Annotated in this window: 36 protein-coding genes and 1 tRNA gene (1 of these 37 only partly in view); 27 read left to right on the top strand and 10 right to left on the bottom strand. The window is 36.3% G+C overall.

The window, feature by feature from the left end; all coding sequences use genetic code 11:
* Positions 1–257 precede the first annotated feature (257 nt).
* From L3049_RS14850 to L3049_RS14870, 5 genes are all read left to right on the top strand, one after another.
* The gene (locus L3049_RS14850; protein ID WP_275110604.1) at positions 258–1,268 is read left to right on the top strand and encodes a UDP-glucose--hexose-1-phosphate uridylyltransferase; all 1,011 of its coding nucleotides are present in this window, start codon (positions 258–260) and stop codon (positions 1,266–1,268) included.
* A 37-nt stretch (positions 1,269–1,305) separates the two neighbouring features.
* Positions 1,306–2,349: a UDP-glucose 4-epimerase GalE gene (gene galE / locus L3049_RS14855; RefSeq protein WP_275110605.1), complete on the top strand. Its 1,044-nt coding sequence runs from the start codon at positions 1,306–1,308 to the stop codon at positions 2,347–2,349.
* A 19-nt stretch (positions 2,350–2,368) separates the two neighbouring features.
* The gene (locus L3049_RS14860) at positions 2,369–3,643 is read left to right on the top strand and encodes a galactokinase (RefSeq protein ID WP_275110606.1); all 1,275 of its coding nucleotides are present in this window, start codon (positions 2,369–2,371) and stop codon (positions 3,641–3,643) included.
* A 78-nt stretch (positions 3,644–3,721) separates the two neighbouring features.
* Positions 3,722–4,972 (top strand): MFS transporter, encoded by a 1,251-nt coding sequence (locus tag L3049_RS14865; protein ID WP_275110607.1) that lies wholly within the window; start codon positions 3,722–3,724, stop codon positions 4,970–4,972.
* Positions 4,973–5,009: 37 nt separating this feature from the next.
* Positions 5,010–6,017, top strand: coding sequence for an aldose epimerase family protein (locus L3049_RS14870; protein WP_275110608.1), 1,008 nt, complete (start codon positions 5,010–5,012; stop codon positions 6,015–6,017).
* 443 nt (positions 6,018–6,460) lie between these two features.
* On the opposite strand, the gene L3049_RS14875 is transcribed toward L3049_RS14870, so the two are convergent.
* The 3 genes from L3049_RS14875 to L3049_RS14885 form a co-directional block, all read right to left on the bottom strand.
* Complete coding sequence (locus L3049_RS14875) at positions 6,461–7,444, bottom strand: LuxE/PaaK family acyltransferase (protein ID WP_275110609.1); 984 nt, start codon at positions 7,442–7,444, stop codon at positions 6,461–6,463.
* Positions 7,445–7,558: 114 nt separating this feature from the next.
* A complete protein-coding gene (locus L3049_RS14880; RefSeq protein WP_275110610.1) occupies positions 7,559–12,505 on the bottom strand; it encodes a tandem-95 repeat protein in 4,947 nt (1,648 codons plus the stop codon).
* Between the two features lie 149 nt (positions 12,506–12,654).
* The gene (locus tag L3049_RS14885) at positions 12,655–13,842 is read right to left on the bottom strand and encodes a phosphoglycerate kinase (protein ID WP_275110611.1); all 1,188 of its coding nucleotides are present in this window, start codon (positions 13,840–13,842) and stop codon (positions 12,655–12,657) included.
* A gap of 359 nt (positions 13,843–14,201) precedes the next feature.
* On the opposite strand from L3049_RS14885, the gene L3049_RS14890 reads away from it, so the two are divergent.
* From L3049_RS14890 to L3049_RS14935, 10 genes are all read left to right on the top strand, one after another.
* Entirely contained in the window at positions 14,202–15,326 is a 1,125-nt protein-coding gene (locus L3049_RS14890; RefSeq protein WP_275110612.1) for a DNA polymerase III subunit, read from the top strand.
* Between the two features lie 94 nt (positions 15,327–15,420).
* A complete protein-coding gene (locus L3049_RS14895; protein WP_275110613.1) occupies positions 15,421–16,575 on the top strand; it encodes a PSP1 domain-containing protein in 1,155 nt (384 codons plus the stop codon).
* Positions 16,572–17,042, top strand: coding sequence for a gliding motility lipoprotein GldH (locus L3049_RS14900; protein WP_275110614.1), 471 nt, complete (start codon positions 16,572–16,574; stop codon positions 17,040–17,042). The genes L3049_RS14895 and L3049_RS14900 overlap by 4 nt, the downstream gene beginning before the upstream one ends.
* A gap of 14 nt (positions 17,043–17,056) precedes the next feature.
* Complete coding sequence (gene trmB / locus L3049_RS14905; protein ID WP_275110615.1) at positions 17,057–17,800, top strand: tRNA (guanosine(46)-N7)-methyltransferase TrmB; 744 nt, start codon at positions 17,057–17,059, stop codon at positions 17,798–17,800.
* Positions 17,800–18,138, top strand: coding sequence for an MGMT family protein (locus L3049_RS14910; protein WP_275110616.1), 339 nt, complete (start codon positions 17,800–17,802; stop codon positions 18,136–18,138). Before trmB ends, L3049_RS14910 begins: the two co-directional genes overlap by 1 nt.
* A gap of 65 nt (positions 18,139–18,203) precedes the next feature.
* A complete protein-coding gene (locus L3049_RS14915; RefSeq protein ID WP_275110617.1) occupies positions 18,204–19,301 on the top strand; it encodes an Mrp/NBP35 family ATP-binding protein in 1,098 nt (365 codons plus the stop codon).
* A gap of 242 nt (positions 19,302–19,543) precedes the next feature.
* A complete protein-coding gene (gene porW / locus L3049_RS14920) occupies positions 19,544–23,119 on the top strand; it encodes a type IX secretion system periplasmic lipoprotein PorW/SprE (protein ID WP_275110618.1) in 3,576 nt (1,191 codons plus the stop codon).
* A 92-nt stretch (positions 23,120–23,211) separates the two neighbouring features.
* On the top strand, positions 23,212–24,765 hold the full coding sequence (gene porX, locus L3049_RS14925; RefSeq protein WP_275110619.1) for a T9SS response regulator signal transducer PorX: 1,554 nt from the start codon (positions 23,212–23,214) through the stop codon (positions 24,763–24,765).
* A 27-nt stretch (positions 24,766–24,792) separates the two neighbouring features.
* Positions 24,793–25,209: a tRNA (adenosine(37)-N6)-threonylcarbamoyltransferase complex ATPase subunit type 1 TsaE gene (gene tsaE, locus L3049_RS14930; protein ID WP_275110620.1), complete on the top strand. Its 417-nt coding sequence runs from the start codon at positions 24,793–24,795 to the stop codon at positions 25,207–25,209.
* A 96-nt stretch (positions 25,210–25,305) separates the two neighbouring features.
* On the top strand, positions 25,306–26,529 hold the full coding sequence (locus L3049_RS14935; protein WP_275110621.1) for an alanine dehydrogenase: 1,224 nt from the start codon (positions 25,306–25,308) through the stop codon (positions 26,527–26,529).
* Here L3049_RS14935 and L3049_RS14940 read toward each other — a convergent pair.
* The gene (locus L3049_RS14940) at positions 26,495–27,352 is read right to left on the bottom strand and encodes an HAD family hydrolase (protein WP_275110622.1); all 858 of its coding nucleotides are present in this window, start codon (positions 27,350–27,352) and stop codon (positions 26,495–26,497) included. The genes L3049_RS14935 and L3049_RS14940 overlap by 35 nt on opposite strands.
* Positions 27,353–27,629: 277 nt before the next feature.
* On the opposite strand from L3049_RS14940, the gene L3049_RS14945 reads away from it, so the two are divergent.
* Complete coding sequence (locus L3049_RS14945) at positions 27,630–28,175, top strand: REP-associated tyrosine transposase (protein WP_275110623.1); 546 nt, start codon at positions 27,630–27,632, stop codon at positions 28,173–28,175.
* Positions 28,176–28,229: 54 nt separating this feature from the next.
* The gene (locus L3049_RS14950; protein ID WP_275110624.1) at positions 28,230–28,733 is read left to right on the top strand and encodes a hypothetical protein; all 504 of its coding nucleotides are present in this window, start codon (positions 28,230–28,232) and stop codon (positions 28,731–28,733) included.
* A gap of 76 nt (positions 28,734–28,809) precedes the next feature.
* Here the strand turns inward: L3049_RS14950 and L3049_RS14955 are convergent, their stop codons facing one another.
* Complete coding sequence (locus L3049_RS14955) at positions 28,810–32,214, bottom strand: hypothetical protein (RefSeq protein ID WP_275110625.1); 3,405 nt, start codon at positions 32,212–32,214, stop codon at positions 28,810–28,812.
* A 182-nt stretch (positions 32,215–32,396) separates the two neighbouring features.
* On the opposite strand from L3049_RS14955, the gene L3049_RS14960 reads away from it, so the two are divergent.
* The 4 genes from L3049_RS14960 (at position 32,397) to gltX (ending at position 38,755) form a co-directional block, all read left to right on the top strand.
* Entirely contained in the window at positions 32,397–33,626 is a 1,230-nt protein-coding gene (locus L3049_RS14960; protein WP_275110626.1) for a 3-deoxy-D-manno-octulosonic acid transferase, read from the top strand.
* 414 nt (positions 33,627–34,040) lie between these two features.
* Positions 34,041–36,557, top strand: coding sequence for an adenosylcobalamin-dependent ribonucleoside-diphosphate reductase (locus L3049_RS14965; RefSeq protein WP_275110627.1), 2,517 nt, complete (start codon positions 34,041–34,043; stop codon positions 36,555–36,557).
* A gap of 199 nt (positions 36,558–36,756) precedes the next feature.
* Complete coding sequence (locus tag L3049_RS14970; RefSeq protein WP_275110628.1) at positions 36,757–37,146, top strand: response regulator; 390 nt, start codon at positions 36,757–36,759, stop codon at positions 37,144–37,146.
* A gap of 76 nt (positions 37,147–37,222) precedes the next feature.
* On the top strand, positions 37,223–38,755 hold the full coding sequence (gene gltX, locus L3049_RS14975) for a glutamate--tRNA ligase (protein WP_275110629.1): 1,533 nt from the start codon (positions 37,223–37,225) through the stop codon (positions 38,753–38,755).
* Between the two features lie 389 nt (positions 38,756–39,144).
* Here the strand turns inward: gltX and L3049_RS14980 are convergent, their stop codons facing one another.
* Positions 39,145–40,857 (bottom strand): glutamine--tRNA ligase/YqeY domain fusion protein, encoded by a 1,713-nt coding sequence (locus L3049_RS14980; protein ID WP_275110630.1) that lies wholly within the window; start codon positions 40,855–40,857, stop codon positions 39,145–39,147.
* A gap of 279 nt (positions 40,858–41,136) precedes the next feature.
* Here L3049_RS14980 and folB point away from each other — a divergent pair, with 279 nt between their 5' ends.
* From folB to L3049_RS14995, 3 genes are all read left to right on the top strand, one after another.
* Positions 41,137–41,487 carry a dihydroneopterin aldolase gene (gene folB / locus L3049_RS14985; RefSeq protein WP_275110631.1) on the top strand — a complete coding sequence of 117 codons (351 nt, stop codon included), beginning with the start codon at positions 41,137–41,139 and terminating at the stop codon, positions 41,485–41,487.
* Positions 41,488–41,604: 117 nt separating this feature from the next.
* Positions 41,605–41,675 (top strand) — tRNA-Cys (locus tag L3049_RS14990).
* A 369-nt stretch (positions 41,676–42,044) separates the two neighbouring features.
* Complete coding sequence (locus L3049_RS14995) at positions 42,045–49,073, top strand: immunoglobulin domain-containing protein (protein WP_275110632.1); 7,029 nt, start codon at positions 42,045–42,047, stop codon at positions 49,071–49,073.
* Positions 49,074–49,192: 119 nt separating this feature from the next.
* Here L3049_RS14995 and L3049_RS15000 read toward each other — a convergent pair whose 3' ends face one another.
* Positions 49,193–49,903, bottom strand: coding sequence for a Crp/Fnr family transcriptional regulator (locus tag L3049_RS15000; protein WP_275110633.1), 711 nt, complete (start codon positions 49,901–49,903; stop codon positions 49,193–49,195).
* 145 nt (positions 49,904–50,048) lie between these two features.
* Here L3049_RS15000 and L3049_RS15005 point away from each other — a divergent pair, with 145 nt between their 5' ends.
* The 3 genes from L3049_RS15005 to L3049_RS15015 all read left to right on the top strand — a co-directional run bounded on the left by L3049_RS15005 (position 50,049) and on the right by L3049_RS15015 (position 51,245).
* Complete coding sequence (locus L3049_RS15005) at positions 50,049–50,237, top strand: ferredoxin (RefSeq protein ID WP_275110634.1); 189 nt, start codon at positions 50,049–50,051, stop codon at positions 50,235–50,237.
* A gap of 110 nt (positions 50,238–50,347) precedes the next feature.
* Positions 50,348–50,674 (top strand): cupin domain-containing protein, encoded by a 327-nt coding sequence (locus L3049_RS15010; protein ID WP_275110635.1) that lies wholly within the window; start codon positions 50,348–50,350, stop codon positions 50,672–50,674.
* A 211-nt stretch (positions 50,675–50,885) separates the two neighbouring features.
* The gene (locus L3049_RS15015; RefSeq protein ID WP_275110636.1) at positions 50,886–51,245 is read left to right on the top strand and encodes a rhodanese-like domain-containing protein; all 360 of its coding nucleotides are present in this window, start codon (positions 50,886–50,888) and stop codon (positions 51,243–51,245) included.
* 77 nt (positions 51,246–51,322) lie between these two features.
* On the opposite strand, the gene L3049_RS15020 is transcribed toward L3049_RS15015, so the two are convergent.
* The 3 genes from L3049_RS15020 to L3049_RS15030 all read right to left on the bottom strand — a co-directional run.
* Positions 51,323–52,024, bottom strand: coding sequence for a hypothetical protein (locus L3049_RS15020; RefSeq protein ID WP_275110637.1), 702 nt, complete (start codon positions 52,022–52,024; stop codon positions 51,323–51,325).
* Positions 52,025–52,176: 152 nt separating this feature from the next.
* Positions 52,177–56,895 carry an efflux RND transporter permease subunit gene (locus tag L3049_RS15025; RefSeq protein ID WP_275110638.1) on the bottom strand — a complete coding sequence of 1,573 codons (4,719 nt, stop codon included), beginning with the start codon at positions 56,893–56,895 and terminating at the stop codon, positions 52,177–52,179.
* 58 nt (positions 56,896–56,953) lie between these two features.
* Positions 56,954–57,671: the 3' portion of an efflux RND transporter permease subunit gene (locus L3049_RS15030; protein WP_275110639.1), read on the bottom strand. It continues 2,420 nt past the right edge of the window; only the last 718 of its 3,138 coding nucleotides appear in the window; the start codon falls outside the window, past its right edge; its stop codon occupies positions 56,954–56,956.

The following is a 57,671-nucleotide window of genomic DNA, read 5'->3' on the forward strand; positions in this document are numbered from 1 at the left end:
TGATATGATTTTCATTTCGCTAAGGTTAATTTCCAAACTGAGGTACAAAAAATTACAATGAGCAAGTTGAAGAATGTCGGGCTGCTGTTGACGCAATTACCCCCTCAAAGTTAATTGTTCAATTGGGTGAATTAAGCCCGGCAGAATTCAATTCATCGTCATATAGAATAGAAATAAAATGATTCTAAAGAATCCACAACTTTTTTTAGAAATGGGTAAGGGAGGAAAAAGAATCGAAAATATTTAATAAAGTAGCTATGAGTAAGTTTGATTATATCGAGAATCCTCACAGAAGGTACAATCCTTTAACTGGAGAATGGGTGCTTGTTTCACCACACAGATCGAAAAGACCTTGGCAAGGTCAAGTTGAAAAGGTAGTAGAAGATACTCGTCCATCTCATGACCCGGAATGTTATTTGTGTCCGCGAAACGAACGTATTGGTGGTGAAAATAATCCTGATTATGAAGATGTTTACTCTTTCCAGAACGATTTTAGTGCTTTGTTGCAAGATACTCCAGAAGGAAAATTTGAAGATGGTGATCTCTTTAAAGCAGAGAGTGAATCAGGTGTATGTAAAGTAATTTGCTTTAGCCCTGACCATAGTCTTACGGTTCCAGAAATGAAGGTGGAAAATATCCGTAAAGTGGTTGATCTTTGGTGCAAAGAATACAAAGAACTGGGAGCTCGTGAAGACATTGGCTACGTGCAGATTTTCGAAAATAAGGGCTCGATCATGGGATGTTCGAATCCTCACCCACACGGACAAATTTGGGCTTCAGGTTTAATTCCTTTGGAAACATCTAAAGAAACAGAAACTCAAAAAGAATACTTCGATAAGCATGGAAGAACAATGCTATTGGATTATCTAAATGGCGAGTTGGAAAAGAAAGAAAGAATTTTAGCTGAAAATGATTCATTTGTGGCTTTGGTTCCTTATTGGGCAACCTGGCCTTTTGAAAGCATGATTATTTCTAAAAGAGCAGTTTCTAACTTATTGGAATTAACCGATGAGGAGAGAACTGATTTAGCAGATATTTACAAGAAACTGACAATAATGTATGATAATCTTTTTGAGATTTCATTTCCTTATTCGGCAGGTATTCACCAAGCTCCAACCGATGGAGAAGAGCATCCGGAATGGCACCTGCATATGCATTTTTATCCACCACTGCTTCGTTCAGCAACGGTTAAGAAATTTATGGTAGGCTACGAAATGTTGGTACGCCACAAAGAGATATTACAGCAGAAGGAGCTGCCAAAAGATTAAGAGAATTACCTGAAATACATTACAAGCAAAAATAATCATGAAGGGAAAGATATTAGTAACTGGCGGAACTGGGTACATTGGTTCTCATACAACAGTTGAGTTAATCAATAAAGGATACGAAGTTGTAATTATTGATAATTTATCTAACTCAGAAGTAAGAGTTCTTGATAGCATCGAAAAAATCACAGGAACACGTCCGAAGTTTTATGAGATGGATTTGCTTGATCAGGTAAAACTGGATGCATTTTTTGCTGAGAACAATGATTTAAAAGGAATTATTCATTTTGCTGCTGCAAAAGCTGTTGGTGAATCAGTAAACATTCCTTTGCATTATTACCGCAATAATTTGGTTACCATGCTAAATTTATTGGAGGGAATGAAGAAATATGAAATTGAGAATTTTGTATTCTCATCATCTTGTACGGTTTATGGTCAGCCAGATGAGTTGCCGGTAACTGAAAATGCTATAGTAAAACCTGCCGAATCTCCTTACGGATATACCAAGCAGGTAAATGAAAACATCCTAAAAGATACAATTGCTTCGGGTGCGAAAATTAAAGGAATCGCATTGCGTTACTTTAACCCAATTGGAGCGCATCATTCAGGTCTTATTGGTGAATTGCCTATTGGTGTTCCTGCCAATTTAATGCCATTTATAACGCAAACGGCCTATGGCTTGCGCGATCAGTTAAGTGTATTTGGCGACGATTACGACACGGCAGATGGTTCTTGTATTCGCGATTACATTCATGTTGTAGATTTAGCAAAGGCGCACATTATTGCCATTGAACGAATGATCGACGGTAGAAATGAATCTTCTTACGAGATGTTTAACATTGGAACAGGTAATGGCTTCTCTGTATTTGAAGTAATCAAGTCTTTCGAAAAAACATCAGGAGAGAAATTGAACTATGTTGTTGCTCCAAGAAGAGCTGGTGACATTGTTAAAATTTGGGCTGATACAACCATTGGGAATACCGTTTTGGGTTGGAAAGCTGAAAAAACACTGGATGAAATGACCAAATCTGCATGGGATTGGGAGAACAACTACAGAGCATCAATAAAGGAACAGGTACAATAATTTATTAAAATATATTAAGATGAAAATAAATGCAATAATTGAGAAACTTAATGGTGGCGATAATAAAGCGTTTAATGCTTTATATGGTAATGATGCTGCTGTACTAAAATTTCAAGCTGATAGATATGCTAAGCAATTGGCTGATTTTCAGACTGCTTTTGGTAGCGATGAGGCAAGTTTATTTAGTTCTCCAGGTCGTACCGAAGTTGGTGGTAATCATACTGATCATCAGTTGGGTAGAGTTTTGGCTGGAGCTGTAAATTTAGATAACATTGCTGTTGCTGCAGCTAATGGGACCAATGTTGTTCGTATTAATTCAGTTGGTTTCCCTCCGTTCGAAGTAGATTTATCGAATCTTGAAGTTACTGAATTTGAAGTAACGCCAACCAATTTAGTTCGTTCAATTGCTGCAGGTATTAAAGAATTAGGTCTTGAAGTTTCTGGTTTTGATGCAATTATTGATGGTGCTGTTCCAGAAGGATCGGGATTAAGTTCATCTGCTTCTTTCGAAGTTTTGATAGGTGCTATTTTTAGTCACTTATTTAACGATGGAAAATTAGATCCAGTAGACAATGCAAAAATTGGTCAGAAAGCTGAGCATGCTTGTAAAAAGTTTTGTGGTTTAATGGATCAAACAGCTTGTGCTGTAGGTGGTTTTATTACAATCGATTTTGAAAATCCTGCTAACCCAATTGTAAAGGCTTTGGATTTTGATTTTGCAAAAACAGGATATTCATTGGTAATTACCAATACAGGTGGTAGCCACGGTGGTTTAGATGCTGAATACAATTCTCTTCCGGGAGAAATGAAAGCAGTAGCTAAAGAACTAGGTCAAGAAGTTCTTCGTCCTCTTTCTATGGAAGATGTAGTAAAAGGTATTCCAACAATTCGCGAGAAAGTTGGCGATCGTGCTATTCTTCGTTCAATGCACTTCCAGGGAGATAATGCTCGCGTTGTAGATCAGGTTGCTGCTTTAGAGGCTAACGAATTCCAAAAATTCTTAGGTCTTGTTATTGAGTCAGGATTTAGCTCATACATGTACAATCAAAATATTTTTGTTGGTGGACAATCTCAACATCAAAACGTTGCTCTTGCATTGGCTTTAAGCGAACAAGTTCTTAAAGGTAAAGGTGCATGGCGTGTTCATGGTGGAGGATTTGCTGGAACCATCCAGGCTTTCGTTCCTAATGATGTTTTAGAGGATTACATTTCAACACTAGAATCAGTATTTGGCGAAGGTAACTGCCATAAACTATTCATTAGAGCTGAGGGATCAGTTAAAGTAGAATTATAATAAAATGAATTAGGTAGTTGGGTAAAATAATTTATCCAACTGCTTTTGTATTATATCAAACACATTTATACAATAATCATGGGAAATTCAAAAACGAATTACGCGGTTCCTTTTGCAATTATGTCCTTTCTACTTTTCCTTTTAGGATTTGTAACATGGATTAATAACATCTTGGTTCCATTTATGAAAGCACAGTTTACAATTACTGAATTTCAAGCTCAGTTAGTAAGTGCCGCTTTCTTTGGTGCATATATCATATCCATACCAGTTGGTGGAATTGTTAAAAAAATTGGTTACAAAAAGAGTGTAATCATTGGTTCGGTGATTACAGGTATTGGTTGTGCTATTTTTGTTCCAGCTTTAGGAATTGGTTACGGCATGGTATTGGCAGGTCTTTTTATCACAGCTATAGGTGTGGTAGTATTGCAAGTTGCTGCTAACCCTTATGTAATTGCTTTAGGTACTCCTGAAACGTCTGCTTCTCGTTTAACTTTAGCAATGGCAATCAATTCAAGTGCTGCTGTATTAGCTCCAATTATTGGTGGATTCATTATTGAATCAAATGAAGGAAACGTTATCGTTCATGAAAACATGGCAAAAATAATGTTTATTGCATTGGCGGCTATTTCTATATTAACAGCAGTTATTTTAGTTTTCATGCATTTACCTGCTATTGAAGGTGAAGAAGAGGATGCTACAGATAAAAGTGCTGGTCGTAGTGCTTGGAGTTTCCCTCACTTAATTTTAGGTTTCCTTGCTATTGGTATGTATATGGGACTTGAGGTTGGAGTTGGTAACTACTTCTTAAACTATGTGGAGTACAATGTTGAAGGAAAAACAATGGCATATGCAACCATGATTTTAGGTTTTTATCCTGCAGGTTTCTTTGTGGGTAGATTGTTGGGAGCAGGTCTTTTAAAGAAGTACGAGGCATCAAAAGTTCTCTTGGTAAACTCGCTTATTTGTGTTGCTCTGTTAGGTGTATTCTTTTTAACTAAAGGAACTTCATTCTCAATATGGCCATTAATCGCTCAAGGATTATTCTTATCAATTATGTGGTCGGTACTTTTCGATCTTTCTATGAAAGACATTCCTGTAGCTGCAGCAAAACTAGGATCAGGTATTATCTGTACTGGTGTAGTATTTGTTGGTGTTTGGATGATAATCATGGGTAAAGTAGTAGATGCTACTGGTAATTTATTACCTGATGGAACAATTGATGCTGCATCTTGTAACTATAGTGCTGCTTATCTATTTTTCTTCTTCTTTTACGCATATATTATTTTCTTTGCTTTAAAAGGTGCTAAAATAAGAAGAAAAATAGCTTAATTTTATTATCCAATATTCATTCAAAAAAGATTTTAAAATGCGTGCTTACACACTTAAAAATAAGAATATAGAAATCACCTTCATCGAAAGAGGAGGACAGATTACATCAATAAAAGTACCAGATGCAAAAGGTAACATTGAAGATGTTGTAGTTGGTTACGACAGCATGGATGAAATTCTTGCAGGCGATGGATACTTTGGAGCATTATGCGGTCGTTATGCCAACAGAATTGTTGGTGGTAAATTTGAAATTGAAGGAGAAAAATTTCAATTAGACTGTAACAATGAAACAAACCATTTACATGGTGGTGTTAATGGGTTCAATTCAAAAAACTGGACAGTTACACCAATTACACTTGATAAATTTGTACAAGCTTACAAATTAAGCTTAACAAGTGAAGATGGTGAGGAAAAGTATCCTGGAAAATTAGAAGTATCTGTTATTTATGGAGTAACTGAAGACAATCAATTTGTTATTGAGTACGAAGCAGAAACATCTAAGCCTACAATAATTAATTTAACCAGTCATGCTTACTTTAATTTACATGGAGCAGGAAAAGCTTCTGCAGAGAATCATACACTTCAGTTAAATGCTTCTAATTACACGCCAATTTCGGCAGAATTAGGAACTGTATCTGGTGAGATTACTCCGGTAGTAGGTACGCCATTTGATTTTACAAGTGCGAAAACTGTAAAGTCTGCTTGCGATACAGATCATGAACAAATTAATATGATTAGCGGAATCGATCACAACTTTGTTCTAAATAATTGCGATGGTTCAACAAAATTAGTGGGTACGCTTTGCGATCCTGTATCAGGACGTAAAATGGAAGTTTATACCGATCAACCAGGTATTCAGATTTATACTGGGGCTCATTTTGATGGTTCAGAAACTGGGAAGAATGGTGCTCCGATCGAAGCTTGTGCTGGAATCGCGATGGAAACTCAGATTTTCCCTGATTCACCAAATCATGATCATTACCCTAATGCTGAATTAAAGCCAGGGGAGAAATACAAGCACGTTTGTATTTATAAGTTTTGCTAATATAGGTTTCCTTAAAAAGAAACTTGTTGAAAATACAATGTTGGATTCCTTTTGGTAGGGGAATTTCAAAACATCAAATAGAGTTGGTTTACATTCATTAAACTCTATTTGGTGTTTTTTTATTTAATGTTTAGGATATATTCTTGTTATAATAATTTCACAAGTCTTTCAATTTTATTCGACTATAATATTGGAGTAAACTTTGTGGACATTGGAAGGTTAAGCTGCTTAGGCGCAGAAAACTTTTAGAAAGACGGGGAAGCTTCGAAGAATTGAGAAGATCACCCCGCCGCACTTAAAGTTTTCAAGGATAGGTAGTTTAAGCTTACTAGTTCTAGATTTTTTGCTTACTTTTTCATTAATGGAAAAAGTAAGAGCCTCTGCGGCTTGAGCAGTTGAAGTAAGTTGGTTGGTTTAAATACAAAGAGGTATTACAATCCAAATTATTCATTTACGAGTAAATTACAACCTCTAATATCCGAATTATCAAAGCGGCCAAGTATTTCAAAACTACCATCGGGGTGGATTTTTCCTAAATCCTGCGTTTCGATAAAAGAACAAGAATGAACATTGGCCAAATCGATAACATTTACACCGCCACTTCTACCTTGCTTTTCGTAAGTAAACGGATCATAAGTATCTCGTATCAGAATCTTCATCCACGAAGGTGTAAAAAATAAACTATCGCCTTTCGAATAAGCTTGAGATAGCAATTCGGTCATTCCATATTCTGAATGGATTTTTTGAACGCCCAATTTCTTGGTTAGAAAAGCATGCAGTTCTTCGCGGGTAATTTCTTTTCTTCGGCCTTTCATGCCGCCAGTTTCCATTACAATCACACCATCTAAATCCAATTGGAATTTTTCAGCCAAGTCGAGTAAGGCAAAACTAACACCAAGTAGAAGTATCTTTTGACTCTGTTTTTTCAAATCAGCAATCGTAGCAATCAATTCTTCATGATTGTGCAGGTAAAAACCGCTTTTTTTATGCTCGCTATCCTTTATAAGCTTCTCCATCATGTAAATTAGAGAAGAGCCTTCTCTTTCGAGATAAGAGGGTAACAAAGCCAATATGCAGTAATCGCTTACCGCACCATAATATTGCTCAAAACCTTTTGTGAAACTGGCCTCGTAAAGCTTTAAATCGGGAACAAAATGGCGGCTTGTTAAATTGCCAGTTGTTCCGCTACTGGTAAATGTTGCTTGAGCTTCTTTATCTGTTGAAACAACCTTTCTACTTTTAAAGAATTCAATAGGAAGAAAAGGAATTTGTTCTACTGATGTGATATCTGAGGCCTCTATTTTCAGATGCTGAAGATATTCTTTGTAAACAGGATTGTTCTCTGTTTGATACAAAAATACACGAAGTGCAATTTGTTCAAATTCTTCTTCACTTGAAATGTTGAATATTTCCTCTTTCCAATTCATTTAACAGATAGCTTAACGTAGTAAATTTGCTGCAAAGTTAATTGAAAAAAATGAAATGATAAGGACAAAAAAATCCCGCTTGCTAATGTGGCAAACGGGATTGTATAATCTAATTTATTCGTGGTATAATTTGGGATTTGGTTTCGGATAAATGGTCATTGTTATTTCACTGCTTTCAACAAAACAGCCATTGCTATCTGTTATGCGAGTTTTTACTTTGTCGCCATCAGCCAATGTATTGGTAGTAAAAGTGTTTCCGGAAACACCAACAGTTTCTTCTGTTCCATTTACGTAAAATTTATACGAATAGGCTGGGTTTCCACCTGATCCAGAAGCGGTAAATACAGAATTTTCACCGTCACAAGTTGAATTTCCAGAAGGGCCACTGATACTAGCTCCAAGGTTTGTACTTACACTTATTTGTACAATTTGTGAATTTGGATTTCCATTAACATCGGTTGCGGTCCATGTGACATCTGTATTTCCCAATGGAAAAGATTTTCCGTTTAAACTAGTTCCGCCGCCATCGTAATTGTGTGTAATACTTGCAATGCCACAATTATCACTTGCGCCAACATCAAATCCGGTTCCACTAACAAGGTAAGTACATCCACTATTATTTGGGTTTACATTTCTGTTTGATGTATTGCTTAAAACCGGAAGAATATCATCAACAACAGTTACGGTAAAACTTGATTGTATAGGTCCATTCCCGGATGCATCAGTATACTCGTAAGTCACAGTAGTGTTTCCCACAGGGAAGTTCGAACCACTTGATAATCCTACAATTAAAGTTCCGTTTTGATCCCCGTCACAATTATCCGTGAATATTGGGCCTGTATAATTTACTACAGCTCCACATATTCCAGCTTCGGCAGTAATTGTGGTATCAGCTTGACTTGTTTTAATTGTAGGGTTGCTATTATCTAAAATGGTGATATCAGTTGTACAAGTTGTACTCGATAGATCCTCGTCAGTTACTGTTAAGATTACCGTTACGATTCCTTTATCCGAGCAATCGAAAGTATTGGGAGAAACAGATAAACTCACTGTTCCACCATCGCTGTCATCATTTGATCCATTGTCTATTTCGGCAGGTGTTAATGTATAGGATCCTGAAGCATCCAAGTAAATGCTTACGCCACTTTTACAAATGGCTACAGGTGGGTCATTATCTACAGTTACATTAATTGAAACAGTTGCTGTATTTGATTCAGCACCTGAATTGTCTTTTATAGTGTAAGTAAAACTATCAGCACCTGTAAAATTATTATTTGGTGTATAGGTTACTTCACCGGTAACAAAATTTTGCGAGAGACTTCCATTTGCCGGACCGGATTTAATCAGAACACTTGCCTTATCTATGGTTTGATTGCCATCAATGTCGGTATCGTTTGCCAGAACATCAATCGTAACGGCTGTATCTTCATTTGTTGAAGTATTATCATTATTTGCAACTGGCGCAGCATCATTATTAAAAATTACGTTTATGCTTGCACTTGCCTGTACTGCATCTCCATTTCCATCCGTTAGTTTATAGGTGAATCCATCCGACCCAAAATATTCTGAATTTGGGGTATAGGTAAATGTACCATCAGCATTAAGCGTAAGGCTACCGTTACTCACATCGCTAACCAAAGAGTAGGTAATTGGCAGATCAAATAAATTCTGGTCATTGCTACTCACATCATCACTAAGAGCTGTGTCTTCAGGAGTTGAATAAGTATCATTATTAGCAATTGGTAAATCATTCATTGGATTTACTGTGATCGAAACAGTTGCTGTAGATTGATCTCCATCAACATCTTCAATTGTATATTGAAATGAGTCGTTACCATTATAATTGGCATTTGGTGTGTAAGTAAAACTGCCATCATTGTTAATTACCAGATTCCCATCTGTTGGATTAGTATTGTTGATCACCAATACAGGAGGATCTCCAAGTCCAAGATCATTGGTCATTACATTGTTTGTTAAAACATCATCTTCATCAACTGTAAAGTTGTCATTACGAGCATCTGGCGTGTCATCATCATCAATGATGGTTCCTGTAGCTTGTCCGAGACCTATGTCAACTTGGCTTGGAGGATTTCCAATTTCTACAGTAAAAGATTCATTTTCTTCTTCCTCGGTGTCTTGGGTTGTTGAGATACCGAGTGTCATGCTTGATTGATTTGCAGGCAAGGTAATTGATGTCCAGCCACTACCAGTAAAATCGGAAGAAGCATTGGCTGTCCCATTTACGGTTCTGTAATCGAAAGTAATATCCGAACTTTTTACAGGGCTTACCGTTATCGTAAAATTTATGGTGTTTCCTTCAGTTGCTGATGCATTTGAAATTGATAGTGTAGGATTTCCTTCATTGTCTAAAATTGTTCCATTTGCTGAGGTATTTCCAAGTACAGCATTACTAACAGATGAAAAATTAACAACAAAGGCTTCGGTTTGCTCATTTGCATTATCATCATTGGTAATAAAGGCCGGAAAGTTAAATGTTGTTTGACCTGCGGGAATGGTTATTGTTCCCGAAGAGAAAGTAGAATAATTTATAAAATCTTGTTGTTTTGCATTTCCAGCCCCATTACTTAAGACGATAGCGTAATTGAAAGTGATTGCTACGTCGGCAGCATGACTTAAATTTGCCTGGAACACAATATTTGTACCTTCTGTTTCACTATCATCAGCAATGTTTATTACAGGCGGTGTTTCGTTATCTATAATTGAAATGTTGGCATTAATATTTCCTGCTGTTGTATTAACCAAACTGCTTAACTGAACTGTGAAAAATTCATTAGTTCCAGGTTCATAAATATTATCATCAATAATATTGAAAGAGATATTTTTACTCGTTTCACCTGCAGCAAAACTTAAGCTACCAGAATATGCTGAAGCTGTATAGTCATTTGGTTGAATTGCGGTATTATCTACTATATTGTAGTTGGTTGTAATTGTTTTACCACTAGCTGTATTTAGATTCACTTGCATTGTAATAGTTCCAGCATCTTCGTTTACTGTTTGATCAGAAACAGAAATTGTAGGCATTGGATCGTTATCATCCTTTATGGTTGCTGTACCTACCGTAATACTTTCTATGGCTTCAACAACATTGGAAATGGTGAAAGTAAAGTTTTCATCATCTTCATTAAGGATATCATTTGTAATTGGTACAAGTATATCAACATAAGCAGAACCAGATGGAATCGTTGCACTACCGGTTTTAGGAGTGAAATCTTGCCCACTAGCAGCTGTTCCAGCTACTGTTTGATAGCTAAAAGTAACATCTACATTATCTGATATTGGCCAAATATGGGATAATTCAACTCGAAATACAGCATTTAAATCAGTACCTTCAGTAACCGTTATATCGGAAGGATTTACAGATAAGCATGGGAGAATTCTAATCTCATTTGAAGGGAAAGATTCCGTAGATGAAGCACCGCAGGGAGACAAACCAGTTACTTTATATCTGCCTGGCTCAGAAGGTTCGTAAGTAGCATCATCATTAGCAGAAACAAGAACACCATCTTTGTACCAGTTGTAGTTTGTAAAACCAGATGCTGTTAAAACAACATTATCACCACACAAGCCTTGTTCTGCAATTTCAGGATTTTGATCAATTTGAGGTATATCTCCAAAACCTGAGAAAAAACCACCACCACCTACATTATTACTTTCAACAGCAAGCATTGCATTTAATGCTCCCGTAGAAGATATGTCAAAAATCCAATTGGAGCCTCCACCATATTTAGTCTTTTGCAATTCAGTTTTAGGTATGTTGTATGCTTCCCAATATGTATTACCAGAAACAGATTGTTTAAATCCATTCGCTAAATTTACTCCATTTAGTTTAATTTGTGAGCCTTCTTGGGTAACTAGCTTTAAAATAGGATTTACACCTAAGCTGGAAAGTTTGTTTGCAAAAGCTACGGTTACCTCTTTATCCGCAGTACATTTTAACGGAGGAATAAAACACAAACCAGCGGTTTGTTTTTTATTGGCACCGGAAAGGGTTTGATAGACAAAAACTTTTTTATCACCATGAATATATATATTCCCATCAGTAGTATTACTAAAATCATTGATACTGGTAAAGAAATAATCTCCAGCATTTACTAACGTTTTTGTTTTAGTATTGTTCTTATAGGTTACTACAGTATTTGCTTCCGTTGCAACAACCAAAGCTCTTTCGTTGTGTTGAGCTCCTCCACTTCTTCCTTCTCCCTTAATTAAAATGTATTCATCACCAACAACATCTGTTGGGACCAATTGATCAAATCCAACATCACGTCCGGGATTAGAGTTTCCATAACCTGAAGCACACCATGAACCAGAACTTACTGCAATAGGTTTATTGGAAGTTATGTGAGTTCCGTTTACCACATTCAGATCTTTAGTTGAGCCTTGTTGTGATTTAATCTGATTCACACTAACGCCAACAACTACCGATTGTCCTTTGTTTAAGCTTATTGTAAAGGTATGTGACGTTTGTCCTGAAAAAAGAATATTAGAATTATCAAACGTAACATTGGTATTGTTTTCAGTCGCCATCACACCTATAAAATGTCCGTTTTGACTATCATACCCGCCTACAGAGGAGTACATATGACCACTATAAAAATTAGTTCCAAATGCAGTTGTACCTTTCGAGGTAAGTAAATCTCCTTGTGCGCCAGATTTTTGTTGGATATTGACAAAGAATTTTTTTGAACCTGAGACAATTAGCCCTTCAATATCCAAAACATTATTCAATTGGGAAGTACCAATTATTCCTTGAGAATTGAGTACACGCCCAGGCCAATTTAAACTAATTTTTTGAGGGCTCGAACTTGATAAACTTACAGTTCTCGTAAAGGTGCCATCATTGTTTCTTATCGTTACATTAAAAGCTGTTGATTCCGTAGTTGTCAACACCATTTGGTGATCCTGTACATTCGAAGATGAACTAGTAAACGAACACATGGGTGGAATATAGTGTAAGCTGTCAACTTGGGCATAAATAACCTCTATTTTCAACACAAGAATAGAGAATATGGCAACAAATACAAGTAGAAATTTTCTCATAAATAAGTAGTTGTAGTTACATACAAAAGTTATGTTACGAAAATATAGTGAAAATGTTTAAGATTTATTGATCAAAAGAGAATAAAAAAACGCAGCCCAATTATGGACTGCGTTGTATTTTCCCCAAAGGGAAGTATTTTGGAATTTAATTATCCTCTAATAGCTTTTACACCTGGTAATTCTTTACCTTCAATGTATTCTAGAAGTGCACCACCACCTGTTGATACATAACTGACTTTATCAGCAAGCTTATATTTATTAATTGCTGCAACAGAATCACCTCCTCCAATTAATGAGAAAGCACCTTTTTCAGTTGCTGTTACAATAGCATCAGCAATAGCTTTAGTTCCTTTAGCGAAAGTGTCCATTTCGAATACACCCACAGGGCCATTCCAAAGAATAGTTTTTGATTCAGCAATAACTTTGAAGAAATTATTAGCCGATTCATCAGCAATATCTAATCCCATCCATCCTTCAGGAATCTCATGTACAGCACAAACTTTAGTATTTGCATCATTTGAGAAATCATCAGCAACCAAAGCATCAGTAGCTAAGTGAAGCTTTACATTATTCTCTTCTGCTTTTGCCAGAATTTCTCTTGCAACTTCAAGTTTATCATCTTCACACAAAGAATTACCAATATTACCACCCATTGCTTTCACAAAAGTGTAAGTCATACCACCACCAATAATCAAGTGATCAACCTGTGACATTAAAGTCTGAATGATTTCAATTTTTGATGAAACTTTGGCTCCCCCCATAATTGCAGTTAATGGACGCTTAGTATCTTTCAATACCTTATCAACACTTGATAGTTCACCTTCCATTACATATCCGAAAAGTTTGGCTTCAGGGAAAAATTTAGCAATAACAGCAGTAGAAGCGTGAGCACGGTGAGCAGTTCCAAAAGCATCATTAATCCAAAGGTCAGCCAAATCAGCTAATTTCTTAGCGAATGCCTCATCACCTTTTTTCTCCTCATCGTAATAACGAAGGTTTTCAAGTAAAAGAACTTCACCTGGCTTCAATTCTGCAGCCATTGTTCTAGCACTTTCACCAATACAATCATCAGCAAACTTAACTTCAACACCAATCGATTTTGACAAGTGAGCAACAATATGCTTTAATGAAAACTTTTCATCTTTTCCCTTTGGACGACCTAGGTGAGACATTAAAATTGCTGAACCATTACCCTCTAATACTTTCTTGATAGTAGGCAATGCAGCACGGATACGAGTATCATCAGTAATTTCGAATTGCTCGTTTAAAGGCACATTAAAGTCTACACGAATAATAGCCTTCTTATCTGAAAAATTGTATGAATCAATAGCTTGCATGATATAATTATATTTAGTTTTTTTCGTGTAAGCAAAGGTAGCTTTTTCTACAAATGACTGCAAAAAAGAAATCGCGAATTGGTCTATCCTTAATTAAGACAGTACTTTAGATCGTGTTGGGAGTAGGTTTTGAAACGATTGCATAAAATTTCAATATTGAATAATTGGTGGTAAAACGTCATTTTTATTACAACTTACGACCAAGATGCTTACTTTTTGCAAAGCACTAGGATATTTTTTTAACTTTGGATACCCTAATGTATTATTCTAGCTAATTTTGCAAATTGAAGGCTGAGAATAAAATAGCAAGACCTTTAGGTCTGCATTAGATTGGCTATAACAGAATCGAAAGTAAATTCATGCAATTTAAAGATATAATTGGGCTTGAATCTGTAAAGAATCAGTTCATACAAACCGTTAAAGAGAACCGAGTTAGTCATGCTCAATTGTTAGTTGGCCCAAAAGGAGTTGGGAAATTACCTCTTGCTATTGCCTTTGCTCAATATGTGTCTTGTCTCGATCAAAAAGAGAATGATTCGTGTGGTGTTTGCTCTTCTTGTAAAAAATATCAAAAGCTAATTCATCCCGATCTGCATTTTGTTTATCCTGTTGTAAAGGGAAAAGGATTTACCAATCCGGTTAGTGATAATTTCATTAATAGCTGGAGAACACAGATTGAGAGCGATCAGTATTTTGATTTGGGAGATTGGTACAAAACAATTGGTGTAGATAATGCTCAAGGCTTAATTTATTCTTCGGAAAGTAATGAGATCATTCGAAAGCTCAATTTGAAAACCTACGAGTCGGATTATAAGATCATGGTTATTTGGTTGCCAGAAAAAATGCATCGTTCTTGTGCCAATAAATTGCTGAAAATGATTGAAGAACCACCTAAAAAGACCTTGTTTTTTATGGTGGCCGAAGAGCCAGAAAAAATTCTTCAAACCATTCTTTCGCGTACGCAAATAGTGAATGTTCCTAAAATCGATTCAACCGATTTGTCAAATGCATTGAATTCAGAATTCAATTTATCTGGAACTGAGTTAACAAATGTTGTGCGTTTGGCGGGTGGAAGTTATCGTAAGGCAAGAATCTTAATCCAGAATTCTGACGAAAATGCTTTTAACTTTGAAAATTTCGTGACCATTATGCGCTTAAGTTATGCACGTAATGTGGAGGGATTAATGGACTGGTCGGAGCAAATTGCAGGCATCGGTCGAGAGCGTCAAAAGAGTTTCTTAAATTACAGTGTTCGAATGGTAAGAGAAAATTTTATTCTCAATTTAAAAAAGCCTGAAATGGTATTTTTGAATGGAGAAGAAATGAATTTTTCTAAGCGCTTTTCACCATTTATTAATGAGGAAAATGTGTGGATTTTAGCGGATGAGTTATCGAGAGCACATGCAGACATTGAAAGAAATGGGAATTCTAAAATCGTATTTTTAGATTTAAGCCTTAAATTGGTTAAATTATTACGACCATAAGAGGCTATTAATTCATTGAATTACTACCTTTAAAGGTTTATAAATTAAATTCATTATTTTTGCGGTCGATTATCGACTAATAATCAATATACATATGATAGAAAATAAGGAACCAAAAGGAAAGTGCGGAGGATGCGCATCCAATAAAAAGGATGATCGACTTCTGGACGGAAAACTAGATGTTTATGATTGGTTGAGTGATGTTCCTGAGAGTGTATTATGTCCAGATATAGTTGAAGTAAAATTTAAAAATACCCGTAAGGGATTCTTCTCAAATTCAAATCAATTAAGATTAAAAAGAGGTGATGTGGTTGCTTTAGAAGCGTCACCAGGACACGATATAGGAATAGTTTCATTGACTGGAGATTTGGTTGTGGAACAAATGCGAAAGCAAAAACTGAACGCCAAAACTTACGAAGCGAAAAAAATATATCGTAAGGCCAAGCCTGTAGATATTGAAAAATGGCACGATGCAATTGCATTGGAGCACAAAACAATGATTAAAGCACGCCAAATTTCTGCTGAGTTAAAGCTCAATATGAAGATTGGTGATGTTGAATATCAGGGTGATAAGACAAAGGCAATTTTTTATTATATCGCTGATGATCGTGTTGATTTCCGTACTTTGATTAAAGTACTTGCGGAAACTTTCAAGATTCGTATTGAAATGCGTCAAATTGGGGCAAGACAAGAAGCGGGAAGAATTGGTGGAATTGGACCTTGTGGCAGAGAACTTTGTTGTTCAACTTGGATTACCAATTTTGTTTCAGTTACTACGAATGCAGCTCGTTATCAGGAGATTTCGCTAAACCCTCAGAAATTAGCAGGGCAATGTGGGAAACTAAAATGTTGTCTGAATTTTGAATTGGATTGTTATATCGATGCTCAAAAGGATTTTCCGAATACGAATATTCAATTGGAAACACAGGATGGTACAGCTTATCATCAAAAGACCGATATTTTCAAGAGAGTAATGTGGTATTCGTACGACAAGTACAATTCGATCAATATGGTCCAGCTTTCTGTTGATACGGTTTTAGATGTGATCAGCAAGAATAAAAAGGGCATTAAGGTTGAAAAATTAATGAGTGAGGCCGTTGCTGAAGCGAAGAAATCTTTAGATTATGAAAATGTGGTAGGACAAGATAGTCTGAACCGTTTCGATTCAAAAGAGAAGCCAGCAAAGAAACGTCCAAAAAGAAAATTCCGTCGTAAACCAAGAAAACCGAATAAACCTTCAGAATCATGAAGCTAGTAAGAATTCTTTGTGTCGCAATACTTGGAGTTTTAGCACTCTCTTGTGATTCGAACAGGGTATACGAAAAATATGAAGACATTCCTGACTTCGAATGGAGTCAGGATCATGTTCTTCGTTTCGAAGTAGACATTACCGATACCATTCAAGCGCATGATTTGTATGTGAACGTGCGCAATTCAGGCGGATATCAGTACAGCAATTTATGGTTGTTTGTACGATCTATTTCTCCTGATAATCAGATCTCTGATCGAAAAATAGAGCTAAAGCTGGCTGATAAAACAGGTCAATGGTTTGGTAGTGGTTTTGGAGATCTTTTTGATTTACAAGTTCCTTATCAGCAAAAGTATGTATTCCCAAAATCGGGGAAGTATGTTTTTGAAATTGTACAAGGAATGTACGATGAGAAATTGAAGGGAATTGCTAATGTTGGAATTCGAATAGAAAAGCAAAATCAATAAAATAATAAATAAAAGTGGGCAAAAATAAATTACAGCGCTTTGCTGAAATGGAGACCTTTAAAAATGTTTTTCAACCTACCCACAACGACGTTTGGGAGAATGACTATCGATTTAAAGGGAATTGGAAGAAGGATGTCTTTAAAAATGATAATCCTATCGTTCTTGAAGTTGGATGTGGTAAGGGTGAGTACTCAGTAGGTTTAGCGAAGCAGTTTCCAAATAAAAACTTTATTGGAATTGACATTAAAGGAGCTCGTATTTGGTGTGGAGCAAAAGAAGCATTAGAAGAGAAACTTGATAATGTTGCTTTTATTAGAACAAAGGCTGAATTGCTTGAATCGATATTCGCTAAAGGAGAAATTTCTGAGATTTGGATTACTTTTCCAGATCCTCAAATGAAAAAAGTGAAGAAAAGATTGACCGGAACTCGCTTTCTGAAGTTGTATAGCAATCTATTATCTCAAAATGGAATTGTTCATTTAAAATCGGACAGTAACTTTTTATACGAGTACACCAAGTACGTAATTGAAGAGAACAAACTAAAGGTTTTAGTTGATACAAATGACCTTTACAAATCAGGAATGGCCGATGAAATTCTTTCCATTAGAACTTACTACGAGCAGCAATTCTTAGATAGAGGTATACCTATCAAGTACCATAAATTTATGTTGGAAGGAAAATCGGATTTTATTGAACCTGATGTGGAAATTGAATTGGATTCATACCGCAGTTTTGGTAGAAATAAAAAGGCTAACTAATGTCTGATTTATATGCTCGAATTTATGATGTGGTTCGCTTAATTCCTTCGGGAAGAGCAACAAGTTACGGCGCAATTGCAAAATTTGTAGGATCTCCAAGAGGTTCAAGAATGGTAGGTTGGGCAATGAATCAATCTCATTCTAGCAAGGAATATACTCCAGCACACAGGGTCGTTAACCGAATGGGTATGCTAACAGGGAAGCATCATTTCCCAGGCGAAAATTTAATGCAGGAACTTCTAGAAAGTGAAGGTATTGTGGTGATTGATGACCAAATACAAGATTTCGATCAAGTCTTTTGGGATCCGTTTAAAGAACTCGATGAGAATTCTATTTAAATTGAATCTAAATACCTACCTTTGCAGGTATTCTAAAAATAATTTAAGATTAAATTCAAAATATTATGAGTTATACTCAAAAACAAGTTACAGATGCTTTACGCTTGGTTCAGTTTCCTGGATCAGATAAAGATATCATGTCCTTGGACATGGTTCGTAATATGCAAATTGAGGGCAAAAAAATTGCGTTCGACTTAGTTTTCCAAAAATCTGATGATCCAAACATTATCCCTTTAAAAAAGGCTTGTGTTGCTAATGTTTTACGTTTTGTAGATAAGGATGCTGAAATTAAAGGAAACATCAAGGTAAAAGCTGTTCACGTTGTTGAGGCACCTTCAGTATTGCCTAAAGTGACCAATATTATTGCGGTAGCTTCTGGTAAAGGTGGCGTTGGTAAATCAACTATTTCGTCGAACTTAGCTGTAGCTTTAGCAAAGGCCGGTAAAAAAGTTGGTCTTATCGATGCTGATATTTATGGGCCTTCGGTTCCAAAAATGTTTGGTTCAGAGAATGCAAGCCCAAAACTAATTCAGATTGATGGTAAGGATAGAATCGAACCACATGAGCGTTATGGAGTAAAAATGTTATCAATTGGTTTCTTTGTTGATCCTGCTCAGGCAACTGTATGGAGAGGTCCTATGGCTTCGAATGCACTTAAGCAAATGATTGAAGAAGGCAACTGGGGCGAGCTTGATTTTGTATTGATCGACCTTCCTCCCGGAACATCAGATATTCACTTAACATTGGTACAAACTGTACCGGTAACCGGAGCTATCGTTGTAAGTACACCTCAAGATGTCGCTTTGGCTGATGCTGTAAAAGGTATTAATATGTTCGAAGGTGCTGGTGTAAATGTGCCGATTTTAGGTTTGGTTGAAAATATGGCTTGGTTTACACCTGCTGAATTACCAGATAACAAATATTACATTTTCGGAAAGGATGGTTGTAAAAAATTAGCTGAAGAAAAAAACATCAACCTACTAGGTCAGATTCCAATTGTACAAAGTATTCGTGAGGGTGGTGATAATGGTACACCTGCAGCTCTAAACGAAGACTCAGTAACAGGTATGGCTTTCGCCGATTTGGCATCAAAATTAATGTCTGCAGTAGACAAAAGAAATACGGATAAGGATCCAACTGAGACTGTAAAAATCACTCGATAGAGTTTAAATATTATGATTTAAAAAGGAGCATTTTGTGCTCCTTTTTTATTTTTGGTTAAATAAGCTTATATTCAGAAAGTTTTAATAATTTTCATACATGTAATTGAGTATGATATGGAATTAATATAACTTATTGCAGTTGAGGTGTTTTGTTGTTTTTGTACTTGTGTGAAATCAATTTTAATTAACCTTTGTATACTAAAATATCGGTTTTAACTGTTAATCTAACAAAAGGATAAGTCTTGGCTAGGAAAAATTTTCGAAAAGGATATATAGGAATTTGTTGTTTGCTATTTGTGTTTGCCTGTTCAAATCAGAAAAATACATTTGTTAGTAGACAGTACCATTCATTGACAACGCACTACAATGTTTATTTTAATGGGAAAGAAAGTCTAAAAGAAGGAGAGCGGAAGATAGAGGAAGGAATTCAAGAGAATTATTCTTTACTATTGCCAGTTTTCGAATATCAGGATCCAACTGCACGTACCTTGTCTTTTTCGAGTATGGATAGGGTATTAGAGAAAGCCACCAAGGCAATTAAAATACATTCTATAACGCGTAAACCAAAGCGAAAAAAAGGGAATCAATCTGATAAATACAAAGAGTTTAGAAAGAAAAAAGAGTATAACGATTGGATCGATGACTGCTATCTTTTAATTGGAAAAGCAAAGTTTTACAAAGGAGAACATCATGTATCCGAGAAGGCATTTGAATTTATATTAAAAGAATACCCAGAATCGGAATTAGTTCCTGAAGCAAAACTAGGATTGGCTAGAAGCTTAATTGATAGAGGAGAATTTATTTCTGGTACTGAAATTTTAGACCGATTAATCGAAGAACCTAAACTACCAAAAGAGTTTATACTTGAAATTTCTAGTTTGAGGGCGAACTTAGCAATCCAACAAAAGGAGTATGAAAGTGGTATTGATGAATTGGAACGATCTATTGAACTTCTTGATTCGAAGAGAAAAAAAGGACGTTTTTACTATCTGATTGCGCAACTTTATCAGAAGCTTGATAACCCAAATTCCGCTTCGCGAACTTTACAGAAATTAATTGATTTAAATGCTTCTTACCAAATGACATTTAATGCTAAAATTAGTAGAGCATTATCGTACACAGGGGAAGAAAATGGCGAAGAGATTCGCAAAACGTTGCGTAAGATGCTTCGTGATGATAAAAATACAGAGTATCAAGATCAGATCTATTATGCTCTTGCAGAGATGGATGTGAAAGATGATGATATGGAATCGGCCGTTCCGAATTATTGGGAATCTACAAAGCGTGCAGTTTTTAATGAAAATCAAAAAGCGATTTCTTTTTTAAAGTTGGGAGATTATTATTTCGAAGATCTAAACTATCCTAAGTCACAAATGTGTTACGATAGCTCGATGACCTATCTTGGTAGTGACTACCCAAATTACAAAGTGATTTCGAAGCGAATTGGAAACCTAACCGAATTGGTAAACAATCTTAACATGGTAACAAGAGAAGATAGTTTGCAGAGGGTGGCTACTTTGAGTTCCAACGAACGAGATAAATTAATTCAAGGGATAATTCAAAAAATTACCGATAAGGAAAGAGAAGCCAAATTGAAGGAGGCAGAAGCAATTTCGGATAGAGCATTCTTTAGCCAGAACAACATGTTGGGTAATTCTAACAGACAGCAAAGCACACAAGGGAATTGGTATTTCTATAATCCAACGAATATTGGCCTTGGGAAATCAGACTTTCAGCGTAAATGGGGTCGTAGAAAACTAGAGGATAATTGGAGAAGAAAGAATAAAGCAGCCTTTAGTTTAGAGGATGCGGAAATGGCTTTAGAGGAAGCTCCAAAGGGTGAAACAGGTACCGATATCATAAAAAAAGATCCTAAATCGAAGGATTATTATTTGGTTGATTTGCCAATGACCAAAGCGGGAATGGAGAAATCTGACGAGAGAATAATGAGGGGATTGTATCAGGCTGCTTTGGTTTACGAAGAAAAATTAAACAATAAAGAGAAGGCCTTGGAGACAATGGCTGACTTGATTGAAAGATATCCGAATAATCCATATCTGCTTTCGGCTTATTACCATTCCTATTCTTTAAACAAGGAGTTGGGGAATACAGCTGCTGCTAATAATTTTAAGAATAAAATACTAAACGAATTTAAAGGTAGCGATTACGCGAAAGCGCTTAATGATCCAAACTATTTTGCAAAAGTTCAGGCAGAAGATCAAAAAGCTAACATATTGTACGAGAGAGCATATGAAGATTTTCAGAATTTCTACTACCTAAGAGTAATTAAGACTTGTAACGAAGGATTGTTGCGTTATCCGGAAAGTGAATTGCGCCCTCGATTCTTGTTTTTACGTGCTTTGTGTATTGGTAGAACGAAAGAGGTTTCTCAGTTTAAGCAGAGCTTAGATCAGTTAATTGCAGCAAAACCAACACCTGAAATTGCGAAAACAGCAAAGGCTATTTTAAAAGGTTTGGAAGATGGAGCTGTTCCAATGCAATACACTGTTATTGATATGGAGCAAGCAAGGCAAAATCGTTTGCTAAGAAATTGGCGAATGGAAGGCGAGCAGGCTGTTGTTGCAGTTAAAAAAGAAAAGAAAGAAAGCTCTGTTAAACCAATATATAAGTTTGATGCCAAAGAAGAACATTTCTTTGTATTGCTGTTTGATAGGAAAGATGCAGATCCTAATCGTACCTTGTTTAATGTTTCGAAGTACAATTCTGAAAGTTACAATAGTCGTGTATTTAAGGTTGATCGACTATCCTTAAATAAGCAAAAGATCATGATTATGGTGAAAGGCTTAAAAGATAAGGAAGATGCTTTGAACTATTTTAATGGAATTATTACCAGCGATAAAGCTTTTAGTGGTCTTGAAAATGCAGATTATCGAAATTTCGTTATTTCGAAATCAAATTTTAATATTTTCAAGAAAAATGAAGACATTGAATCTTACCTTGACTTTTATACGCAAAGCTATTTTAACATAACAAGAAAAAATAGCAAGACCACTGTAAGAAAAAAGGGAAAATTGGTTTCTGTAAATACCAATTTGGACTCAACAACCTTTATATATAAGCCTTCGGAAAACCATAAGTTTATTCTTTTGGTACCATCTAGAAAAGTGAACATTGGTAAGTTAAGAGCAGATATCTTTAATCATGACAAGGATTTTAAAGTAATTAAAGATCAGTACGATATCGATTTGAATATGATCATTGTAAACAATGTTGGGTCGAAGGCTGATGCGATGAATTACTTTAAGAAGCTAACCGAAGATGATAATGTATATACTCAACTAGCAAATGTTGAATATCGAAACTTTATCATTAGCGAAGATAATTTTAAGAAGTTTTACATCAGCAAAACCTTATTCCCTTATCTCGACTTTTTTAAGGAGAACTATTTGCAAGATCTTATTACTAAAACGCCTAAGCCAAAACAGGAATTGGTTCAGGAAGGATTGTATACCTATAATGCGGAAACGCCACATTATTTTGCTTTGGTTTATGCCACCGATAATGTGAATAAAAAGCAATTGCTGAATGGGATTAAGAAATACAATACTCGTAGCTTAAAGGTTGAGGTGAGAGCTTTGGACGACAAACGTGAAATACTATTGGTTACCAACATGCGAAATAAAAAGCAAGCAATGATGTATTTCAGAGCCATTGTTACCAATCGTGCGTTGTTCGAGCCAATTGAAAAGGTTGGTTATCGAAATTTTGTTATTTCTGCTGACAATCTGGAAACCTTCATGAAAAATCCTGATCCGGCTGTTTATCTTCAGTTTTTCAAGAAGTGGTATTTAAATTAGATTCTGTTTCCTGCAAAATAAAAGGTTCTACTTAGCGTTACATCTATTACAAGTTAGGCTGTTTATTCGTTGAACTATTAAAATGAATGTTTGTGAAAGAGACTAAGATACTTTGGGTAGATGATGAAATTGAGTTGTTGAAGCCTCATATCATTTTTTTAGAAGGAAAAGGATACTGCGTAAAATCATGCAATAATGCGCCAGATGCTATTGATATGCTTAGAGATGAGCTGTTTGATTTGGTTCTGTTGGATGAAAACATGCCAGGTATGTCGGGTTTAGAAGCTTTGTCTGAGATAAAAGCTATTGATCCTACCCTTCCCATTGTAATGATTACCAAGAGTGAAGAGGAAGATATCATGGATGAAGCCATTGGAGGACATATTAGTGATTATTTAATAAAGCCAGTTAACCCTAAACAGATTCTTCTGAGTGTTAAAAAAAATACAGATAAGAGACGTTTGGTTTCTGAGAAAACAACCTCTGCTTACCAATCTCGATTTTCGCAATTGGGTATGGAAATAAATGATTGCAGAAGTTTTGAAGAATGGAAACACATTTATAAAAAACTTGTCTTTTGGGAACTGGAACTTGCCGGTATTGAAGATTCCGGAATGGATGAAGTTCTGAAAATGCAAAAAACAGAAGCTAATAATCTGTTTGCTCGCTATATAAAGAAGAATTACTTAGATTGGATGGGTTCAGATACGAGTGATAGACCCTTGTTTTCTCATAATGTATTCAAGGAGAAAGTTTTTCCGTTAATCGATAAGGGAGAAAAAGTTGTCTTTGTATTGATTGATAACTTACGAGCCGATCAATGGCAAATATTATACCCTATTATTAGCGAATATTTTGTGATGAAAGATGAAGATATGTATTGCTCCATCTTACCAACTGCAACACAATATGCAAGAAATGCTATGTTCTCAGGTTTAATGCCATTGGATATACAGAAAAGGTATCCCCAATTATGGATTGGGGATGATGAAGACACAAGTAAAAACTTGCATGAAGAAGAATTAATTGATTTGCATTTGAAGCGAAAATTCAAAGATGTGAAGTTTAATTATGAAAAAATCAACTCCAAAAAGACTGGTGCAAAAATAATTGATAGTATTTCCACATTATTGGATGCACAATTAAATGTATTTGTTTACAATTTTGTTGATATGCTTTCTCATGCACGTACCGAGAGTGAGATGATCAGAGAACTCGCTAATGATGAGGCAGCTTATCGATCGTTAACAGCCTCTTGGTTTGAACATTCTCAATTGCTCGAGTTAATAAAGAAACTTTCAGAGGAGAATGTAAAGTTGATTATCTCTACAGATCATGGCTCTATTAGGGTGCAAAATCCGATTAAGGTAGTTGGAGACAGACAGACAAATGCGAACCTGAGGTACAAGATGGGAAAGAACCTGAATTACAATGCAAAACAAGTTTTTGAGGTTACTGACCCACGAAAAGCACTCTTACCGCAAGTAAATGTAAGTTCTTCGTATATATTTGCAACAGGAGAAGACTTTTTAGCCTATCCTAACAATTATAATTACTACAGTTCATATTATAAAAATACCTTTCAACATGGAGGTATTTCCTTAGAAGAAATGTTAATTCCTTTAATAACTTTGAGCCCTCGTTAAAAGTTAGTTATCAATTGTTTTTTTAAGATGAGTGTATTAAAAATTAATTCACTGGAAGAAATAAATGCAGTTGCAAAAGAATTTCTTTCATTAGTTGGAGATAAGAGAATATTTGCTCTTCAGGGAGCAATGGGAGTTGGTAAAACGACTTTTGTGAAAGCGGTTTGCGAAGAATTAGGTGTTGAGGATACGATTAATAGTCCAACCTTTGCTATTGTTAACGAATACCATACAGCAAAAGATAAATTAGTGTATCACTTCGATTTCTATAGAATTGAAGATGTACAGGAGGCTTACGATTTTGGTTACGAAGATTATTTCTACAGTCAGGCAATGTGTTTTATCGAATGGCCAGAAAAAATAGAATCTATTTTGCCACAAGACACGGTAGAAGTTCTTTTTGAAGAACAAACCGATGGCACTCGCTCAATTATGATTCACTAATATCCCCCGCAAATAAAAACAGAGTATTTAAGCAAAAATTTCTTAAATTGTAAGTTCAATATACCTGTTTAAGTTTAATACCATTACAATTTGCATATGGGGCCATTAAGTGAAGGATCAAGGAATTTTCCACTCGGACAAGAATTTTATCAGCCGAAAGAGGAAATGTTGGAAATTGAGCGTCGACGTAAACAGTTGGCTATTGGTATTCCTAAAGAAGACCACAAAGGCGAAAATCGAATTTGCCTAACTCCACAATCTGTAGAAGTTTTAGTGAACAATGGTCACGATGTGATGCTGGAACGTGGCGCAGGCTTAGCTTCAAATTATACCGATAAGGAGTATAGTGAGAATGGAGCTTTGATTGTGAACGATAAAAAGGAAATTTACCAGTGCGATGTAGTAATGCAGGTTTCTCCTTTTTCGCATGCCGAAATTGATATGCTACGAGGAAATCAAATCCTTTTTTCGGCCCTTCAAATGAAGAGTCAATGTGGCGAGAATATTCGCAAGCTAATGCAGAAAAAAGTAACTGCAATTGCTATGGAATTGGTGAAAGATCAGAATAATTTCTTTCCTGTTGTTCGTTCTATGGCCGAAATTGCAGGAATCTCATCGGTAATGATTGCCGGAGAATATTTGAGCAAAGCTCACGGAGGAAAAGGTGTTATGCTTGGTGGAATTACGGGTATTACGCCAACCGAAGTTATTGTGCTTGGTGCAGGAACAGCATCAGAATATGCTACTAGAGCAGCCATGGGTTTAGGAGCGATGGTTAAAGTTTTTGACGATTCCATTTACCGCTTGCGCAGATTAGAAGATCATTTAGGTCATCGAGTATTTACTTCTATTTTTCATCCTCATGTTTTGGAAAAAGCATTGGCTTCGGCCGATGTAGTAATTGGTGCGTTACGATACGAAAAAAACAAGAGTGGTTTTATCGTTACCGAAGATATGGTAGCCAAAATGAAACCAGGATCTATAATTATTGATCTGAGTATCGATCAGGGAGGTTGTTTCGAAACTTCGATGATGACAACACATAAGGATCCTGTTTTTAAAAAATTTGGCGTATTGCATTACTGCGTGCCAAATGTGCCTTCTCATGTTTCCAGAACTGCTTCTCTTGCTTTGAGTAATATTTGCTCTCCTTTGTTGTTGCAAATTGGACACAATGGTGGCGTTCATCAGTTTATTAAGCACGATATGGGCTTGCGCCATGGAACGTATATTTACCGAGGAATATTAACCAACCGTCGTTTAGGAGATTCTTTTGGAATTTTGGCTAAAGACATCGATTTGCTGCTTGCTGCGATGTAGCTTGAAACGTTTCATTTACAGCTTTAGAAAATCCGTCATCGGTAACACTTTCCGTTACCTGATATTTGGCTTTTAATTCTTTAGGAGCATTGGCTACAACAAAACTGTGCTTTCCCCATTCTAATAAATCGATATCATTGTAATCATTACCGATTACAAAGGATTCACTTGCTTTAATTTTTAGATTATCGCAAAGCCATTGGCAGCCACGTCCTTTTGAAATGTGCTCAGGAAAAATTTCCATCCAAATGGATTCATGATCCAATGGTGAAGTAGCACGAATGATTTTAATGTCCGTAAATTTTGTTTTCAACTCTTCAAACCAATCTACTTTATTGGGCAATATGGCTAAAATTTGGCAAGCATCTCGTTTGGTGTCAGACAATTGTCCAACTGGTGTTGCAAATTGCTTATATAAAGCTAGTCTTCTGTCAAAATCGGGGTTTTTATTTCCACTTTGGTAGTACCAAAATTGATGGTTGAGCGGAATTGGATCCAAAATCATAAAATCAATTTCATGGTCGATTAAAATTTCAGATAAATCCTGAACTTCACCTGCTTCAATTTGTTGTGAGTAGATTAATTCTTTCGTTTCCCATTTCATGATTCCCGCACCCGAAGAGAAAATCAAGTAATCGATTGGAAAATTTTCAGGCAAAACTGCCATTGCAGAATAAAGTGTTCTTCCCGTGGCAATTACTCTTGTAATTCCTTGATCTTTTAATTGGAGCAGTGTGTTGTAATTCGTTTTGCTGATGCTTCCCTGCGAAGGGAGTATTGTTCCATCTAAGTCGGTAACTACGATTTTTATATTCTGAGCCATAAAAGAGAATTTTGGGAAGAATCCCCAATTTACAGATTTAGCTTGAGAATTGGCTCATAAACAAATTAAAATATGTGCTTTGACTAATTCTTTGAGCTAGTAGTATCTTTTAATTGATTAGTTAACCCCAATCCTCCATTTTGAAAATAATTGAGTACTGTCTTTTAAGTTTACCTCCCCCTCCCGCAAGTCTGTGACTTGTGATTAATAAAAAGACATAATAATATCAATTTTATAAATTATTGTTACATTAGATCGTTTTTACTAATGGGTTATTATGAGTCGTAATTATAAATTTAGGGATCAGGAAAGTCCATATTTTATAAGTTTTGGAACAGTACATTGGATAGATGTTTTTGTACGGTCACAATATAAAGATATACTTGTTGATAGTCTAAATCATTGTATTCAAAACAAGGGTTTAGTGATTTACGGATGGGTAATAATGACAAGTCATATTCATTTGATTATTGGAACAAAGCAGGAAAAAATGCAAGATATTGTTCGAGATTTTAAAAAATATACATCAAAAGCAATTGTACAGGCAATTAGAGAAAATCCAAGGGAAAGTAGAAGAGAATGGATGTTGTGGATGTTTGAGCGTGCAGGTAAGAAGAATGGAAACAACACGAACTTTCAATTTTGGCAACAAAACAATAAACCAATTGAATTAAGTGATACAATAATGATAGATCAAAAACTCAATTATTTGCACAATAATCCTGTTGAAGAAGGTTTTGTAATTGAGTCGCATGATTACAAATATAGTAGTGCGATAGATTATGCCGATGGAAAGGGATTATTAGAAGTTGAGTTAGTTTAGAAACCACAAGTCGCAGACTTGCGGTAGTTGGGGAATCAATAAAACGAGGAAGAAATGGGCAAAAAGATATATCAGCTTTTTAAGCGGCTTAAAAGCATATCATTACTACGATTTGTGAAAAATTTAGTCTTTCTGATAATATTTGGTTTTGTAATTCATTTCGGATATGAAATTTGGAGTCGTTATATGAAATATAGAATTTGTGGAAGAGTCGATTTTGCAAATTTCACTCTTCCTTTAACAGATTACTATGTAGAGTATGAAAGGTGCCCTAAGGAGATTTCTGAATTATTACAATATATGTATGGTAAATCATATGAAAGAGATTATATACTTATTGAAATGAGCGAGAAATTGGAGTTGAAAATTATTGAAAGAGAAAATAAACTATTTATTTACGATGTTGGTTTTGATGGTGTTGATGACCTACTTGAAAAAAAAATAATTATATATTATGAGACTAAGTTTTCTGAGATTTTTTTTAAAGATGGGGATATTCTGGTGTATCGTGCAGAATATTCAAGATTTAAAAAAAATGATTTATTATTAATTGAATGATTTAGATAGAGAATTTTCCACTTATCGCAAGTCTGCGATTTGCAGTAATTAGCAAAATAAAAATTCAATTAAAACTTTAAAAATAAGCTCTCACGTCTACGTTACCAACATGAATTGTTTTGCCAATTTCGCTGCTGCGACCATTATAGGAAACACTAAGCTGAAATAATTTAGATAGTTGTTGATTGTATCCAAGACTCCAGGTTGTGTTGTTGCCAGGTAAAAAACCTTCTAGCATTTCGTAGGCAATGGAACTATTCGAATCTGAATTGTAATCAACAGTTAGAAAATTTACCGTTGCCATTATTTTGGCTGATTTTGCAAGTCCATAATTGCATTCAGCTCCGATATTATGAGTGCTTGATTTTTCTGTAGCTAAAACATTTTCCTTGTCGTTATAGGTGTAGTTTAAGCCAAACTGAAATTGAATGGATGGCTGAAATTTAGCTTGCAACTCATTTTTTATTTCTTCAATAGAATAGTTCTTATCCGTGAATGATTCATTGTTTAATTTCTTTTTGCCAAAATCAACTCGATTGCTCAATTGATTCGAGTTTCCAATTTTCCACTGAAAGCGAAAGCCGTTTTGAGTAAATTTTCTACGTTCGAAACCTTGCGTTAACAGCTGTTTCCCATTACTGCTTAGGTGAATTAGATCCCAATTGGTTTTCGATTTTGGTTTTTTGTACGAGAAGGTATTCTGGAAGCTAGAGTTAATTGTTATTAGGTTTTCGTTAGATGCATAAGCCTGAAATGGATTGGCATAGAGCTTGAAATCATCTTTCAAACTTTTCTTAGCCAAACGATAGGCAAATCGGTTACTAAAGCGTTTAAAAAAGGAGACGAATTTCTTTTTTGACTTTAATTGTCTTAAGCGCAAATTAAAGGTTTGGCGAAATTCACTAGTATATACTTTTTGATAATTGTTCGTATTGGTTCCAATTCGAATGTAATTTGCTTCATCTTTAAAGCTGGCAATCTCAAATTCATTGATTTCTTTTACCTCATTCTCATTGTAATCCGTCCAACGATAAATTCCTTGCCCTTGGTTTACTTCAACATACGAAAATTCTTTTTCGCTTTCTAAACCCGATCCTAACTCATAATAAGTAGAAGTTTGCAATAAACCTTTTTTAATATTGCTTCGATGTTCCAACTTAGCCAGAAAAGTATTTTCTGGCTTTTCATCTGAATAATTATCGTCAAGAATGGATAGTTTTCGGTAAATGGTTTCAATTTTAAGCTGATTTTTACGGTTCTTTTTTAGCCAAATGTTTGCGCCAAAATCTTGCGATTCACTTTGTTCACTAAGTTTATTTTCTCCAGCTAAATAATCTTTTCTCTTTTGATAATAAACCTGAAAGTTGTTAATGGAAGAATCTCGATTGGTGATATAGAATTTGTAAGAATTAAATGAAAAACTGTTCTGTAGTAGGCTGTTATCAGCCTTATTTTTCCATTGGTTGTTTTCATTTTCGGTTTGCACACCAATTTTTGCAAAGTTTAATAAGTAAGAAGTGTTTAGCTGATGACGATAAAAATCACTATCCAATTCATCTTGATCTGTACTAAGAGAATTACCATTAAAATCGATAGCCAGATTTTGTTTTGCAAAGAGGAAAGCCAAAGAATGTTTGTTTCCTTGGTAGTTCGATTCTTTATTTAAGATCGAAAAATCATAGGTAGCTCGGCCCCAATTTTGGTTCGAGAAAGTATTGCTTAAGCCGTAGTAACTTTCATTCGAATTGGTAAAGTCATCTTGAAGATTCCAGTCTCTTTCGTATTCTGTGGTACGAAATGGTTCTATTTCTGAAAAATTTTTATCGATATGACGAAAAGTAAATTGGCTTGTGAAAGATTTCAATGAATCCGTAAAATCGAATCTCTTTTCAAGAGAGAAATCTATCGCAGTTCCTTGGTTGTCCTTATCATCAAGCGACGAAAAAGTATTCACATCATTGTTGCTAAGTGCCAATTCAAAGCTTGAGTGTAAATTTTTACCAAATTTGCTTTCTCCGCCCAAAGTGAACAATTGTTTCTTTTCTGGTGCTACCAGTTGAACGATCGGCTCATAATCTCCCTGAGGAATTCCATTTGTAGGATCAATCCATTGGTAAACAAGACCATTAGCCGCACCATTTACTTGTTGGTAGTTTCCGTTGTTTAGACCAACATAAGAGAAGTTTGCTCGGTAAATTGCACTATCAGCATTTGTCGAATACTCATAAACATCGTAGGCGATTCCTTCAATTAAGCGACTTGTTTTTTTGTAAAGAACAAAATCATTAGAGTATTCTACTTCCTTAACGTTTGGTACTTGAGCCAATTCTAATTGATCACCAATATCGCTCAACAATTGTTTATTTTCATCGCTTAAAGATTGATCGATTGATTGATTTTTACTGTCCTGCTCGTGATAGAAATTGAACCAGAATTTTCCATTTTTGGTTTTCAACTCATTGCTATTAAAGAGTAGGTAGCGTGAATAGTTTTCTTCAGAGTATTCGAACTCCACAATTATTCGGGAATTCCTTGTAATTGCCTGTTTGGTGGTAAAACTAAGTTCTGATGTGTTGTAATTGATCACGTAATCGTTGTTTTCACCTCGGTCAAGTAATTTTCCATCCAAGTAAACTTTTTCGGTGCCAGCCAAAACCACAATATACCTTTCGTTGTTGGCTCCTGTTAATCGGTAAGGACCTTGAATTCCTTCTAAACCATCAATTGTCATTCTGTTGAACTTTCCTTTGGCGATGGATGCGCTTATGGTCGATTTAAATTCTGTTTCGCCAGTTTTGCTTTTGGAAACTAAACCAGAAAATCTTCCTCCCTGTACTTTTTTGTAGAATTTCATGAATTTGCCGGTTGGCGATTCTAACTCGTAATCTCCTAAGGTCAATTCTTTTGTATCGTCGTAAAGTTGAATGTAAATCCGATCAAAATCTTGAATGTTTTGCGTGTTGCCATCGGGTTGTATGGGAATGTTGTTATCCGAAATGGCAGCAAGAATATTAATATCTTCACTTAGTTTTCCTGATAATTGTAGGTTGAGATTCGAATTGACAACCACATCTTGATTGTTTCCATAAGAGATTCCTCTCGTGTAATTTCCTTGTTTCTCGAGCTGACCACCAGAAAATAAACTACTCTTATTTTTTGGAGCTCGAATGGCAAATTTATTAACGCCTTTCTTTGCTGATAGATTGATTTGGGAAAGGTCTCTATGGTAAGTAGTTTTTGAAATATTATAATCAAATATTCGATATTCAATTGAAATAGAGTCAGTAATGGTTTTTAGCTTAGCTGAAGGAATAAACAATCCTTTGCTCAATACGATTTCGTACCAAGATTTATCGATGAGTTTGTTTTGCTGGGATACTTTAAGTGTTGCAGGTAGTATTAATAAAGAATCCAACTGAATTGTATCCCTGTTTAGGTGAATAATCTTGCTTCTTAAATTGCTTTGTGTTTGCCCAAGCATTTTAAAACCAGATAAAATCAGCAATATGAAAAGCAATCGAAACCTCAAATGATGTAATTGTTAGAATCAGTGTGAAAATGAAATCGTTTAGTCTGAAAACGAAATCTACCACCTAAAATTATTAGTTTTGCAGAGAATAAATATAAGGAAGCTATTTCAGTTAACAGTAACAAATTTCAATTATGGTTCTCTTTTACAATCTTTCCATACGATTCTATGTGTTTGCAGTGCGTATTGCTTCATTTTTCAACCCAAAAGCGAAGCAATGGGTAGATGGAAGGAAGAATTTACTTTCCAGAATAGAAGAGGCAGTAAATGGCGAAGAGAACTTGGTTTGGTTTCATTCCGCATCCTTGGGTGAGTTTGAGCAAGGTCGTCCCGTAATTGAAAAGTTTAAAGAAGAGCATCCCGATTCTAAAATTGTACTTACTTTTTTCTCTCCATCGGGTTATGAGGTGAGAAAGGATTACGCTGGCGCGGATTTTATTTTCTATCTACCACCAGATTTTCCTTCTTATGCCAAAAAGTTTGTTGATTTAGTGAATCCTAAAATGGCCTTCTTTATTAAGTATGAATTTTGGCATCATTACCTTAAGGAATTAAAGAAGAGAGATATTCCAACCTATATTTTTTCGACAATTTTTCGTCCTAATCAGCTATTTTTTAAACCTTGGGGCGGTTTCTATCGCAGAATGTTAACGGCTTTTACACATCTATTCGTTCAAAATCAGGAATCTATGGATTTGTTGAATGGTGTTGGCTTTAAAAATGTATCAATTGCGGGGGATACGCGTTTCGACAGAGTTTATTCGATTGCAACAGCATCTAAAACTTTACCAGAGGTTGAAGAGTTTAGCCAGGGAAGACTCGTATTAATTGCGGGAAGTACTTGGCCTAAAGATGAAGAGGCTATTATTCAGTATATTAATACTTCAAAAAACAATTACAAGTATATTATTGCTGCTCACGAGGTTGATGAGAATCATATAAAAAGCATTGTGAATGCCATTGAGAAGCCTTATGTACGATTTACCTCTGCTACTAAAGCTGAGATTGATGCAGCTGAAGTTTTAGTTGTTGATTGTATTGGTATACTATCCTCATTATACCGTTATGCCGATGTTTCATATATAGGTGGAGGCTTTGGTCGTGGGATACACAACACTTTAGAAGCAGCTTGTTATGGTTTACCCGTTATTTTTGGACCAAACTACCATAAATTTAAAGAGGCAAAAGATCTCATAGAGAATGGAGCTTCATTTTCTTATGAAAAGTATGAGTTATTGGAGGAACTGCTAGATGGTTTCTACCACAATGAGAATAAGCGTAAAGTTTCAGGCGAAAATTCCAAAAATTACGTCGATCAAAAAAGAGGTGCAAGTAGCTTAATTCTATCCAAAATTAAAGCCTAATAAAACAAAAATCTTAGTGGATTTATTGAAAGCTCAATGTTTATTGAGGGTGCCACGTTTTGTCATGATTATTTTACAAAAGGTCGATCTTTTGTGATGAAAGGATTTGTTTATGCCGAACAGATTCCTTATATGATATTTGAGGTAAATTTACTTTTTGGAAAACTTTTTACTTTTTTTGAAAAGTTAATGATCACTTAGTCAATATATTAACATCTATTTGTGGATAACTTTTATTGAATTTACATTATTAATATTGTTCGGTGTTGCGGCTTTACGTAACTTGCATACTACAAAATTTGGCCTAAGTCAAAGTGTCAAATTATTGATTATTAAAGAAAAAACTAAATAATATAACCACCCTTTTTTACGATCTTAATGGAAGTACTAGAGAAGAAGCAAAAAGCTACGGATATGAATCAAACCTTCAGTCCTGAAGAAGCGTTTAAAGCAACATTTGAATATTTTAGAGGTGATGAACTGGCTGCACGAGTTTGGTTGAATAAATATGCTTTGAAAGATTCATTTGGTAATATCTATGAGAAGACTCCAAATGATATGCATCATCGTATTGCAAGTGAAATTGCGCGTGTTGAGCAAAAGTATACTAATCCCTTGTCTGAGGAGGAAATTTTTTCAGTATTAAAAGATTTTAAATATATCGTTCCTCAGGGAAGCCCGATGTCTGGTATTGGAAACAAATTCCAGATTGCTTCTTTATCTAATTGTTTTGTGATTGGTAACAATGGCGATTCTGATTCTTATGGTGGAATCATGAAAATTGATCAAGAGCAAGTTCAGTTGATGAAACGTCGTGGTGGTGTTGGTCATGATTTGTCACACATTCGCCCTAAGGGTTCTCCTGTTAAAAATTCAGCTTTAACTTCAACAGGTATTGTTCCTTTTATGGAGCGTTACTCGAACTCAACTCGTGAGGTTGCTCAGGATGGTCGTCGTGGAGCCTTAATGCTTAGTGTATCTGTAAAGCATCCGGATTCAGAAGAGTTTATTGATGCAAAGATGGAGCAAGGTAAAGTTACCGGAGCCAATGTTTCTGTAAAAATCCTTGATGGGTTTATGGAGTCTGTTCTTGCGAATAAAAAGTACACTCAGCAATACCCGATTAATTCAGATAATCCAACTTATACTAAAGATATTGATGCTGGTAAATTGTGGAAGAAAATTGTTCACAATGCATGGAAATCAGCAGAGCCAGGTATTTTATTCTGGGATACAATTGAGAAGGAATCAGTGCCCGACTGTTATGCAGACCTAGGTTACCGTACTGTTTCGACTAATCCATGTGGTGAAATTCCATTATGTCCTTATGATTCTTGTCGTTTATTGGCTATCAATCTTTATAGCTATGTAGAGAACCCTTTTACGCCTCAGGCAAGCTTTAATTTCGATTTGTTTAAGAAGCATGTTGGAATGGCTCAGCGTATTATGGATGATATTATTGATCTTGAGTTAGAAAAGATTGATGCAATTATAGAAAAGATTGAATCTGATCCGGAAGAAGCTGAAGTGAAACGTGTTGAGCGTAACTTGTGGCAGAATATTAGAACTAAGGCTAAAGAAGGACGTCGTACAGGTGTTGGTATCACTGCTGAAGGTGATATGGTTGCAGCTATGGGCTTGCAATATGGAACTGAAGCAGCTACAGACTTTTCAGAGGAAGTTCATAAGGTAATTGCAATTGAGGCATATCGTGCTTCAGTACATTTAGCGAAAGATCGTGGTGCATTTACTATTTTCGATGCTAAGAGAGAAAGCGAAAACCCATTTATTCTACGTTTGAAAGAGGCTGCTCCAGATATGTATGAGGATATGGTGAAATATGGCCGTCGTAATATTGCTTGTTTGACGATTGCTCCTACCGGAACAACCAGCTTGATGACTCAAACAACTTCGGGTATTGAGCCGGTATTCTTACCAGTTTATAAGCGTCGTAGAAAGGTAAATCCAAATGATAAGGATGTTCGTGTTGACTTTACCGATGAGGTAGGTGATTGTTGGGAAGAATTCGTTGTATTCCACCACAAATTTGTGACTTGGATGGAAGCTAATGGTATTGAAACGGCAAAACACTTTACCGATGAAGAAGTTGAAGAACTTGTAAAAAAATCACCTTACTATAAAGCAACATCAAATGATGTAGATTGGTTGCAAAAGGTACGTATGCAAGGTCGTGTGCAGAAATGGATTGATCACTCGATTAGTGTAACTGTTAACTTACCAAGCGACGTGTCTGAAGAGTTGGTAGGCGATCTTTATGTTGAAGCTTGGAAGAGCGGATGTAAAGGTTGTACGGTTTACCGTGACGGTTCACGTTCGGGAGTACTGATCGCTAACGATAAGAAAGAAGAAGAAGGAAAAGATATTCCGGAAAAGCGCCCTGCTGAACTTGAAGCTGAGGTTGTTCGTTTCCAAAACAATAAAACAAAATGGATTGCCATTATTGGTCTTTATAAAGGAAAACCTTACGAGATTTTTACGGGTATTCAGGATGATGAGGAAGGTATATTGCTACCAAAATCTGTAAACAAAGGATTTATTCTTAAACGTAAGGATGATGAAGGAAATACGCGATATGATTTCCAGTATAGCAATAAGAGAGGCTTTAAAACAACTTTTGAAGGTCTGTCGTATAAGTTTGATAAAGAATTCTGGAATTACGCAAAATTGATCTCAGGGGTATTACGTCATGGTATGCCAATTGAGCAAGTTGTGAACTTGATTTCTGGTCTGCAGCTTGATAGCGAGAATATCAATACATGGAAAAACGGTGTTGAGCGTTCACTTAAGAAATATATTCCTAATGGCACAAAAGCAAAGGGAATGACCTGTACGGATTGTGGTTCAGAACACATTCTCTACCAAGAGGGTTGTCTGATTTGCCAGTCTTGTGGTACGTCTAAATGTGGATAACCTATCTATATAGAAACAAATACTCAGAAATCGGGAAACTTCGTAAGGAGTTTCCCGTTTTTCTTTTAGTTAAATCTACGTAGTTACAACTTGATAAGACGTAATTACTTAGATTTTAGACAAATTGGGGATATCTTTTCAATTTCCTTTTTATGTTACTGATAATTAAATTATCTTAGAGTATAAATAAGATTGCAATATGAGTTTTTCGACGGATTATAACTGGGAGGGAAAGGTGCTATTGGTAGCAGAAGATGAGGATTTCAACTATATCTTTTTGGAAGAAATTCTTATGGATACCAAAGCGAAAATTATTCGTGCACACGATGGTCAAGAGGCGCTTGATATTCTAGAAGCTAATCCTAATATTGATTTGATTTTAATGGATATGCAGATGCCAATAATGAATGGTTACGATGCTACTCGAAATATCAAAAAAATAAAAAATGAAATTCCTATAATTGCCCAGACAGCTTATCATTATGGAGAAGCTTACGAAGAAATTATGGCTGCTGGCTGTGATGATTTCGTATCAAAGCCAATAGATATTGGTGGTTTAAAGGATATGATCGAAAGATTCCTTTTTTAATTAATTTTCTATTTTTATCTCCCCTTTTTCTTTCCTCATATTTCTTATCTTTGTTGCCTAATTAAAGGATATTACAATGAACGATAATAAAGTCAGAGTTCGATTTGCCCCTAGTCCAACAGGACCTTTACATATGGGAGGTGTTAGAACAGCCCTTTTCAACTATTTATTTGCCCGTAAACACGGTGGCGAATTCTTGTTACGTATTGAGGATACCGATCAAACGCGTTATGTACCAGGTGCTGAAGATTATATTGCAGAAGCCTTAAACTGGTGTGGTATTACTATAGATGAAGGTGCTACTGTTGGTGGGGAATATGGTCCATACCGTCAGTCTGAGAGAAAACCATTGTATCGCGAGTATGCTGAGAAATTAATTGCATCAGGTGATGCTTACTATGCTTTTGATACAGCGGAAGAACTGGATGCTATTCGTAATGAATACGAAGCTGAAAAGAAGACCTTTACATATAACCCTGATACTCGTGATAACTTAAACAACTCTTTAGCATTAAGTGCTGATGAAGTTCAAGCTAAGATCGAAGCAGGTACACCTTACGTTGTGCGTTTCAAAATGCCAGTAAACGAAGAACTTCATCTTGATGATGAGATTAGAAAACATGTTATATTCAACACTTCTGCGCTTGACGACAAGGTTCTTTTCAAATCGGATGGTATGCCAACATACCACTTAGCTAATGTCGTTGATGATTACTTGATGAAGATATCTCACGTGATTCGTGGTGAGGAATGGTTACCATCTATGCCTCTTCACGTTTTATTATACAAAAAATTAGGTTGGGAAGCTGAAATGCCAAAATTTGCACACCTGCCATTAATTCTTAAGCCTGTAGGAAAAGGTAAACTTAGTAAACGTGATGGTGATAAGCTTGGATTCCCTGTTTTCCCTTTACTTTGGACTGATCCAAAAACGCAAGACATTTCTTCTGGATATCGTGAAGATGGTTACTTCCCTGAAGCATTTGTTAATATGTTAGCTTTCTTAGGATGGAACCCTGGAACCGAGCAAGAGATTTTCTCAATGGAGGAATTATCTGAAGCATTCTCGTTGGATAGAGTTGGAAAATCAGGTTCAAAATTCGATCCGGAAAAAACAAAATGGTTCAACCGTCAGTACTTAGTGACTAAATCTGATGAAGAAATTGGTCAGCTATTCAGTAAAGAAGTGCTTGCTGAAAAAGGAATCGAAGCTGATTCAGATAAAGTAACAAGAGTTTGCGGCATGGTTAAAGATCGTGTTGACTTTATCTCTGAACTTTGGGATCAAGTTAACTTCTTCTTCGAAGCTCCTTTGGAATTCGATGCAAAGACTGCTAAAAAAGCTTGGAAAGGTGAAGCTGCTGAATTAATGCAGGAACTTAAAACTATCTTATCTGATATCTCTGATTTCTCATCTGCAAACACAGAGATAATTGTCAAAGAATGGATTACAGCTAAAGAAATTGGTTTTGGTAAAGTTATGAACCCATTCCGTTTGGCAATGGTAGGCGCTGGAAAAGGGCCACATATGTTCGACATTATCGAATTATTGGGAAAAGACGAAAGTATTGCTCGTTTAGACTATGCAATTGAGAACATCAAAAAATAGATTTTAATAGCACTGAATAAAACCAGTGACATAGAATATAAGAACCACTTCCAGCTTTGGAGGTGGTTTTTTTGTTTTTTTAAGTCTCCCTTTCAGGGGAGATATAGAGGGGTGTTCACAGAAGAATTTTGATAATCTGAACTTACATTGGAATACAAATAAAGAATAAATCTTTCTCTTGGAGGGAAAGTGCCGATGACGAAAGGATGTATTGGTTCATTACATCCCTCTGTCCTGTTGGACATCTCCCCTAAAAAGGGAGACGCTATAAATTAAATAGATTGCTTAAAATTTAATGGATAGGATATAAAAAAAACCTGTCAGAATTCTAAATTCTAACAGGTTTGTTATATTGTCTTGAAGCTTGCAGCTGTGGGCTGATAGCTATTTTACTTCTTTTGTTTTTTAGACCATGAGTCTTTTAAAGGTACAGTACGGTTGAAAATTAATTTCTCGGCATTTGTATCCTTATCAACAGAGAAATATCCCAAACGTGTAAATTGGTATCCTTGTTCTGCTTTAGCATCTTTTAAACAAGGCTCAACATAACATTCAGAAAGAATACTTAAAGAATCAGGATTAATGAATTCTTTAAAGTCTACATCTTTTTGAGCATCTGGAGCTTCATCGTTGAATAAACGATCGTAAATTCTCACCTCTGCTTTAGCAGCATGCTTAGCAGAAACCCAATGAAGCGTTCCTTTTACTTTACGTTTACTTTCCTCAGAACCACTTCCTGATTTTGATAATGGATCGTATGTTGCGTGAATTTCTGTGATGTTACCATCGGCATCCTTCACCGCTTTCTCACACATTACAATATAACCGGCCTTAAGGCGAACTTCGCGACCAGGCGTCATTCTGAAGAATTTTCTAGGCGCATCTTCCATAAAGTCCTCACGCTCGATGTAGAGTTCTCTTGAGAAAGGAATTTCTCGTGATCCTGATTCCGGATCTTCCGGATTATTCTCGATGCTTAAGAATTCTTCTTGTCCTTCAGGGTAGTTTGTTAATACCAGTTTTACCGGATTAAGCACAGCCATTACACGAGGTGCTGTTTTGTTCAAATCTTCACGAACACAGTGTTCCAAAACTGAAACATCAATCACATTATTACGCTTTGCCACACCAATGGTATCAGCAAAGTTTTTAATTGAATTTGGGGTATAACCTCTTCTACGCAAACCTGAGATGGTTGGCATTCGAGGATCATCCCATCCCGATACGTGATTTTCGTTAACCAATTGAAGAAGCTTACGCTTACTCATTACCGTGTAACTCAAATTCAAACGTGCAAATTCACGTTGTTTAGGCTGGTATTCAGTATCTGTAATATTGTTTACAAACCACTCGTAAAGTGGACGATGAACTTCAAATTCAAGTGTACAGATTGAGTGAGTGATCCCCTCTAAATAATCCGACTCGCCATGAGCATAGTCGTACATCGGGTAAATACACCAGGCATCGCCCGTACGGTGATGATGCGCATGCATAATACGATACATCAATGGATCACGCATGTGCATGTTTGGCGATGCCATATCAATTTTTGCACGTAATACTTTTTCTCCATCCTTAAATTCACCAGCTCTCATTCGAGCAAACAAATCTAAATTTTCTTCAACAGAACGGCTACGGAACGGGCTTTCGGTTCCGGGAACCGTTGGCGTACCTTTCTGTTCAGCAATAGTTGCTGCAGATTGGTCATCAACGTATGCTTTACCGTCCTTAATTAACTTGACAGCCCAATCGTATAGTTGTTCAAAATAGTCAGAGGTGTAGTAAGGATCTGCATCCCACTGAAAACCTAACCATTTGATATCTTCCATTATAGAATCTACGTATTCTGTATCTTCCTTTACAGGATTAGTGTCGTCGAAACGTAGGTTGCATTTTCCCTGGTATTGTTGGGCAAGGCTAAAGTTTAGGCAGATTGCTTTTGCATGTCCAATGTGTAGGTAACCGTTTGGCTCCGGAGGGAAACGGGTGTGTACTCTACCATCATTGACATTGTTTTTCAGATCCTCTTCAATGATCTGCTGGATAAAATTCAGAGATTTTACTTCCTTAGCATTCTCGTCATTCATAGTCTTGTTATCCATACTTCACTCTAATTTAGATGATACATGTATTGCCTGAGATTCGGAATCGAATCCTGCCTTGCTTTTCTGATTGAAATGCTGATTACTAAATTTACAATAATTTGTTTTATTAGATGCAATTCAAACGAAAAAACAAAAGTATAGAAAATCCGTTAAAATCAATTACGATTTGGTGATTACGAACTAGTAATTAGTACATGAATCGTAATTTTATACTCTGAATTCGTAAAATCTAATTTTATCTCTTATTTTCGCCAACGAATATCATATCAAAAGAAGATGGGAATTATAGAACTGGAAGGATTGGAATTTTATGGCTATCATGGCTGTTTTGTTGAAGAGCAAGTGGTAGGTAATAAGTTTATTGTATATGTGCGCATGGAGTATAATGCTGAAAAAGCAGTAAAATCAGACCAAATTGGTGATGCACTAAATTACCAACGTGCATATGAAATGATAAAAGAGCAAGTTCAAATTACTTCTCATTTATTGGAGCATGTTGGACAGCGGATTTTGGATGTTTTGTATGAAAAATTCCCGGAATTGGAGAAGGCTACCGTTAAAGTTTCGAAAATGAATCCCCCTATGGGCGGGCAAATCGAGAAAGTTAGTTTAACTTTAAGTCGATAAGTTTTTGATAATGCTTGCGTTGTAAAAAACTTGTAATTTTTTTAGCATAAAAGCTTTAAAAAGTTTGTACGAGTAAAACAGAAATTTATATCTTTGCATCGCTCTTAAGGAGAAAAGGGTCTCTTGGCCGAGTGGCTAGGCAGTGGTCTGCAAAACCATCTACGGCGGTTCGAATCCGCCAGAGACCTCAATAAAAACGCTTAACTTCCTAGAAGTTAAGCGTTTTTTTATGCACTAAAGAAAGAGCTGTAATTACTATAAAGCCACATGAATTCTGCAATTTATGTGGCTTTTATTATAGGTTTTAATTAAACCAATAACTTCTTTATGATATTTTACGTATGATTAATTTAGCTTATAAAAAGGATTCGTTTACATGCCTATGTAGATGGAAATGAGGTCTTTTTTGTAACAGGTTTATAAATAGAACACGATTTCAAATTATAAGCTTAATAAGATTTAAAATAAATCTGGTGGGATATTACTAATGCATTAGATTAAATCTTTGATAAATGTTTATTTTGTAAACCGTATGTATTATTATAATCGATAGGTTAATGCAAAAATTCTGCTCAAAAATATTTTTTTTCTTTATTCTCTTCCTTTCACTTGGATCTTCCCTAGCTGCGCAAGATTATGATTTTTATTCAGATGCATATGAAATTTCAGATATAAATGATTGGCAATCTGCAGATGCAGAATTTACAACCATAGGAGCCACAGCTGATGGTGTTCAAGCATCTTGTTGGAATACCAATGCAGATTATACTAGATGGTTTAAGTTTCAGGCGACCACCAATATGGTGAACGTTACCGTTAAACGAGGCGGTAGCTTGGGGACCATACGTAGAGTTAATCTTGCTTTATGGCAAGCCGACGGGACAAGTGAGATTTCTTGTAATCGATATGTCGGAAACAATGATAATGTAACAGTTGGTGCTGCTAATTTAGTTGTAGGCAATTGGTATTATATTTCGGTTGATAACCATTATGGGCCTTATCGCGGAAGCTTTACTTTAGCCGTAAATAACCAGGTTGATTACGATTATTATGAGGGAGCCTATGAAATTCCTGATATTAATAATTGGCAATCTGCAGATGCAGAATTTTCAACTGTTGGCGCTACGGCTGATGGAGTTCAAGCATCTTGTTGGAATACCAATGCTGATTATACTAGGTGGTTTAAGTTTCAGGCCACAACCAATATGGTGAATGTAACTGTTAAGCGAGGTGGAAGTTTAGGAACGTTACGTAGAACAAATCTTGCTTTGTGGGAAGCCAATGGAACAAGTGAACTTGCTTGCAATCGATACATCGGAAACAATGATAATGTAACAGTTGGTGTTGCTAATTTAGTTGTAGGCAATTGGTATTATATTTCGGTTGATAATCATTATGGACCTTATCGCGGAAGCTTTACTTTAGCCGTAAATAATCAAGCTGATTACGATTATTACGAAGGAGCTATCGAATTAACTGATTTAAGTGATTGGGATTCATCTGATGCGGCTTATACAACTTATGGAGCGACTTCAGATTTGAATGCTGGTTCCTGTTGGAATACCTCTGCGCATTATAATCGTTGGTTTAAATTTCAGGCAACAAGCTCTGCAATAACTATAGAGGTAAAGCGAGGGGGAACCCTAGGAACGGTTCGAAGAATAAATGCTGCTTTATGGGAAGCAGATGGTACAACAGAGATTGCTTGTAAACGATATATTGGAAATAACGATAATGTAACTGTTGGAAGTGTTAGTTTGGTACCGGGTAATTGGTATTATCTCTCAGTTGATAATAATCATAGTTCTTACCGTGGTTCTTTTAGCTTGCACGTAGATGATCAGGCAGATTATGATTTTTATGAGGGAGCCGTTGAGTTAACTGAACTTGATGATTGGTGCTCTGCTGATGCTGAATATTCAACTGTAGGAGCTTCTTCCGATCGATTAGCTGGTTCTTGCTGGAATACTTCACCCAATTATAATCGCTGGTTCAAATTTACAGCTACAACCAATACAATTAATGTGACCGTTAAGCGTGGTGGTACTTTAGGAACAATCCGCAGGATTAATTTGGCCTTATGGGATGGTGATGGAGTAAGCGAAGTTGCTTGTAATCGATATGTGTCTGATAATGATAATGTGAGTGCAGGGTCAACGGTTTTAGTTCCTGGAAATGAGTATTACATATCGGTAGACAACAATTACAGTGGTTATCGTGGAACATTCACTTTATGTATTGATAATCAGACAGATTATGATTTTTATGAAGGAGCGAAGGATGTAACAAGCCTGATAAATTCCTGTTCTGCTGATGCAGAATTCACTACTGTTGGAGCAACTTCAGATTTAAATGCTGGATCTTGTTGGAATACTTCACCTAATTATAACCGATGGTTCAAATTTACTGCTACAACCAATATGATTAACCTGACGGTTAAACGAGGCGGAAGTTTTGGAACCATTCGAAGGATCAATGCAGCTTTGTGGGAGGCCGATGGACTAACAGAAGTTTCTTGTAATAGATATGTGAATACAGATGATAATGTAAGTGTAGGATCGATTGATCTTGTACCAGGTAACGAGTATTATTTTTCTGTTGATAACAATTACAGTGGTTACCGAGGCACGTTTACACTTTGTATAGAGGATCAGTTAGACTATGATTTTTTCGAAGGAGCTAAGGACATTACCAATTTGATTAACTCTTGTTCTAACGATGCTGAATATACTACAGTTGGTGCAACTCCCGATCGAATAGCTGCTCCATGCTGGAATACTTCTCCTAATTATAACAGATGGTTCAAATTTTTGGCTGTTAAACCTGCCATTAATATTGAGTTGAAACGAGGTGGAAGCTTTGGAACCATTCGAAGAGCAAATATTGCACTTTTTGATAGCGATGGAATAACCGTATTGGATTGCAATCGATATGTAAATACAAATGATAATGTTCAGGTCGATCATGAAGGTCTTACTGTTGGACAGTGGTATTATATTGCTGTAGATAATAACTATAGCGGTTATCGAGGAACATTCACGCTTTGCTTGGATGATAATGTGAGCTACGATTATTACGAGGGAGCTAAGGAACTAGGAATTATTCACAATTGGACAAGTATGGATGCTGCCTACACAACAATTGGCGCAACTCCAGATCGAAATGCAGCTTCTTGTTGGAATACTTCTCCCAATTACAATCGATGGTTTAAGTTTACCGCAACAACAAATCAAATTCATTTTGAAGTAAGACGCGGTGGCAGCTATGGTACGATTCGAAGAATTAACCTTGCTATTTGGCAAGCAGATGGAATTACCGAGGTTTCTTGTAATCGATACATCGATAACAATGATAATGTTCTGGTAGAATCTATTGATTTGATTCCTGGAAATACCTACTATGCTTCTGTTGATAATAATTACAGTGGCTATCGGGGTACTTTCTCTTTATTTGTTAATGATGAAGTGGATTATGATTTTTATGAAGGTGCTAAGGATGTAACTCATTTAATCAATTCAACTTCAGATCTAGAGGCTTATACGACTTTGGGAGCTACTGCGGATAAAAATGCTGCATCTTGTTGGAATACAGTACCAAATTATAATCGCTGGTTTAAATTTCAAGCTACTTCTCCAGGTATTAATGTTACGGTTAAGCGTGGTGGTGTTTATGGTACGGTACGTAGAGTAAATCTTGCCTTGTGGGAAGCCGATGGAACATCAGAAATTGCTTGTGATCGCTATATCAGCAATAATGATGAGGTCGATTTAAGTCATGAAGGATTAACGGTAGGCAATTGGTATTACATTTCTGTAGACAATAATTATAGTGGCTATCGAGGTACATTTACCTTGGAATTGAATGACGATGTTGGTTACGATTATTATGAGGGAGCAATAGAATTAATTGATATTAACAATTGGGAATCTGCACCAGCAGAATATTCAACTCAAGGAGCAACACCAGATAAAATTGCAGCATCTTGTTGGAATACTTCTCCAAATTATAACCGTTGGTTTAAATTTGTAGCAACCACTCCTGTTATCGATGTGGAGGTGAAAACAGGTGGAATTTACGGTAATGTACGCAGAATAAATGCTGCCATTTGGCAAGATGATGGTCTTACACAAGTTGCTTGTAACCGATATCAGAATAATAATGATAACGTACAATTAGGTGCCAATAATTTAATTCCAGGAAACACCTACTACATATCAGTTGATAATAATTACAGTGGTTATAGAGGAACTTTTACCCTTGCCGTAAACGATGAGGTTGATTATGATTTTTATGAAGGAGCTTATGAATTAACGGAGCTTAATAGTTGGCAATCTGTCGATGCACAGTTCAGTACAATGGGTGCAACTTCTGATAAAAATGCTGCTTCTTGTTGGAACACGTCTCCTAATTACAATCGCTGGTTTAAATTTCAAGCTTTAAGTGCTGATGTTAGCATTGATGTATTAAGAGGTGGATCTTTAGGCACAGTTCGTCGCTTGAATGCAGCTTTGTGGGAAGCCGACGGAACAACAGAAATTGCTTGTAAAAGATATTCTGGTAACAATGATAACCTAAATATTACACAATCTGGTTTAACACCAGGTAATTGGTACTACATTTCGGTTGATAACAATTACAGCGGATACCGAGGAACTTTTACATTAGCAATAAATAATGTAAGTGGCACGGAGTACTATGCCATTGCCAATGGTAATTGGAATGATACAAATACTTGGTCGCTTACAGAGGGTGGCCTACCTGCCGGTACGATTCCTGTAGCAGCAAATATTGCTCACATTGGAGGATATACAGTAAGCGTAAATGCCGATGCAGCTTGTGCCTATTTAGATATTGATGTTAAAAATAGTACAACAGGCCTAATTGTAGATGCTGCAAATCTGGATGTGAAAGGAGCACTTGATTTTGTTAATTCTGGCAATAACTTCGACGCTTCAATACAAATTCTGAATGGAGGAAACTTATTGGTGAATGCCGATTTAGAAATGAATAGGAATGGAGGATCTAATAACTTTTTCATCGATATTCAAGGAAATTCTACTTTGGAAATAGGTAACGATTTGAAATTGATTAGTGCATCAGGAACGTCTTTTGAAACTCAAATTAACTTGGCATCATCTGCTGTTTTAAATATAGAAAGAGACATCAACTGTGTGAGTACAGGGGGAACCAAAATTAAAATATCTGCTGCGAATAATTCGATTATTCAGGCCAAACGAGATATCGTTTATAGTGCAAATATGGCTGATATGCTCGAAATTGAATTGGTAAACAATGCTAGTATCGAATTGGGTAGAAGTTTTGTAAGAGGAAGTACGGCTTATGGAGTTTTGGATTGCCAGAATAATTCAACAGTTAATTTTAACGGAACAGAATACATTCAGGAAATTGCAGCAAATGCCGGTGCCGGTGGTGATGCATTTGTTTATCAGAATTTGACTGTAAATAACACTCGAATTTCTGTGCCACAAGTAAGTCTTGAAGGAGATGTTGTGGTTAACAAGCAATTGAATTTAATTTCAGGTGTAATTCATACAGAAGTAGGAAAAACTTTGACTTTAGCAAATACTGCTTCTTTATTGGGAGGTAGTTCGAGCAGTTATATCGAAGGACCGTTAGAAAAGATTGGCAATACAGCTTTTACCTTTCCAATTGGAAAGGATGGCTTGTATCAGCCAATTACGATTTCAGCTCCTTCGTCTTCAACTGATGCATTTACTGCAGAATATTTTGCTCAAGATCCCGATGGAACTTATAGTCGAGATCTAAAAGATCCTGCAATTGATAATATTTCAGATTGTGAATATTGGATGTTAGAAAGAACGGCAGGAAATTCTAACGTTAGGCCTACTCTTTTGTGGGATGGCGATGCATGTTGTATTAGCGATCTGTCTAGTCTTAAAGTTACAACTTGGGATGGAGCCCAATGGACCGACCTTGGGAATGCTTCAACTACTGGAAATACCTTGAATGGAAGCATTCAGTCTTCTGGTTCAATAAGCAATGCTTCTAATCCTGTTACTTTTGGTAATCCACTTCCAGCAAGCGATTTTATAGGTTTGTCGGGCCCTTATTGTACAAATGATACGCCGACCGTACTTACAGGATCTCCACAAGATGCAAAGGGCGAATTTTCTGGACCTGGAATTATAGATAATGGAGATGGAACGGCCACATTCACACCTTTGGATGCAGGTGGTGGAACACACACGATATATTATTCTTATACAACTGCTTTGTCAGGATGTAGCAGAACAACCAGTCAGGATGTAGTGGTTAATTTTGATCCAACCGCTTCGGTAACTGGAACGGCTACAATTTGTGCCGACGAGCCAACAGATATTTCTTTATTCTTTACGGGAGTAGCACCATGGACAGTTACCTATACCGATGGAACGAATTCCTACACTGTAACAACATCAAGCAATCCATATGTGTTCGAAACGAATGTTCCCGGCACTTACGAAATAACAAGTTTAGTAGATAGTGAAGGTTGTGTAGGTAGTAATTTTGGTGAGAAGGCAGTAATCACGAATCATGATAAGCCTGTTAAAGCTGTGATATCTGTTGTTACTGGATTTACAACTTTCTGTGATGGAGAAAGTGTTACGCTTGAATCTTCAGATTCCGATTACTATTATTGGTCTGATGGACTTACAACACAACAGAATATTGTTACAGAATCGGGTAGTTATACCGTTCAGACCTACAATGCTTTTGGATGTTTGAGTGAGGTGTCAGATCCTATAGATATAACTGTTAATCAGGCACCAGAACCTAGTTTAATTGGACCTTCTTCCTTTTGTATTGGTAGTGGAAATTCAGATTATTTTACCGAAGCAGGAATGGATAATTACCAGTGGACGGTAGCTGCAGGTGGAACAATTGTATCGGGAGGAACAGCAACAGATCATACCATAAGTATTCTTTGGAATACGATTGGAAACAAAACGCTTAGTGTGAATTACGAGAATTTATTGAACTGTGCAGCAGCAACACCAACTGTTTTTGATGTGGCCGTGGGCGTATTGCCATCGGTTACGTTTTCTTGCAGCGATGTGGATAATGAAATTTGCTTAGGTGAGACAGTAACTTACACAGCAGGGGGTGGAGACGAATACGAATTCTATGTGAATGGTTCTATTGTTCAAGCGCAATCAACTACAAATACATATGTCACAAATAGTTTACTAGATGGAGATGATGTTTCGGTAAAAGTTGTGGATATTTCTTCTGGTTGTTACGATGAACAAAATCTTTTTATTATTGTAAATACGCCTTCAGTATCGGCTACAGCCATTGATGTTGCTAACAATGGAACTTGTGTTGGAAGTACGAAGACACTAACGCCAATTGGAGGTACTTTAGGAATAGGCGCAAGTTGGAATTGGTATTCTGAGGCTGCTTGTACCAATCTCCTATACACGGGAACTTCTTTTGATGTAGATCCTGCTGTAGATACCCAATATTGGTTACGCGCCGAAGGTTCTTGTGGTACAACAGCAACGGTTAATCAAAATGTAATTGTTGCAACACCTCCTCAACCAAAGGGAATTTATCATGAGTAAGGTATTGAATTAGAATATATAATTAATAACCCATCTGTGTATTTCATAGATGGGTTTTTATTTGATATTAGGTGGATAGAAATATTTTAAACGAGAGCCATTTATGAAGGGAATAATCCCTAATCCCTCAAACTATTAATGCATGAGCTTGAGTTGCAAGCAATCATTCGCTGCATATCTTGTTTTTTTAGAAGCTTAATTTCTTTTCCTTCGGCTTGTATAAAACCATTGTTGTGGAGGTTTCTTATTTCGCGGGTAAGGGAAGGGCGGTTTACACCAAAATGATGTGCCAACTCACTTTGCGATTTTTTAATTGTGAGGGTATCGGAGTTTTGATCCTTCGATAAACGAAGCAGGTAAACAAAGAGTTTTTCTTTTAGGGTTCGGAGCGAGAAGCAGGAAATTTTGTTGTGTAGAAAATGCGTTCGTTCGGCTACTTTTTCCATATAATTCTGAAAGAAAAGCTGATTGGTTTGCATCAAGTTCATGACTTCAGTTTTTTCTATTTGCAGAATTTTTAGATTTGTTTTAGCAAGAATATCTAAAGGATATTCTAAATCTTTACCAAACACCAAGGCGCTTGCTAAGGCCATTGGTGCCTTTTGCTCGGTTAAGTGAAAAACCTTGCCATTTTCGTCGGTAACTTCACCATAAACCTCGCCTTCTACAAGTATGAACAGACTTTTTAAGTAGCTGTCTTTTTTAATTAAATAGTCGCCTTTTGCATAGGTTTTAAAAGTATAGTTAATCTTACTTAGTAGTTCTGCTACCGAAGTTTCACTCATGCCATTAAAAAGAGTGCAAGCTGAAATTTGTTTTAAATCTTCCATTCTATTTTGCTCTTGGTACCATATGGTACCGTTTTTCTAATCTGAAAGCCAGATCTTTGTTAAAGTACAAAAAAATAAAAGAGAAAGTATAGATCGCCACTTATTGAATATATCACGACAGTGGCAGGTAAAAAAGGAGTTGATTATGACGATAGCAAAAGTTTGGATTGAGGATGGCTGTATTGCCTGTGGTATTTGTGAGGAGATTTGTCCTGAGGTTTTTGTGGTAGATAGCGAATCTAGTGTAAAATTGAATGTAGATTTTAATACATATGCATCGGGAATTAAGGATGCTGCGGATGCATGTCCAGTGGAGGTAATTAAATACGAATAAGCTAAGGCTGGAAACAAAATTGGCCCTTGTAACATATGTTACTGTTTTAGAGCTTTGAAAGCTCGATATTTACCAATGGAAATAATAAAAACAAGTTAAAATACTTAATCATGGAGATAAAAAAGATATTTGAAGCGGAGTCGTTTGTAAACGGTCATGGTGTTGAAGCCAGAAAGTTTCATCAAGATGAATATATGATGATGGTGCATTTAAATTTGAATCCAGGTGATACTATTGCTAAACATGCTGCACCTCTTGATGTTCGGTTTTTGGTTTTGGAAGGAAAGGGAATTGTTGAGATAAGAGACGAAAGCAAAGAAGTGGAAGCAAATACCCTAATCGAAAGTCCTGCAAATTGCGGACATGGCTGGAGAAACGAAAGTGATTCTGTATTGCGAATTGTTGTGATGAAAATGCAAGCTTCTACTAAAAAATAAAGGGAAGATAAACGACATATAATTGATTCCATCTACAATCTTTGTAGGTGGAATTTTATTTTTAACAAACTTTAAGCCTACCATTACTCATATTTGTGATTTATCATGTTCTGTGCCTTTATATTTTTTTATATTTGTTAGACCCTATGCCATTAATGTCGACGAAGAGATGTAATTGGTACTAATAAATTTAATTTAAAGATATAAGCATATGAGTTTTTTCCAAAATAACGATAACGGCCCAAAAACAAGTTACACAGCTCTAGAGCTAATGAATGAATTAGAAAAACGTGATGATATTTTGCTGATTGACGTTCGTGAGCCTCATGAACTGGCTAAGGATGGTATTGCAAATGCAATGCACGTTCCAATGGACGAAATTCAAAATAAACTTCCTCTTTTACCAAAGGATAAGGATCTAATTATCTTTTGTCATTTAGGTTTTAGAAGCAAGCAGGTGAGAAACTTTTTGCATAAAGTAGGCTATCACAAAACTGCTCACTTAAAAGGAGGCTTGTACAGTTGGAATCGTGAATTAAAACGACAAGCAAAACAAACTGCTGAAGTTTAAGAGGTAAAATCCGTAAAGAAATAGAAAAAGCTCAATGACCTAGGTTGTTGAGCTTTTTGCATGAAATAGTATAGCTCTTAAACGAACTTCTCTCGTTTTTGCAGATTAATCAAACTCCAAAGAATGGAGATGATTGATCCCACAATCAGCATCATTCTGTTTTGATAGAGTACATTTTGCCAAATGGCATAACTCATATTGCCAGGTACATCAAAAGGATTTAAGAAAATGTTCCACTTGCTCGATTGCAGAGGTTCTGCCAGAATCAGAAATACCAGACCAATAATCACCATAACAACTGCTGCACCACTGGCATTTTTAAGTAAGGAAGCTAGTAGAAAGGCCAAGCTGGCTAAGAATAAAAGACAATACATTAGCTCGTAAACCATATGGAATACGGAGATCCGGATAACAGAAAAGACCGTAATTGAAGACATCAGACACATGATTAAGAACAATAGTAATATGCTTAAAACGAATCGTACCAAATACACTTTGTAGCGGTAGTTTGGGATGCCAAAAATAATTTCGAGCATTCGCGTATCCTTGTCGCTTTGGATGTTGAAGATAACAGGGTAGAACAAAATAAGAACACCCGGAAATATTAAAGTGCCATAGATATCTGCTTCTTCGGGGCTAGAATCTGTAAATAGCATGATACCTGTTACCATAAAATAGAAGGCAAATGCTGCAATCAGGAAATAGATGAATTTATTCGCAAAAATGATTTTCACATTGTAGCGAATAAAGTGGAGTAGTAGTATCAGTTGCTCTTTCATTTGTTGTTATTTTTTCACCAAATCCTTTACACTTTATTTTTTGTGTATCCTCTATGAGGAATCATATTCAGTTTACAAGTCTTTTTTTTTACAATCGTATAATCGCTATGCGATATTTTGTTCTTTGTGCAATCCTTCGTTTGCTTTAGTGATTAAGCCTCTTCTTTTTCGTTCAGCAAGCACAAATAGGCATCTTCCAAATTGGCTTTCGCGTTGACCGCTCCATAACCAGGATTTTCATCGGATAAACAACGAACTCGAATTTGATCCTTATCGCGCATGTGATGAATAATCACGTGTTCTGTTTTAAGGATTTCGAACTCTTCGAGTGATACGGTAAGCATCCATACTTTTTCGTCGGCAATACCTGCCATGTGTACTGGTTCACCTAGGTATTTCAGATCTCCTTTTTTCATAACCGCAACGCGATTACACGAGCTGGCTACATCCTCAATAATATGAGTTGAGAAAATAACAATACGATCCTTACTCAATTCTACCAAAAGGTTTCTGAAACGAATGCGTTCACGAGGATCGAGACCTGCTGTAGGCTCATCTACCACCAATATTCGAGGCAGATGAAGAAGAATCTGTGCAATACCTATTCGCTGTTTCATACCGCCCGAGAAAGAACCAATTTTATTGTCTTTTTGATCGATCATGTGAACGGCTTTCAATACATATTCCACACGCTCCATTCTTTCTTTATTGTTGTTCAGTTTTTTTAGAATTCCCATGTAGTTCAAGAAATCCCATGCGCTCATATTTTCGTACATTCCGAACTCCTGAGGCAGATAGCCAATTAAACCTTGTAATTCTTCACGTTTTTCGCGTACATCAATACCGTTGATGGAAATTTGACCGTAGCTTTGCTCCAAAATACCGCAAATAATACGCATTAGAGTCGATTTACCGGCGCCATTAGGTCCAAGCAGACCAAACATACCGTTGTCAATGTCGAAGGATACTCCTTTAACCGCTTTAAATGGAATTTTCTTTTTTCCGATAATTGGGATGATTAAAACAAAACGATAGAAGATTTTTCGAATACCGCTAAAACTACCTTTAATACGGTTGATGTTTATTTTTTCACGATAGATTTTATCTGATGATATTTTTATCAGTAAAGCCAAATACCAGAAAACAGCTATGGGTGAAAGTAAACCAATTAATTCGTATTTCTGATAGAAAAATGCCATTACCAATAATGGCATTAGCCAGTAAATAATTTTGTGCAGAATGTTGATGAAAATTCTTGCAAATTTGTTTCTTTTTTCCTTTTGCTGGTGTTTTTTATACTCAATAATTGGAGCCATAAAAAACAAAAGCATAATTTGGAAAGGAATGGACAAGGCTAGCAACCAGTATTCATTTTCGAGATGGATGTAGATGAAAAAGAAGATGAAAGCAACCAATGGCAATTGCCAGATTAAACCTCCAAAATCGCGAATTGTTGAATAGGAATGCTTTAAGCCGAGGCGTTCTCGTATTTTAAGTCCGGATTTCCATTCGCGTGCAAATCTGTTATCCCATTCGTAAATTTTAACCAGGTTTCTGATTTCAATATGCAAAGGTTCGTCAGGAGCAATAAGCTCTTCGTTGGCCTTTCGTAAACTGGCTGATATAAAATAGATACAAGCTGGTACAGACAGAAGCAAAACAAGAAAATCAATAATCTGCCAAATTTTACTATCCACCTCGGTGTAAATAAAATAGGTGCCACCCAACCAAATGGAAGCTTGTAAAATCTTAATCCATGTTTTCTGGCCTTGTATCCAGTCTAAACTTGTGCGTAAACCAGTATACAAGGTTGGAATAAACACCAAGGTTAGCACGGTACTTAAACTTAAACCTCCGATTACGGTTATGGCAAATGGCACACCAATTTGAGTTACATATTCAGCCCTTCCCAGTGCCAATGGCATAAGGGCAATTATAGTTGTTATAGCTGTAATTAGGATAGGGCGAATACGTGCTAAACCTGCCATAATGAGGGCGCGAGATTCTCTGTATCCACGCTTCTGTAAGACATTGGAATAGTCAATCATGATAATGCCGTTATTGACGACAATTCCCAGAAGTATGATAAAACCAGTAAACACATTGGCATTGATAAGTGATGTTCCAGTTAAGATAAGAGCCAGTAAGGAGCCAATGGCTGCCATTGGAATAGAAAACATCATGACAATAGGCATGGTAAAGGACTCGAATACCGAAGCCAGAATCATAAAGATTAGTATGAAAGCCATCAAAAATAGAAAGCCAAATTCGCCCAATGTATCTTCCTCGTGTACCACTTCAAGGGCAATACCAGAAGGTAGGTTCAGACGCTCCACAAGTTCATCTATTTCGACTCTTGCCGCGGTTAAAAGATCCTTGTCGTCGTTAACTTCATCGATAAACTGGTATTCTACTTCCAGATGTTTTTCCTGATTGGTTCGTTTAATCGTAGATAGACCATCGGTGAAATTGAGATTACTGATATTCTGTAATTCAAATTCAGCCCCCTGATTGCCTTTAACTCTAAGCCTTCTCAGGTCTTTCGCATCGCGGGTTTCTTTTTCAGTTTCACCCTGTGTCTTGATAATAATATCGTACTCATCAGTACCATGCTTGAACTTAACACCACTGGAGAATTCTTTTTGAAATGAATTTAATTCCGATAAAACAGAATTGACAGGAATATCATAGATCGCCATAATCTGCTTATCCAGTTCCAGCAGCATCTCAGGACGTTTATTGGGTACCTTAACCGATACGTTTTTGATGGATGATAGCTGTTCCACGTAATATTGAATATCATCAGACAAGTCTAACATCTTATCGAAATCCTGACCTTTGATAACAAGCTTTTCTTTTTGTGTACCAAGTCCTAACATACTCATAAAGGGATTGTCACCACCAAAATCGCCACCACCGCCACCAAAGCGACGGGCTTTTGCTGGTGGTTCCCAGCTAAATGATGCCCTTGGCAGATCGTTTAATTGTTCCAGAATGTTTTTCTTAATCCCAGGAACGGAAAGATTTTGTATATCGCGATAATCATCTACCAAACTAATGGTTAAAACGGCTTCCTCTTCATACACTTGACTGGTGATATCCTTTTTTTCGGGTAAGGAATCGAGCTTTTTTTCTACCTGTTTTATGAATAAATCGGTATTGTCGAGCGTAGTTCCTCCAGGTAAGGTTACGTAAAGGTTAAGGTCTTTTGTTTCCGTTTCCTCTGTGGTAATCATGCTAAGACCTAAGCTGATTAAAAGCGTAACGAAAAAGAGTCCTAAAGCGCCTAAAATGGTTCTGCCCGGGAATCGCATACAGGATTTTAATAAAACCATATACACCTGAACGAGTCGGTTATGATAGGCGATATTCTCAAAATTAACTTCTCTTATTTTTCCTTTGCGTTTAAGAAAAGAGTGGGTAATCATAGGGATTAAAAGCAGGGCAACAACCAATGAAACCAAGAGTGTTGAAATAATGGATACCCCAATATGTTTCCCCAAGAGCCCTACCATGAAGTTTGTTGAGAATAGGAAGGGCAAAAATACGGTAATAGTCGTTAGTGTTGCTGCAAAGATCGAACGCCAAACCTCTCTGGTTCCTTGAATTACAGCAGTGTCCGGATCAATTTTTTTAGCCGCCAGCCTATATATGTTTTCGAGGACGACGATACTATTGTCGAGAAGCATACCAATGGCAAGCGCCATACCCAATAGAGTTAGGGTATTAATGCTAATATCGTAGGCATAGAAAAAGTTAAAGGCTGTATACACAGAGATTGGAATAGCTAAAGCAATAGCCACAACCAAGCGGATATTTTTTAGGAAGATCCAAAGAATAAAAATGGCGAGTATACCGCCCACAAGGGCCAATTCGATGATGAGATCGATATTGGTTTTCATGGTTTCGGCGGTATTGGACTGAACGACGATGCTAACATCTTTACTTTCTAACTCTTTATTCAGATCCTCAATTTTTTCGATCACATTATCCGACAAGTCAATGATGTTTGACTGAGCATCACGAGTCAACTGTATGGTAACAGCTTCTTTGCCATTAACGCGACTATAAGATTTTTGTTCTTTTACACCAAAACGAATATCAGCAATATCTTTCAGTTTTATCTTGCCTTCTTCCTTTACGACCAATTCATGTATGTCTGTTATATCCGTGAATTCAGATACCACATTTACAAAATGCATTTGGTTGTTTTCAACAACTTTACCAGCAAAATCTCTCTTATTATTGTTTTGATTTAGAGCAGATCTTACTTGGGAAGGACTGATGCCATAGCTTTTGCACACATCATCGCGTAGTAGGATCTCAATGGACTTTTCACGTCCACCAAAAATGGCTGTATTAGCAATACCATCAATGCTTTTAATCTTTTCGATGATTTCATTTTCGGCAACTTGTCTTACTCTGTCAACACCACCACTACCACGCACCTGCAGATTCATAAACATGTTGCTCAATTGTTCTAAGTCGAACTTGACAACCTGAACGAAAAATTCTTGAGGAAGATCTTTTTTGGCCTGTTCTACTTTTTCGGTCAGTTTGAGATAGGCGTATTTTGTATTGGTTCCTTGTTCGAAGGAAATTTCGATACGACCACTTTGCTGCCCAGCTGTAGATGATATTTTCTCAACGCCTTCAAGACCTCCCACGACTCCTTCGAGAGGAATAATGGCCTGGTTTTCCATATAGCGGGGATCCACTTCCTGGCTTGCATTGATTTGTACAAAGAGCATAGGAAGTTGAGCATTGGGAATCAGTTCCACCGGAAGTTGCTTGTAGGAGAAATACCCCAACATGCTAAGTCCGGTAAAGAGCATTGCGATTAAAACCTTGCGTTTTATAATGAAATTCATGTATTTCAGTTTAAGCTTTTTTACTTAGATTTCTCTTTTGAAAGAGACTTTTGGTCATTTATTCTTTGCTATATTTTGCTCTTTTTGTTCTCAATTGAGACAGATAAGTTTGCATGTTATCGAATACATAGTAAACACATGGAATAACCACCAATGTTAGTAATGTTGAGGTAATCAAACCTGCAATAACAGCAATGGCCATTGGCGCTCTTAAGGCGGCACTTTCTCCAAAACCAATGGTCAATGGCAATAAGGCCAAAATGGTTGTAATACTGGTCATGATAATAGGTCGAATCCTGTTTTCACCAGCCATCACAATTGAATCGAGTAAGGTATTGCCCTGTCGTTTAAACTGGTTAATCGCATCAACCAGAATAATGGAGTCGTTTACGGCAATACCTCCCAGCATAATAATACCGATATAGGCCATAATATTCATAGGAATACCCAAGATAAAGAAGGCCCAAACAGCACCAACTCCTGCCAACGGAATGGTCAATAGAATGGTGAATGGATGAATTAAAGACTCAAATTGAGAAGCCATAACCATATAGACCAGTACGATGGATAATATGAGGGCGAAACTTAAATTTGACAATGCCTCCTGTCTTTTTTGCTCTTCACCAATAAGGCTGATTTGGTAGCCTTGTGGTAATTCCAGATTTGCTAGCTTGGCGTTCACTTGATCTATAACCTGATCAAATGCCTTCGATCCTTGAATATCGGCAGTAATTTTACCAATACGTGTTTGGTTTCGTCTAAGCATTTGCTTAGGC

The organism is Labilibaculum sp. DW002 (genome assembly GCF_029029525.1).
Classification (GTDB): domain Bacteria; phylum Bacteroidota; class Bacteroidia; order Bacteroidales; family Marinifilaceae; genus Paralabilibaculum; species Paralabilibaculum antarcticum.

What these genes read in the sequence shown, in the direction of transcription:
- L3049_RS14850 (WP_275110604.1), top strand. Translation starts at nt 258, where the DNA reads ATGAGTAAGTTTGATTATATCGAGAATCCTCACAGAAGGTACAATCCT.
- galE (WP_275110605.1), top strand. Translation starts at nt 1,306, where the DNA reads ATGAAGGGAAAGATATTAGTAACTGGCGGAACTGGGTACATTGGTTCT.
- L3049_RS14860 (WP_275110606.1), top strand. Translation starts at nt 2,369, where the DNA reads ATGAAAATAAATGCAATAATTGAGAAACTTAATGGTGGCGATAATAAA.
- L3049_RS14865 (WP_275110607.1), top strand. Translation starts at nt 3,722, where the DNA reads ATGGGAAATTCAAAAACGAATTACGCGGTTCCTTTTGCAATTATGTCC.
- L3049_RS14870 (WP_275110608.1), top strand. Translation starts at nt 5,010, where the DNA reads ATGCGTGCTTACACACTTAAAAATAAGAATATAGAAATCACCTTCATC.
- L3049_RS14875 (WP_275110609.1), bottom strand. Translation starts at nt 7,444, where the DNA reads ATGAATTGGAAAGAGGAAATATTCAACATTTCAAGTGAAGAAGAATTT.
- L3049_RS14880 (WP_275110610.1), bottom strand. Translation starts at nt 12,505, where the DNA reads ATGAGAAAATTTCTACTTGTATTTGTTGCCATATTCTCTATTCTTGTG.
- L3049_RS14885 (WP_275110611.1), bottom strand. Translation starts at nt 13,842, where the DNA reads ATGCAAGCTATTGATTCATACAATTTTTCAGATAAGAAGGCTATTATT.
- L3049_RS14890 (WP_275110612.1), top strand. Translation starts at nt 14,202, where the DNA reads ATGCAATTTAAAGATATAATTGGGCTTGAATCTGTAAAGAATCAGTTC.
- L3049_RS14895 (WP_275110613.1), top strand. Translation starts at nt 15,421, where the DNA reads ATGATAGAAAATAAGGAACCAAAAGGAAAGTGCGGAGGATGCGCATCC.
- L3049_RS14900 (WP_275110614.1), top strand. Translation starts at nt 16,572, where the DNA reads ATGAAGCTAGTAAGAATTCTTTGTGTCGCAATACTTGGAGTTTTAGCA.
- L3049_RS14910 (WP_275110616.1), top strand. Translation starts at nt 17,800, where the DNA reads ATGTCTGATTTATATGCTCGAATTTATGATGTGGTTCGCTTAATTCCT.
- L3049_RS14915 (WP_275110617.1), top strand. Translation starts at nt 18,204, where the DNA reads ATGAGTTATACTCAAAAACAAGTTACAGATGCTTTACGCTTGGTTCAG.
- tsaE (WP_275110620.1), top strand. Translation starts at nt 24,793, where the DNA reads ATGAGTGTATTAAAAATTAATTCACTGGAAGAAATAAATGCAGTTGCA.
- L3049_RS14935 (WP_275110621.1), top strand. Translation starts at nt 25,306, where the DNA reads ATGGGGCCATTAAGTGAAGGATCAAGGAATTTTCCACTCGGACAAGAA.
- L3049_RS14940 (WP_275110622.1), bottom strand. Translation starts at nt 27,352, where the DNA reads ATGGCTCAGAATATAAAAATCGTAGTTACCGACTTAGATGGAACAATA.
- L3049_RS14945 (WP_275110623.1), top strand. Translation starts at nt 27,630, where the DNA reads ATGAGTCGTAATTATAAATTTAGGGATCAGGAAAGTCCATATTTTATA.
- L3049_RS14950 (WP_275110624.1), top strand. Translation starts at nt 28,230, where the DNA reads ATGGGCAAAAAGATATATCAGCTTTTTAAGCGGCTTAAAAGCATATCA.
- L3049_RS14955 (WP_275110625.1), bottom strand. Translation starts at nt 32,214, where the DNA reads ATGCTTGGGCAAACACAAAGCAATTTAAGAAGCAAGATTATTCACCTA.
- L3049_RS14960 (WP_275110626.1), top strand. Translation starts at nt 32,397, where the DNA reads ATGGTTCTCTTTTACAATCTTTCCATACGATTCTATGTGTTTGCAGTG.
- L3049_RS14965 (WP_275110627.1), top strand. Translation starts at nt 34,041, where the DNA reads ATGAATCAAACCTTCAGTCCTGAAGAAGCGTTTAAAGCAACATTTGAA.
- L3049_RS14970 (WP_275110628.1), top strand. Translation starts at nt 36,757, where the DNA reads ATGAGTTTTTCGACGGATTATAACTGGGAGGGAAAGGTGCTATTGGTA.
- gltX (WP_275110629.1), top strand. Translation starts at nt 37,223, where the DNA reads ATGAACGATAATAAAGTCAGAGTTCGATTTGCCCCTAGTCCAACAGGA.
- L3049_RS14980 (WP_275110630.1), bottom strand. Translation starts at nt 40,857, where the DNA reads ATGGATAACAAGACTATGAATGACGAGAATGCTAAGGAAGTAAAATCT.
- folB (WP_275110631.1), top strand. Translation starts at nt 41,137, where the DNA reads ATGGGAATTATAGAACTGGAAGGATTGGAATTTTATGGCTATCATGGC.
- L3049_RS14995 (WP_275110632.1), top strand. Translation starts at nt 42,045, where the DNA reads ATGCAAAAATTCTGCTCAAAAATATTTTTTTTCTTTATTCTCTTCCTT.
- L3049_RS15000 (WP_275110633.1), bottom strand. Translation starts at nt 49,903, where the DNA reads ATGGAAGATTTAAAACAAATTTCAGCTTGCACTCTTTTTAATGGCATG.
- L3049_RS15005 (WP_275110634.1), top strand. Translation starts at nt 50,049, where the DNA reads ATGACGATAGCAAAAGTTTGGATTGAGGATGGCTGTATTGCCTGTGGT.
- L3049_RS15010 (WP_275110635.1), top strand. Translation starts at nt 50,348, where the DNA reads ATGGAGATAAAAAAGATATTTGAAGCGGAGTCGTTTGTAAACGGTCAT.
- L3049_RS15015 (WP_275110636.1), top strand. Translation starts at nt 50,886, where the DNA reads ATGAGTTTTTTCCAAAATAACGATAACGGCCCAAAAACAAGTTACACA.
- L3049_RS15020 (WP_275110637.1), bottom strand. Translation starts at nt 52,024, where the DNA reads ATGAAAGAGCAACTGATACTACTACTCCACTTTATTCGCTACAATGTG.
- L3049_RS15025 (WP_275110638.1), bottom strand. Translation starts at nt 56,895, where the DNA reads ATGAATTTCATTATAAAACGCAAGGTTTTAATCGCAATGCTCTTTACC.